General features: G+C 48.3%; 50 protein-coding genes, 2 tRNA genes and 1 pseudogene (2 of these 53 running past the window's edge). 29 read left to right on the plus strand and 24 right to left on the minus strand.

All coding sequences use genetic code 11. The features are described 5' to 3' along the window. Positions 1 to 30 (minus strand) — tRNA-Leu (locus HMPREF2551_RS10650) (it extends 172 nt beyond the left edge of the window). Positions 31 to 68: 38 nt separating this feature from the next. Next, positions 69 to 155: transfer RNA gene (locus HMPREF2551_RS05870), tRNA-Leu, on the minus strand. A 79-nt stretch (positions 156 to 234) separates the two neighbouring features. Here HMPREF2551_RS05870 and rnr point away from each other — a divergent pair. From rnr to recR, 4 genes are all read left to right on the plus strand, one after another. Next, positions 235 to 2730 carry a ribonuclease R gene (gene rnr, locus HMPREF2551_RS05875; RefSeq protein ID WP_070837801.1) on the plus strand — a complete coding sequence of 832 codons (2496 nt, stop codon included), beginning with the start codon at positions 235 to 237 and terminating at the stop codon, positions 2728 to 2730. A gap of 81 nt (positions 2731 to 2811) precedes the next feature. Beyond that, positions 2812 to 3159 carry an arsenate reductase gene (locus HMPREF2551_RS05880; protein WP_070837803.1) on the plus strand — a complete coding sequence of 116 codons (348 nt, stop codon included), beginning with the start codon at positions 2812 to 2814 and terminating at the stop codon, positions 3157 to 3159. 146 nt (positions 3160 to 3305) lie between these two features. Next, complete coding sequence (locus HMPREF2551_RS05885) at positions 3306 to 5159, plus strand: SurA N-terminal domain-containing protein (protein WP_070837806.1); 1854 nt, start codon at positions 3306 to 3308, stop codon at positions 5157 to 5159. A gap of 82 nt (positions 5160 to 5241) precedes the next feature. Next, complete coding sequence (gene recR / locus HMPREF2551_RS05890; RefSeq protein ID WP_070837810.1) at positions 5242 to 5847, plus strand: recombination mediator RecR; 606 nt, start codon at positions 5242 to 5244, stop codon at positions 5845 to 5847. 62 nt (positions 5848 to 5909) lie between these two features. Here recR and HMPREF2551_RS05895 read toward each other — a convergent pair whose 3' ends face one another. After that, positions 5910 to 6197 carry a hypothetical protein gene (locus HMPREF2551_RS05895; RefSeq protein WP_003683377.1) on the minus strand — a complete coding sequence of 96 codons (288 nt, stop codon included), beginning with the start codon at positions 6195 to 6197 and terminating at the stop codon, positions 5910 to 5912. Positions 6198 to 6411: 214 nt separating this feature from the next. Here HMPREF2551_RS05895 and HMPREF2551_RS05900 point away from each other — a divergent pair, with 214 nt between their 5' ends. From HMPREF2551_RS05900 to HMPREF2551_RS05915, 4 genes are all read left to right on the plus strand, one after another. Further along, positions 6412 to 7662, plus strand: coding sequence for a lipoprotein-releasing ABC transporter permease subunit (locus HMPREF2551_RS05900; RefSeq protein ID WP_070837813.1), 1251 nt, complete (start codon positions 6412 to 6414; stop codon positions 7660 to 7662). Next, the gene (gene lolD, locus HMPREF2551_RS05905) at positions 7655 to 8338 is read left to right on the plus strand and encodes a lipoprotein-releasing ABC transporter ATP-binding protein LolD (RefSeq protein ID WP_003679081.1); all 684 of its coding nucleotides are present in this window, start codon (positions 7655 to 7657) and stop codon (positions 8336 to 8338) included. Before HMPREF2551_RS05900 ends, lolD begins: the two co-directional genes overlap by 8 nt. Positions 8339 to 8470: 132 nt before the next feature. Next, entirely contained in the window at positions 8471 to 10234 is a 1764-nt protein-coding gene (recD, locus tag HMPREF2551_RS05910; protein WP_070837816.1) for an exodeoxyribonuclease V subunit alpha, read from the plus strand. 96 nt (positions 10235 to 10330) lie between these two features. Next, the gene (locus HMPREF2551_RS05915; RefSeq protein WP_070837820.1) at positions 10331 to 11530 is read left to right on the plus strand and encodes a hypothetical protein; all 1200 of its coding nucleotides are present in this window, start codon (positions 10331 to 10333) and stop codon (positions 11528 to 11530) included. Between the two features lie 95 nt (positions 11531 to 11625). Here the strand turns inward: HMPREF2551_RS05915 and HMPREF2551_RS05920 are convergent, their stop codons facing one another. Continuing rightward, the gene (locus tag HMPREF2551_RS05920; RefSeq protein ID WP_003679090.1) at positions 11626 to 12027 is read right to left on the minus strand and encodes an RNA-binding S4 domain-containing protein; all 402 of its coding nucleotides are present in this window, start codon (positions 12025 to 12027) and stop codon (positions 11626 to 11628) included. 203 nt (positions 12028 to 12230) lie between these two features. Here HMPREF2551_RS05920 and HMPREF2551_RS05925 point away from each other — a divergent pair, with 203 nt between their 5' ends. From HMPREF2551_RS05925 to HMPREF2551_RS05950, 6 genes are all read left to right on the plus strand, one after another. Further along, positions 12231 to 13190 carry an acetyl-CoA carboxylase carboxyltransferase subunit alpha gene (locus tag HMPREF2551_RS05925; RefSeq protein ID WP_036490719.1) on the plus strand — a complete coding sequence of 320 codons (960 nt, stop codon included), beginning with the start codon at positions 12231 to 12233 and terminating at the stop codon, positions 13188 to 13190. Between the two features lie 88 nt (positions 13191 to 13278). Beyond that, complete coding sequence (tilS, locus tag HMPREF2551_RS05930; RefSeq protein WP_070837824.1) at positions 13279 to 14607, plus strand: tRNA lysidine(34) synthetase TilS; 1329 nt, start codon at positions 13279 to 13281, stop codon at positions 14605 to 14607. A 214-nt stretch (positions 14608 to 14821) separates the two neighbouring features. Next, positions 14822 to 15421: an RNA polymerase sigma factor RpoE gene (gene rpoE / locus HMPREF2551_RS05935; protein WP_004519728.1), complete on the plus strand. Its 600-nt coding sequence runs from the start codon at positions 14822 to 14824 to the stop codon at positions 15419 to 15421. A gap of 4 nt (positions 15422 to 15425) precedes the next feature. Then, a complete protein-coding gene (locus HMPREF2551_RS05940; protein ID WP_070837827.1) occupies positions 15426 to 15974 on the plus strand; it encodes a sigma-E factor negative regulatory protein in 549 nt (182 codons plus the stop codon). Positions 15975 to 16092: 118 nt separating this feature from the next. Continuing rightward, positions 16093 to 16884, plus strand: coding sequence for a TrmH family RNA methyltransferase (locus HMPREF2551_RS05945; protein WP_070838048.1), 792 nt, complete (start codon positions 16093 to 16095; stop codon positions 16882 to 16884). Positions 16885 to 16918: 34 nt separating this feature from the next. Next, positions 16919 to 17578, plus strand: coding sequence for a YecA family protein (locus HMPREF2551_RS05950; protein ID WP_049348483.1), 660 nt, complete (start codon positions 16919 to 16921; stop codon positions 17576 to 17578). Positions 17579 to 17646: 68 nt separating this feature from the next. Here HMPREF2551_RS05950 and HMPREF2551_RS05955 read toward each other — a convergent pair whose 3' ends face one another. The 4 genes and pseudogenes from HMPREF2551_RS05955 to HMPREF2551_RS05970 form a co-directional block, all read right to left on the minus strand. Further along, positions 17647 to 18135, minus strand: coding sequence for a DUF456 domain-containing protein (locus HMPREF2551_RS05955; RefSeq protein WP_070712772.1), 489 nt, complete (start codon positions 18133 to 18135; stop codon positions 17647 to 17649). Positions 18136 to 18278: 143 nt separating this feature from the next. Continuing rightward, the gene (locus HMPREF2551_RS05960) at positions 18279 to 19514 is read right to left on the minus strand and encodes an MFS transporter (RefSeq protein ID WP_070837830.1); all 1236 of its coding nucleotides are present in this window, start codon (positions 19512 to 19514) and stop codon (positions 18279 to 18281) included. 100 nt (positions 19515 to 19614) lie between these two features. After that, a complete protein-coding gene (locus HMPREF2551_RS05965; RefSeq protein ID WP_070837833.1) occupies positions 19615 to 20013 on the minus strand; it encodes an extensin in 399 nt (132 codons plus the stop codon). Between the two features lie 95 nt (positions 20014 to 20108). Beyond that, positions 20109 to 22154, minus strand: a pseudogene (locus HMPREF2551_RS05970) (TonB-dependent receptor). 394 nt (positions 22155 to 22548) lie between these two features. On the opposite strand from HMPREF2551_RS05970, the gene HMPREF2551_RS05975 reads away from it, so the two are divergent. Next, positions 22549 to 23169, plus strand: coding sequence for a TetR/AcrR family transcriptional regulator (locus HMPREF2551_RS05975; protein WP_070837836.1), 621 nt, complete (start codon positions 22549 to 22551; stop codon positions 23167 to 23169). 91 nt (positions 23170 to 23260) lie between these two features. Here the strand turns inward: HMPREF2551_RS05975 and ttcA are convergent, their stop codons facing one another. Together ttcA and HMPREF2551_RS05985 are read right to left on the minus strand one after the other, a co-directional pair. Beyond that, positions 23261 to 24220 carry a tRNA 2-thiocytidine(32) synthetase TtcA gene (ttcA, locus tag HMPREF2551_RS05980; RefSeq protein ID WP_003746908.1) on the minus strand — a complete coding sequence of 320 codons (960 nt, stop codon included), beginning with the start codon at positions 24218 to 24220 and terminating at the stop codon, positions 23261 to 23263. 128 nt (positions 24221 to 24348) lie between these two features. Continuing rightward, positions 24349 to 24702, minus strand: coding sequence for a RidA family protein (locus tag HMPREF2551_RS05985; protein WP_070838050.1), 354 nt, complete (start codon positions 24700 to 24702; stop codon positions 24349 to 24351). 98 nt (positions 24703 to 24800) lie between these two features. Between HMPREF2551_RS05985 and HMPREF2551_RS05990 the strand changes: the two genes are divergently transcribed. From HMPREF2551_RS05990 to hemB, 5 genes are all read left to right on the plus strand, one after another. Beyond that, entirely contained in the window at positions 24801 to 25286 is a 486-nt protein-coding gene (locus HMPREF2551_RS05990) for an aminoacyl-tRNA deacylase (protein ID WP_070837839.1), read from the plus strand. Positions 25287 to 25301: 15 nt separating this feature from the next. Next, positions 25302 to 25934, plus strand: a complete 633-nt coding sequence (locus HMPREF2551_RS05995) for a DnaJ domain-containing protein (protein ID WP_070837842.1) — start codon at positions 25302 to 25304, stop codon at positions 25932 to 25934. Between the two features lie 3 nt (positions 25935 to 25937). Beyond that, positions 25938 to 26810, plus strand: a complete 873-nt coding sequence (locus HMPREF2551_RS06000) for a DMT family transporter (RefSeq protein ID WP_070837844.1) — start codon at positions 25938 to 25940, stop codon at positions 26808 to 26810. Positions 26811 to 26971: 161 nt separating this feature from the next. Then, complete coding sequence (locus HMPREF2551_RS06005) at positions 26972 to 27682, plus strand: DUF6973 domain-containing protein (RefSeq protein WP_036491232.1); 711 nt, start codon at positions 26972 to 26974, stop codon at positions 27680 to 27682. Positions 27683 to 27714: 32 nt separating this feature from the next. Beyond that, on the plus strand, positions 27715 to 28716 hold the full coding sequence (hemB, locus tag HMPREF2551_RS06010; protein WP_070837847.1) for a porphobilinogen synthase: 1002 nt from the start codon (positions 27715 to 27717) through the stop codon (positions 28714 to 28716). A 204-nt stretch (positions 28717 to 28920) separates the two neighbouring features. Here hemB and lipA read toward each other — a convergent pair whose 3' ends face one another. The 3 genes from lipA to HMPREF2551_RS06025 all read right to left on the minus strand — a co-directional run bounded on the left by lipA (position 28921) and on the right by HMPREF2551_RS06025 (position 30915). Next, positions 28921 to 29904 (minus strand): lipoyl synthase, encoded by a 984-nt coding sequence (lipA, locus tag HMPREF2551_RS06015; protein ID WP_049349829.1) that lies wholly within the window; start codon positions 29902 to 29904, stop codon positions 28921 to 28923. A 133-nt stretch (positions 29905 to 30037) separates the two neighbouring features. Further along, positions 30038 to 30640, minus strand: a complete 603-nt coding sequence (gene lipB, locus HMPREF2551_RS06020; RefSeq protein ID WP_036490755.1) for a lipoyl(octanoyl) transferase LipB — start codon at positions 30638 to 30640, stop codon at positions 30038 to 30040. After that, complete coding sequence (locus tag HMPREF2551_RS06025) at positions 30640 to 30915, minus strand: HP0495 family protein (protein WP_003746890.1); 276 nt, start codon at positions 30913 to 30915, stop codon at positions 30640 to 30642. The genes lipB and HMPREF2551_RS06025 overlap by 1 nt, the downstream gene beginning before the upstream one ends. A 213-nt stretch (positions 30916 to 31128) precedes the next feature. Between HMPREF2551_RS06025 and lon the strand changes: the two genes are divergently transcribed. From lon to HMPREF2551_RS10320, 5 genes are all read left to right on the plus strand, one after another. Then, complete coding sequence (gene lon, locus HMPREF2551_RS06030) at positions 31129 to 33588, plus strand: endopeptidase La (RefSeq protein WP_036490757.1); 2460 nt, start codon at positions 31129 to 31131, stop codon at positions 33586 to 33588. Between the two features lie 186 nt (positions 33589 to 33774). After that, on the plus strand, positions 33775 to 34044 hold the full coding sequence (locus HMPREF2551_RS06035; protein WP_003683413.1) for an HU family DNA-binding protein: 270 nt from the start codon (positions 33775 to 33777) through the stop codon (positions 34042 to 34044). A gap of 350 nt (positions 34045 to 34394) precedes the next feature. After that, positions 34395 to 34664: a FeoA family protein gene (locus HMPREF2551_RS06040; protein WP_070837850.1), complete on the plus strand. Its 270-nt coding sequence runs from the start codon at positions 34395 to 34397 to the stop codon at positions 34662 to 34664. Positions 34665 to 34690: 26 nt separating this feature from the next. Beyond that, a complete protein-coding gene (locus HMPREF2551_RS06045; protein ID WP_070837853.1) occupies positions 34691 to 36559 on the plus strand; it encodes a ferrous iron transporter B in 1869 nt (622 codons plus the stop codon). Then, complete coding sequence (locus HMPREF2551_RS10320) at positions 36556 to 36684, plus strand: FeoB-associated Cys-rich membrane protein (RefSeq protein ID WP_003683546.1); 129 nt, start codon at positions 36556 to 36558, stop codon at positions 36682 to 36684. Before HMPREF2551_RS06045 ends, HMPREF2551_RS10320 begins: the two co-directional genes overlap by 4 nt. 141 nt (positions 36685 to 36825) lie before the next feature. Here the strand turns inward: HMPREF2551_RS10320 and HMPREF2551_RS06050 are convergent, their stop codons facing one another. The 8 genes from HMPREF2551_RS06050 to yhbY all read right to left on the minus strand — a co-directional run bounded on the left by HMPREF2551_RS06050 (position 36826) and on the right by yhbY (position 48754). Next, a complete protein-coding gene (locus tag HMPREF2551_RS06050) occupies positions 36826 to 37479 on the minus strand; it encodes a DUF1287 domain-containing protein (RefSeq protein ID WP_070837856.1) in 654 nt (217 codons plus the stop codon). Between the two features lie 241 nt (positions 37480 to 37720). Continuing rightward, positions 37721 to 39097, minus strand: a complete 1377-nt coding sequence (gene mpl, locus HMPREF2551_RS06055; protein WP_070837859.1) for a UDP-N-acetylmuramate:L-alanyl-gamma-D-glutamyl-meso-diaminopimelate ligase — start codon at positions 39095 to 39097, stop codon at positions 37721 to 37723. A 389-nt stretch (positions 39098 to 39486) separates the two neighbouring features. Then, complete coding sequence (locus HMPREF2551_RS06060; protein WP_070837862.1) at positions 39487 to 39825, minus strand: P-II family nitrogen regulator; 339 nt, start codon at positions 39823 to 39825, stop codon at positions 39487 to 39489. Positions 39826 to 39914: 89 nt separating this feature from the next. After that, positions 39915 to 41699 carry a dihydrolipoyl dehydrogenase gene (gene lpdA, locus HMPREF2551_RS06065; RefSeq protein ID WP_070837864.1) on the minus strand — a complete coding sequence of 595 codons (1785 nt, stop codon included), beginning with the start codon at positions 41697 to 41699 and terminating at the stop codon, positions 39915 to 39917. A gap of 77 nt (positions 41700 to 41776) precedes the next feature. Next, complete coding sequence (aceF, locus tag HMPREF2551_RS06070) at positions 41777 to 43387, minus strand: dihydrolipoyllysine-residue acetyltransferase (RefSeq protein WP_070837867.1); 1611 nt, start codon at positions 43385 to 43387, stop codon at positions 41777 to 41779. 148 nt (positions 43388 to 43535) lie between these two features. After that, positions 43536 to 46199 (minus strand): pyruvate dehydrogenase (acetyl-transferring), homodimeric type, encoded by a 2664-nt coding sequence (gene aceE, locus HMPREF2551_RS06075; protein WP_070837869.1) that lies wholly within the window; start codon positions 46197 to 46199, stop codon positions 43536 to 43538. A 620-nt stretch (positions 46200 to 46819) separates the two neighbouring features. Then, positions 46820 to 48247 (minus strand): tetratricopeptide repeat protein, encoded by a 1428-nt coding sequence (locus tag HMPREF2551_RS06080; protein ID WP_070837871.1) that lies wholly within the window; start codon positions 48245 to 48247, stop codon positions 46820 to 46822. 219 nt (positions 48248 to 48466) lie between these two features. Next, positions 48467 to 48754 (minus strand): ribosome assembly RNA-binding protein YhbY, encoded by a 288-nt coding sequence (yhbY, locus tag HMPREF2551_RS06085; RefSeq protein ID WP_036490774.1) that lies wholly within the window; start codon positions 48752 to 48754, stop codon positions 48467 to 48469. 112 nt (positions 48755 to 48866) lie between these two features. Here yhbY and rlmE point away from each other — a divergent pair, with 112 nt between their 5' ends. Further along, positions 48867 to 49487, plus strand: a complete 621-nt coding sequence (rlmE, locus tag HMPREF2551_RS06090; RefSeq protein WP_070837873.1) for a 23S rRNA (uridine(2552)-2'-O)-methyltransferase RlmE — start codon at positions 48867 to 48869, stop codon at positions 49485 to 49487. Between the two features lie 70 nt (positions 49488 to 49557). Next, on the plus strand, positions 49558 to 51507 hold the full coding sequence (gene ftsH, locus HMPREF2551_RS06095) for an ATP-dependent zinc metalloprotease FtsH (RefSeq protein ID WP_070837875.1): 1950 nt from the start codon (positions 49558 to 49560) through the stop codon (positions 51505 to 51507). Positions 51508 to 51609: 102 nt separating this feature from the next. On the opposite strand, the gene tpx is transcribed toward ftsH, so the two are convergent. From tpx to trpS, 3 genes are all read right to left on the minus strand, one after another. Continuing rightward, on the minus strand, positions 51610 to 52104 hold the full coding sequence (tpx, locus tag HMPREF2551_RS06100) for a thiol peroxidase (RefSeq protein ID WP_070837877.1): 495 nt from the start codon (positions 52102 to 52104) through the stop codon (positions 51610 to 51612). A gap of 43 nt (positions 52105 to 52147) precedes the next feature. Continuing rightward, positions 52148 to 52687: a hypothetical protein gene (locus HMPREF2551_RS06105; protein ID WP_070837878.1), complete on the minus strand. Its 540-nt coding sequence runs from the start codon at positions 52685 to 52687 to the stop codon at positions 52148 to 52150. Positions 52688 to 52768: 81 nt separating this feature from the next. Continuing rightward, positions 52769 to 53779, minus strand: coding sequence for a tryptophan--tRNA ligase (gene trpS / locus HMPREF2551_RS06110; RefSeq protein ID WP_003746855.1), 1011 nt, complete (start codon positions 53777 to 53779; stop codon positions 52769 to 52771). A gap of 259 nt (positions 53780 to 54038) precedes the next feature. Here trpS and clpB point away from each other — a divergent pair, with 259 nt between their 5' ends. Both clpB and HMPREF2551_RS06120 read left to right on the plus strand, forming a co-directional pair. Then, positions 54039 to 56612 carry an ATP-dependent chaperone ClpB gene (gene clpB / locus HMPREF2551_RS06115; protein WP_070837880.1) on the plus strand — a complete coding sequence of 858 codons (2574 nt, stop codon included), beginning with the start codon at positions 54039 to 54041 and terminating at the stop codon, positions 56610 to 56612. A gap of 227 nt (positions 56613 to 56839) precedes the next feature. Beyond that, positions 56840 to 57671: the 5' portion of a site-specific recombinase gene (locus tag HMPREF2551_RS06120; protein ID WP_070837882.1), read on the plus strand. It continues 1154 nt past the right edge of the window; only the first 832 of its 1986 coding nucleotides appear in the window; it begins with the start codon at positions 56840 to 56842; the stop codon falls past the right edge of the window.

The following is a 57671-nucleotide window of genomic DNA, read 5'->3' on the forward strand; positions in this document are numbered from 1 at the left end:
TAGCGCGTCTACCAATTCCGCCACCTGGGCAATTTAAATTTTCTTAAGCAAAGAAGCACCAAACTATTTGGTGCCCAGGAGAAGACTCGAACTTCCACGCCCGTGAGGACACTAGCACCTGAAGCTAGCGCGTCTACCAATTCCGCCACCTGGGCTTTGCTTTATTCTTCAATTTCAGGTAGAGTTGACTACCTGTACTGCGAAGAAGCAGCTATTATATATTTTAAAAAAAGAATGTCAACCATCAAAATGAACAAAAATACTAAATCTTTAAATTTACGAGAAAAAGACCCGTATTTAGAGCGGGAGAAACAACGTTACGCTCATCCGTTACCCAGCCGTGAATGGGTCATTGAATTATTGGAACAAAAAGGTGTGCCGACAAAAATTGAAGCTTTGGCACATGAATTGTCGATTGCAGAAGATGAATATGAATTCCTCGAGCGCCGTCTGAAAGCGATGGCGCGCGATGGCCAGGTGTTGATTAATCGACGTGGCGCGGTATGCGCGGCAGAAAAATTGGCATTGGTTAAATGCCGTGTGGAAGCACATAAAGACGGCTTTGGTTTTGCCGTGCCGCTCACACCGACAGGCGAGGGCGATTTCGTTTTGTATGAGCGTCAGATGCGCGGCGTGATGCACGGGGATATTGTTACCGTGCGCCCTGCCGGTATCGACCGCAGAGGCCGTCGCGAAGGTACGGTTTTAGATGTGGTGGAGCGTGCGCAGTCTAAAGTGGTCGGCCGTTTTTATATGGATCGCGGCGTGGCGATTTTGGAGGCGGAAGACAAACGCTTGAATCAAAGCATTGTTTTGGAACCTGAAAGCGTAGCGCACTTTAAACCGCAATCCGGTCAAGTCATTGTCGGTGAAATTGAGACTTACCCCGAGCAAAACCGCCCTGCCGTAGCGAAAATCATTGAAGTGTTGGGCAATTATGCCGACAGCGGTATGGAAATCGAAATCGCTGTGCGCAAGCACCATTTGCCTCATCAATTCAGCGAAGCGTGTGCCAAAGCTGCGAAGAAAATTCCCGATCATGTGCGTAAAACCGACTTGAAAGGGCGCGTGGATCTACGCGATTTGCCTTTGGTAACCATTGACGGCGAAACTGCGCGGGACTTTGACGATGCGGTTTTTGCCGAAAAAATCGGCCGCAATTACCGCTTGGTGGTGGCGATAGCCGATGTCAGTCATTATGTCCGCCCTGATGACGCGATTGATGTAGATGCTCAAGAACGCAGTACCAGCGTGTATTTCCCGCGCCGTGTGATTCCGATGCTGCCGGAGAATTTGTCCAACGGCATCTGCTCGCTCAATCCTGATGTCGAACGCCTGTGTATGGTGTGCGATATGGTGATTACTTATGCTGGTAATATCAAGGAATACCGTTTCTATCCGGCAGTAATGCGTTCGCATGCGCGACTAACTTACAATCAAGTTTGGGATTGGATTTCAGACGGCCGAGATCATCCGTTTAAACCGCAAATCGACACTCTGTATAAGTTATTTAAAATCTTGCAGAAAAAACGTTTTGAGCGTGGCGCGGTTGAATTTGAGAGCGTTGAAACCCAGATGATTTTTGACGACAACGGTAAAATCGACAAGATTGTTCCCGTTGTACGCAACGATGCGCACAAGCTGATTGAAGAATGTATGTTGGCGGCGAATGTTTGTGCGGCAGAGTTCTTGCTGAAAAACAAACATACGGCTTTATTCCGCAATCACTTGGGCCCAACCCCCGAAAAACTGGCCACTTTACGCGAGCAGCTTGGTTTGCTGGGGTTGAGTTTGGGCGGCGGCGATAATCCGACGCCGAAAGACTATGCTGCGCTTGCCGAACAATTTAAAAACCGTCCGGATGCGGAGCTGTTGCAAGTGATGATGTTGCGTTCTATGCAACAGGCGGTTTATGAGCCGCATTGCGACGGTCACTTTGGTTTGGCTTATGGTGCATATGCACACTTTACTTCGCCTATCCGCCGTTATCCGGATTTGACGGTGCATCGTGCCATCAAAGCTGTATTGAACGGGCAAACTTATCAACCCAATAAAACCTGGCAGGCTTTGGGCGTACATACCTCTTTCTGCGAGCGCCGAGCGGATGATGCCAGCCGCGATGTAGAAAATTGGCTAAAAACTTATTATATGCGCGACAAAGTCGGCGAAGTCTTCAGCGGCAAGATTTCGGGCATGACCAGCTTCGGTATTTTTGTAACTCTGGACGATATTCATATCGACGGCTTGGTTCACATCAGCGATTTGGGAGAGGACTATTTCAACTTCCGTCCTGAAATTATGGCGATTGAGGGCGAACGCAGCGGTGTCCGTTTCAACATGGGCGATACGGTTACTGTAAAAGTTGCGCGTGCCGATTTGGATACCAGCAAGATTGATTTGACCTTAATCAGCGGCGGCTCAGTCGGTAAGAAACGCGGCGGTAGAAAAGCAAAACCTGTGGGCAAGCCGACAGCTGCTGACAAACCTGTCGAAAAGCGTAAGCGTAAACTTTCGGCTAAAGAAATTGATGAAGCGTTGTCTGCTCCCGCGAAGGCAAAGAAGGGTAAGGTAAAAAGCAAACCTGCTTCCAAGCCGGCTAAACCAAGCAAACCTAAAGCCGCAGGTAAGAAAAAAGCGCAGGCGAAAACAGCTTCCGTCAAAGCCGGGCGTAAAAATAACGCCCAAGGCAAAAGCGTGAAGATTAAAGTGAAGAAAGCTGCTAAGAAATAAGCAGCATTCAATTCAGGCCGTCTGAAAGGTTTCAGACGGCCTGAATTTGTGATTTCATGAATGAAAACAAGGATAAATAAGATGATAAAACTATACGGTATTCCCAATTGCGATACGGTTAAAAAAGCGCGCAGTTGGTTGGCGGGAAACGGCATCGAGTTTGAGTTTGTAGATTTTAAGAAAAACGCCCCGACTGCCGAATTGATTGATGGCTGGCTGGAGCAGGCAGCTTTGGAAATTTTGCTCAATAAAAGAGGCACGACTTGGCGCAAGTTGGATAAAGATGCGCAAGAATCTGCCGCCACAAAAGAAGGTGCAATTGTTTTAATGGTGAAGAATCCCAGTATCATCAAGCGGCCTGTGTTAGTCAAAGAAGGACAGGTTCATGTCGGATTTTCAGTAGAAGCGTATCAGGAAATTTTCGGATAAGGCATTTTTAGGGTTTTTAGGCCGTCTGAAAAAGCAAGCCTCGAAAAAATACGTTACAATACGCGCTTTGAGCCTGTTTTCAGGATTTTAAGATTTTTGCGGCAGCATTTTCCTGCTGCCACGCCAAACTTTTCTTTCGGATAAATATGTTCCATATTGTTGAAAAATATAAAACACCCGCCCAGATTGTTTTAGGTATCATCGGTCTGACCTTTATCGGATTCGGTGCCAATAATTTGTCTTCGCCGGGTTCTGATTACATTGTCAAAGTCGGGGATGAGAAAGTCAGCGAACACGCTTTACAGATTGCGATACAAAACGAGCAGGCTGCCGGCAATAATGCGCCTTCGCGTGATGCGGTATTCCAATCGTTATTGCAACGTGCTTATCTGAAGCAGGGTGCCAAGCTGATGGGCATTGCTGTGTCTCAGGAACAAATCAAGCAAGTTATTGTGGATGATCCGAATTTCCATGATGCTTCCGGTAAATTCAGCCAGGATTTGCTCAAGAAATATTTGGATCAACGCAGGATGACCGAGGATCAGTTCGTTGAAGATATCCGTGAACAGTTCCAATTGCAAAATCTGTTGAATTTGGTGCAAAACGGCGCTTTGGTCAGCGATGCGCAAGCGCGTCAGTTGATTAACCTGACTCAAGCAACGCGTACCATCCGTTCATTTACGTTCAGCCCTGAAGCATTTGCGGCACAAGTCAAAGTAGATGATGCGGCTTTGCAAAAATATTATGAAGCGCATAAGAAAGATTACTTGATTCCTCAAGCCGTTAAGCTGGAATATGTAGCTTTGAGCATCAAAGATTTGGCTGACAAGCAAACCGTCAGTGCGGAAGAAGTACAAAAAGCTTACGACAGTAAAAGCGTAGATTTATCGCCAAGAGCCGAAATTGCGCATATTTTCATTCCGGTCATGCCTAATGGAGATGAAGCAAGCAATGCGGAAATTAAAGCCGAAGTGGACAAAATGGCTGCGGAGCTTAAAGCACATCCAGATTCGTTTGCCGAGCTGGCGGCCAAGTATTCCAAAGACTTGTCCAGCAGCAATAAAGGCGGCAACTTGGGTTATCTGAGCAAAAGCGGCGGCAGCGGCTTCGGGCCGGAATTTGATAAAGCGGCATTTGCATTGGGCAAAGGCGAAGTCAGCGATACCGTTAAATCGTCTTTGGGTTATCACGTCATTAAAGTTTTGAATGTCGAAGCTGAGCCAACTTTGGAACAAGCTAAAGCGCGTATCGAAGCAGCCTTGAAACTGAAAAAAGCAGCTTCTGCCTTTAATGCCGCTAAAGAAAAACTGGGCGAAGATACCTTCAATGATCCGTCTTCTTTGGCAAAAGCGGCCGCCAATTCAGGTTTGAAAGTAGAAAGCCTGGATGAATGGGTGACCAAAGCGGGCGCGAAGGAAGCCGGCTTGCCTGAAGCATTGATTAATGCCGCGTTTAGTGATGATGTACTGAAGAAAAAACACAATTCTGAAGTGATCACCATCAACAACGATACCGTTTGGGTCATTCGTGCAAAAGAAGTGCGCGAAGAGAAAATCGCACCATTTGCGGAAGTCAAAGACACTGTCCGTGCAGCATATCAGCGCTCTGAAGCCGCCAAACTGGCAGAGAAAAAAGCCCAGGAAACTTTGGCTGCTTTGAAAGCCGGTAAAGCTGCCGATGTTCAATGGTCGCCTGTTTCTCAATTGAGCGCGCAAGATGCACGTAAAACCATGTCTCCGGAGGCTTATGCGGCTTTGCTGAAAGCGCGTCCTGTCGGCGGCAAACCTGCGTATACATTGTTGGAAGGTATGCCTGCGCCGGTGATTATGGAAGTTCAGAGCGTTTCTGCTCCTGAAAATGCCGATTCACAGATTCCGGCTGCCAAACAGGCTTTGGTTCAGCAGCTTTCTGCCAATGTTTTCGATGCCTTGCTCCAGTATTTGGATAAGAAAATCGATCGTACGCAAGGTGCACAACAAGTTAATAATGCTGCCGAATAAGCAGAATATTAGAGTAGGGCAGCCGGATGAATTCCGGCTGTTTTCTTATTTTTAGCCATCTTTTTAAAGGCCGTCTGAAATCATGAATAAAAATCCTGATGCCTTTGTCCGCTTGATTAATGCTTTAAAAATATTGCCCAATGTCGGCCCGAAATCCGCACAACGTATGGCCTACCAGCTTTTACAGTACAAACGCGAAGAGGCTCAGGAATTGGTGGACGCTTTGCAGTTTGCTTTGAAGCAGGTGCAGCATTGTCGGATGTGCAACACATTTTGCGAAGGTGATTTGTGTGAAATTTGCGCAGACGAAAAACGCGATAAAAGTCGTTTGATGATTGTGCATATGCCGGCGGATCTCTCCAGCATGGAGGCGGCCAATTGCCATGATGGCCTGTATTTTGTTTTGATGGGGCAAGTCAGCCCGGCGCAGGGCATGGATATTTCGGCAGTCGCATTAGATAAGCTGGTGGCGCGTCTGCAGGCGAGTGATATTGAGGAAATTATCATTGCAACCAACTTCACAGCCGAAGGCGACGCGACAGCGTATGTGTTGGCGGAATTGTTTAAAAATCTTCCTTATAAAGTCAGCCGGTTGGCAAGGGGAATCCCTTTGGGCGGCGAGATGGAATATGTGGATGCCGGTACTTTGGCTCAAGCCGTTTACGATAGAAGAAACATCCACTCTTAAATGCCAATATGAAAAGGCCGTCTGAAAGTCTTTCAGACGGCCTTTTCATTGATGAAATCAGATTATTTGCAGCTCACGCCTTGAATTTGAGGCGTATCGCCGTTGCCGACTTTGAATGCGCATTTGGTTGCGCTGCTGCCGGATACGGTAACAACACCGTTTCCGCTGTTGAGGCTGACAGGTTCTTTTACGCCCATGCCGACAGCAGTGGCTGCCAGTTTTTGAACATCGGCGTCGGAGTAAGCGGTATTGTTTGAACTGATTTTGATTTCTTTGGCGGCATATGCATTGAAGCTGAATGACAAACCTACAGCTACGGATACGAGGGCCAAGAATTTTTTGCTGTTCATTAGTGTATTTCCTTTTTGATGGTGACAAAACGAGTCACAGCTTCAGAATAAGGGCGATTGGGCGATTGTGCAAGTTTTTCGGCGGAATTTACGGGAAGATACATGGTTTTACATACAATTTATTCCTGAATGCCACATCAGTCGGGCAATCGGACGACCTGTCGGTTTTACGGTACAATAAGCCTTTTTTGACAAACGAATGAGGCATTTTTGAATGGCTTCTTTAGAAACTTGGATAGGCCTGCGCTATTTGCGTGCGAAAAAACGCAACGGCTTTATGTCATTTATTACTATGATTTCAATCGCCGGTATCGCCTTGGGCGTAACGGCGCTGATTGTGGTGTTATCGGTAATGAACGGATTTCAGAAAGAGATACGCGGTCAATTGTTGAACGTTGCACCTCATGCGGAAATCGGCTATTACGATGTCGGCAGTGCGCCGGGTTGGCAGAATTTGCGCGAATTTGTAAAAGGCAAAAAGGAAGTATTGGCCAGCGCGCCTTATGTTTCCGATCAAGCTTTGCTTGCCAATGCAGGAGAAGTGCGCGGTGTACAGATACGCGGTATCTTGCCGTCTGAAGAAAAAAATGTCGTTGATTACGGCAAGGATATGCCGGCCGGCAGTTTTGACGATTTGAAGCCGGGCGAATTTGATATTATTTTAGGTCAAGGGCTGGCTGAGGCATTGGGTACGGAGCTTGGCGGTAAAGTTACTGTGATTACGCCGGAGGGTAATGTTACTCCTGCCGGCGTAGTGCCGCGCTTGAAGCAGTTTAATGTGGTCGGTGTGGTAAAAACCGGTGTCTATGAAGTCGATAACACATTGGCCATGACGCATATCAAGGATGCGCAAGTCTTGTATCGACTGGGTGAAAATGTCGGTGGGCTGCGTTTGCGGTTGGCCGATCCTCAGAATGCGCCGTCTTTTATTGCCAATTTGATTCCCGATGCTAAAAAAGATGAAGTGTGGGTGCGTGACTGGACGTTTAACAACCGCAGCTATTTTGAAGCCGTTGAGTTGGAAAAACGCATGATGTTCATCATTTTGACACTGATTATCGCGGTTGCTGCGTTTAACCTCGTCTCGTCTTTGGTAATGGCGGTAACGGAAAAACAAGCCGATATTGCGATTTTGCGTACTTTGGGTTTGTCCCCGGGCGGCGTTATGAAGATTTTCTTGGTGCAGGGTGCTTTTGCGGGGTTTTTCGGTACGCTTGTGGGCGTGGTATGCGGTGTATTGCTGGGTTGGAATGTCGGCAAGATTGTCGCGTTTTTTGAAGACCTGTTCGGCGTACATTTGATTAACTCACAGGTTTATTTCATCGATTACCTGCCTAGCGATGTGAACTTGAAGGACGTCGCCGTTATTGCCTGCATTTCGCTTGGCTTGGCATTTATCGCCACACTGTATCCAAGCTGGCGTGCTGCGAAAACCCAACCTGCGGAGGCTTTGCGTTATGAGTAAGACAATTTTGAAATGTATCGGCGTTGGCAAAAGCTATAATGACGGCGCATTGAATGTGCAAGTGTTGAATCATTTGGATTTTGAAGTTGCCGAAGCGGAAAGCGTGAGTATTATCGGTTCGTCAGGCAGCGGTAAATCTACGTTGTTGCACCTTCTTGGTGGCTTGGATATGCCGTCTGAAGGCAAGGTGATACTGATGGATCAGGATTTGGGCGGTTTGAGCCAAAAACAGTTGGGCGAATTGCGCAACCGTTATTTGGGCTTTGTGTATCAGTTCCACCATCTATTGCCTGAGTTTTCTGCTTTGGAAAATGTCATGATGCCGCTTTTAATCGGCAAAATGCCCAAGGCGATGGCTGAAGAGAAGGCTGTCAAGATGCTGAAAAAGGTCGGTTTGGACAAACGTATGTTGCACCGTCCGAGCGAACTTTCCGGCGGCGAGCGTCAGCGTGCGGCGATTGCCCGTGCTTTGGTTAATGAGCCGAAATGCCTGTTGGCAGATGAGCCGACGGGGAATCTTGACCGTAAAAATGCGCAAAATGTGCTGGACATGATGCTGGATTTGAAACGTGAATTGAACACCAGCCTGATTGTGGTGACCCATGATGATGAGCTGGCTGAGCGTTTCGACCGGGTAATGACCATGAAAGACGGCAGCCTGCAAGTGCTGCAATAAGGTTATTATTTCAGGCAAATATTTTATGCTTTGAACGGTATAATAGAGGCCGTCTGAAAAATAGATTTTCATTTATGGAAACGCTGTTTTTCAGACGGCCTTTCTTTTTTCCGTATCCATCAATCCTGAGCCATGAATCCGACCGACTCTCTCCTTTCCTCTGCCGCAGATGCGGCCATAGCGTTTTTCCGCCGCCACGAAGTACAGGGCGCATCCGTTATTGAGCCTTATGTGGTTCGACTGTTTGCAGCCTTGCAAAACGGGCATTCGTTTATTTACTTGGATAAAGCGGATGTCGATGCCTTAAGCAACTTGCCGAATTTGGTCGGCAATGCGGATAAACCGCTTATCCTGCAAGGCCGGAAATTGTTTTTAGGGCGGATGTGGCAGTTGGAGCATGATTTGGCTGTCGAAATCAAACGGCTGGCAAGCGCAGAGGTGGAAGAAGTGAATTTCATGGCGGCTTCAAAAAGTCTGAGTGATTGGTTTGATCCTAAAGACAGCAAAGAGCAGAGGGATGCTGCGGCTTTGGCCTTGCTGCAAAACTTTATGCTGATTACCGGCGGGCCGGGCACGGGTAAGACCACGACCGTCGCAAAGCTTTTGGGCCTGATTTGCAATAACAGTACGAAGCTGCCCCGTATCGCGTTGGCTGCGCCGACGGGCAAGGCGGCTGCACATATGGCACGGGCTTTGCAGCGGGCTTTGGATGGCTTTGATTTGTCTCCGAGCATTAAAGCGCATTTGGAAAACTTGGAAGGGCAGACTGTCCATCGATTGTTGAAATTGCGGCCGCCGCAAATGCGCCCTGCGTTCAATCATGAACATCCGCTTGCTTTGGATGTTTTGGTGGTGGATGAGGCTTCGATGTTGGATTTGCCGCTGGTGTTGGATTTGTTGCGTGCCGTGCCGACCGGTTGTCGTTTGGTGTTGCTTGGCGATGAAAACCAGTTGCCGTCGGTTGGTTTGGGGGCTGTGTTGGCGGCGTTGTCGCGTCCGACGGCTTTGGATAAAGAAACTGCTGAAAAGCTGGAAGTTTATCTGTCCAATCATGGCTTTGAGATTAAAGAGCGGCCTCAGGCTTTATCGCAAAACAATGCCAAATTGACGTTCAGCCACCGTTTTGGCTCAGACAGCGGTATTGGTTGTTTGGCAAGGGCGGTGGTGTCCGGGGAAAAGCAAACTGCGGTCGAACAGTTTAACAAGTTCCCCAAAGAGTTGGAAATGAAATCAGGCCGTCTGAAAGAGCAGGTTGCTTTGCTGTATCAAAAGCAACAGGATTATTGGCAGGCCGTGGCAGAGAATAATGTCGCACTCGCCTACGGTCATGCAGCCGATGTGATGGTATTGGCGGCTTGGCGGCAGGATGCGGATGATTTGAATCAGGCTTATCAAGAATATTTGCAACGACAAGGCAAGGTTTCGGGCGAAACGCCTTGGTTTGCCGGACAAATCATCATGATTACGCATAATGATTACATGCTGGAAGTGTTTAACGGCGACATCGGGCTGATTATGAAAGATGAAGAATCGTTGAATGGCTTGTCTGCCTATTTTCCTGAGAAAGATGGATTCAAAAAAATTGCCATCAGCCGTTTGCCCGATTTTGAATCGGCTTTTGCCATGACGGTGCACAAGAGCCAGGGTTCGGAATATCGGGAAGTATGGCTGTTGCCGCCGTCAGTGCCTGCAACGACGGAGGGCGAAGAGGAAGCTCGAGGGTTGGATAAGGCTTTGCTTTACACAGCCATTACCCGCGCGCGTGAACGTTTTGTGTTTTGGGGAAATGCAGAGGAATTGTGTCAGGCTGTGGGATGCCACCAAAAACGCAGGACGGCATTGGCCGATGCCTTGGAACGGCAGTTTGAACAACCTGATATGCAGGCTTCTGTTTGACCTGAATCAAGAGGCCGTCTGAAAGCGGATAAAGCGTTTAAATCTGCTTGACTGATTACACTAATTTACATACGATAAAAATAATTAGTAAACAAAATGAATAATTTTTACAAAATCCACGATTTTGTACGCTTTATCGAATACTTCACTTTCAATACCTTCTTTTGGAGAGTCGGCATGAAATTTCAAACCAAACTGATTGCAACCTGTATTTTATTGGCTTCATCATCTTATTCATTGGCAGAGAACGCTGATGGCGGGCGTGATGCGGCGGCTTTGGCCACCACCAACGATTATGTAAATTCCGGCAGCATCATTCGCAAAGATGACGATAAAATCAGCATTTTCAATGATTTGTTGACTGTGAACGGCGGTTTGCGCGTACGTGTGGATACCAAAGACATCAATGCCAACAACAGCAGCGTTAACCCGACGCCTGAAGACACCAATGCCAACTTCAACGCGGAGTTTTGGTTACGCGCAAAACTGTACAAAGATTGGAAATTGGTAGCGCAAATCGAGCCGAATATCGATTTGGAAACCGGTAAATTTAACGGCGATCATGATGTGCCGGTCAATAAACTGTATGCCGAAGGGACTGTGTACAACAACATCAAAGCGCGTGTCGGTAAATTTGGCGCATTCTCTTCATACGGCCGCGTATGGGATACCGAAGTTACTGGCGGCGAAATTTTCTTTGACAATAAAACCCTGCCGACCAAAATCTATGCGGGCCGCCGTACAGGCAATCTGAACGACAACGCATGGGGCATCGGCGGTCGCCGCAGACATTTTGCCGCAGTTCAAAGCGTGTTGCCTGTGAATGAGAATATCAACGTCGGCGCAACCGTCAGCTATATGAAAGACATCGATGTACGCGGCGCAAAGAAAAATGCGGTCTTCGGGGAAATTGGTACGGACATTAAATTTAATGACGATTGGCGTTGGATGGCCGCGATCAGCAAGTCCAATATCAAAGCTTATAATGATGCCGGACAAAAAATCAAAAATGACGGCGTGTTCACTGAAGTGCGCTATAAATCGGCCGACTGGAACGTCCGTAATTCTTACGACGTATTCTTGAACTACCGCCGTGTCGGCTCGTTGTCCGGTGTCTCTTCTGTTGAGGATTACAGCAAAAACGTTCAAGGCGTGCAAATCGGTGCGACTTATATTCCTTGGAAAAACTGGAAACTCAAAGGCTTCTATTTGGCCGGCAAACAGGTTACGCCTACCGTTGGCACGGATAAACAGGACGTAAACGTTATTCGCGGTCAGTTAGAATATAAATTTTAATCATCACAAATAAAAAAACAGGCAGGATGTCCTGCCTGTTTTTGGTTTTCAGACGGCATGAATATAGGGCCGTCTGAAAAAATGGATAAAGCGCTTTACCAGCTATCGCGCTTCATGCGGTCAAGCTGGCGGCGGTCGCGTTTGGTCGGGCGTCCGTCCGGATAAGCGGCGCTGATGCGGCTGGCTTGGTCGAGTTGTTTTTGAGCTTCGCGTTCGGCAGCCGTTTTCATGTCTTCTTCGTACAATAAACGCGCTTCCGGTGCCGGGCGGCGTTGATGATTGAGCGCGGCGACTTTGAATTTGTAGGGTAGGGAGTTCAAAGTCATGTCGATGGTGTCGCCGGCGGAAATATTTTTGCTGTTTTTCACTTTCGAGCCGTTTACCAAAACCCTGCCCAGCTCAATATGTTTTTGTGCCAGCGCGCGGGTCTTGAAAAAGCGCGCGGCCCACAGCCATTTGTCCAAGCGCATGGACGAATTGTCATGATCGTTTTTCATAGCCTGTTTGAAATGATTGAACTGAATTGAAGTTTATCATAAGATACGGCACTCCATGAGTTTAGTGCAGATATACTATTTCTTTGTTAAAGGCCGTCTGAAAGTTTTTTATTGCAAAAGATGGCAGTTTCCCTTTGAGAAATGCTGTCAAATACGTCTGATTAGCGTATCATGTCAGCAACCATTACCGAGAGCTTCGTTTTATGAAACCCGTTTTTTTGGACTTTGAACAACCCATCGCCGAATTAACCAATAAAATCGACGAGTTGCGATTCGTACAAGATGAATCTGCCGTCGATATTTCCGACGAGATTGCCAGACTGCAAAAGAAAAGCAACGAGTTGACCAAGTCAATTTTCAGCAAGCTGACTCCGGCTCAAATTTCACAAGTGTCCCGCCATCCGCAGCGTCCTTATACTTTGGACTACATCAACGGTATTTTTACCGATTTTGAAGAGTTGCACGGCGACCGCCATTATTCTGACGATCATGCCATTGTCGGCGGTTTGGCTCGTTTCAACGGCCAAAGCGTGATGGTTATCGGCCATCAAAAAGGCCGCGATACCAAAGAAAAAATCCGCCGCAATTTCGGTATGCCGCGTCCTGAGGGTTACCGTAAAGCACTGCGCTTGATGCAGACTGCCGAGAAATTCAATATTCCGGTCATGACCTTTGTCGATACTCCGGGCGCGTATCCTGGCATTGGTGCGGAAGAGCGCGGCCAGTCCGAAGCCATCGGCCGTAATTTGTACGAACTGACCCGCCTGCATGTACCGGTATTGTGTACCATCATCGGCGAAGGCGGATCGGGTGGTGCGTTGGCAGTGGCTGTCGGCGACTACATTAATATGCTGCAATACTCGACCTATTCGGTGATTTCTCCTGAAGGTTGCGCCTCTATTCTTTGGAAAACTGCCGAAAAAGCAGCAGACGCCGCGCAAGCATTGGGCATTACCGCCAAACGCCTGCAAGAATTGGATCTCATCGATAAAGTCATTGACGAGCCGTTGGGCGGCGCACACCGTGATTACGAAACCACGATGAAAAACGTTAAAACCGTTTTGGAACAGCAATTAAGCGAAGCGCAAAGCATGACCATGCCTGATTTGCTTTCCCGCCGTTTCGACCGCATCATGGCTTACGGTAAATTTACCGATAAATAAGTTTGACTGCTGAAAAAGCAAGCAGATGCCGCTGCTTGCTTTTTTTGTATTCTATTTTTGAGTCATTCATAATTTCAGGCCGTCTGAAATGTCGCAACTATCCCCTGATTCCCTATTTAAAAGTTTTCAAGCAGCTTTTCCTGATTCGCCGAACCATACTGTTTTTGAAGTCGGTTTGAGCGGCGGATTGGATTCCGTTGTCCTGCTGCATCTTTTGCACCGGATGCGTGAATTCTGCCGTTTTGATTTGCGCGCCGTCCATGTTCATCATGGTTTAAGCACCAATGCCGACAGTTGGGCTAAATTTTGTCAGGATTATTGTCAGCGTTTGAATGTTGCCTTGCGGGTGTGCCGTGTCAATGTGGAAAAACAAGGAAAAGGTTTGGAAGCAGCGGCCAGGGCTGCCCGATATCAGGCATTTTCAGACGGCCTGAAGAAAATTATTGTTTTGGCCCATCACCGTAATGATCAAATCGAAACATTTATGCTGTCGGCCGTGCGCGGCGGCGGATTGCGCGGTATGGCGGCTATGCCGGTATGGCGTGATTTAAATGAAGAGATCCAAATCTGGCGGCCGCTTTTGGCATTTTCCCGTCAGGAACTGGCTGAGTATGCGCAACAGTGGGGGCTGTCTTTTGTCGAAGACGAGAGTAATGAAGACTCCGGCTATTTACGCAATTGGATGAGAAATCAGGCTTTGCCACAATGGCAGCAGCGGATTCCGAATTTTGAGCGGCAAATTTGTGCCAATGTTCGATTATTGCAGGAAGATTTGCAGCTTTTAGATGAATTGATTGAGTCTGAATACCAGCGCATCAGTCTAAACGGGATATTCAGTATCAGTCTGTGGCGGCAATGTACGCCGCTTTTGCGTCGTCGGTTGCTTTGGTATTTTTTGCGAAAGCAAACAGAATCATTGCCTTCTTATCACAATATTGCCGATTTCGCCCGAGTATTGGAAACCGCAGAACAGGCGCAGTTGAGTTTGCCAAACGGCGAATTGGTCGCCTATCGGGATCAGTTGTTTATTTGGCAAGAAAGTGAATTTCAACAGCTGCCTTGGTGCAATGGTAGGGAAGTTCGAGGCCGCCTGAAAGATATTTTGCTGGAAAACGGTTTTGTTTTATTACCGTTTCAAGGAGGTTTGCCGGAAGAAGAGTTGGAGAAGCAGGCAGTGCTTAGAACTGTATCCGAGGGCGACGTGATTCAGTCAGGTCAGAGGGAAAAATCAGTCGAAAAACTATTGCAAGAGTGTCATATCATGCCATTCGTGCGTAAATATTGGCCGATTATCATAAGTATGGGCAACAAGTGCCTTGCTGTTGCTAACCTTAGGGTTGGAAGCGATGTTCAAATAGAGCAAGGCTATCTGCCAGTTCATAGAAAGTTGGTCGAATATATGGCAAAAGTAAAGTAAATAACTCTAAATTTTGTAAGTATCAGTAATTTAACTACTTGTGCTAAGTGTAGGTATATTAAGCAATACAGCTTATATTAGAGTACCTACACGAATAAACTTTTGCCATTAAATGTAATCTTATGGAACTATTTCAAAGCAGTGTTGTCTTTATTGTGCACAGCACGCTTTACTATTTTTTGGTTTAAAGCAGTAAAACGATTAAAGGGTGGGTATGAACGATCGCCAAATAGATCAAGTTTTGGTGGAGCGCGCGCAGAAAGGTGACCATAAGGCATTCGAGATGCTGATGTCCAAATATCAGCGTCGGCTAAACAGACTGATTTCCCGTTTTATTCAGGATGAGCATGAAGTGCACGATGTAACCCAAGAGGCAATGATTAGGGCTTATCGTGCGCTGGTTAATTTTCGCGGTGAGAGTGCGTTTTATACATGGCTGTACCGTATCGGTATCAATACGGCAAAGAATTTCCTGACCACTTCGGGTCGTCAGTTTTTTGTCAGTTCGGAAGCAGCCAATGAGGAAGGAGATGTTCTCGATTTAACCGATCAGATTGCGGATTACCATACGCCGGAAGCTGAGATGATGAATCGGGAAATCTTGCAGACCGTCGAGGCAAGCATTGCGCAACTGCCAGACGATATGCGTCAAGCCATTACGCTTAGGGAAATGGACGGCTTGTCTTACGAAGAAATAGCTCGGGTAGTGGATTGTCCGATAGGTACAGTACGTTCGCGTATTTTCAGAGCGCGTGAACTGATTGCAAAAGATTTGCGGCCGCTGTTGGATACTTCTGAAGATCAAAGGTGGTAATAGAATGAATGACAAAACAAATAAAGCATTGGAGTATGTGTCCGCATTGATGGACGGTGAAGCATTGACTGATGAGATGCTGGATGCCGTATTGGCAGACGAGGAAGCATTGCGCGCTTGGCATGAGTACCACATTATCGGCGACTGTATCCGTCAGGGCGCAGCGGCGAAGGTGGCTGATGAAAGCATGCAAAGCAAAGCATTTACAGTGCCTCAAGCTGAGATTGCTGGCAAGCAGGAAAAATATACTCATCGCGAAGCAGCCAATAACGGCTTCTTTAAATTCTTTGCAGCCGCTGCCAGCGTGTGTGCCATTGCTGTGACGGCATGGCAGTTTACGCCGCAAACTTCTCGTGACGCTATGCCGGTTGCCGAGAAGTCTAATGTTCAGCCTGCACAAGATATCATTCCGGTAAGCGGTATGCCTGACGATAAAGCAGCTTCCGAGCCTGGCGAGACTGTTGTGCCGAATGCGGCGAAAGACGGCAAAATTGAAAACCGTCCGACTGTCCGTACCGAGCAGAAAAATGAGCAGCAGACTGTTGTGCAGTAAAAAATGAAATCATGCAAAACCCTTGCTTTATGGCAAGGGTTTTTATTTTTGCAGTAAAACCGTCAGGCCGTCTGAAAGCATAGCTTCAAAGAAGTCAAAAACAGTTATAATGCGCTCCATGAAACTGATTACCTCTGCTCAAAACGAACAGCTCAAACATTTATTCCGTCTTTTGACGCAGGCTAAAGCAAGGCGTGAAAGCGGTGAAACCGTATTGGAAGGTGTACATCTGCTGCAAACTTATTTGCAAAGCGGCGGTACGCCCAAACAGGTTTACCTGCCTGAAAAGAAACAGCACCATCCTGAAATTCAAGAAATTACGGCGCAGTTGGATGAGGGATTGATTACTTGGGTCGGTAATGAAGCGCTGTCTAAAATCACCAGTCTGACCGATGCCGATGATGTGATGACTTGGATTGATATTCCGAAACAGGCAGGCTTGCCTTCAAACGGAGATTGCGTGGTATTGGAGCGGGTACAAGACCCCGGCAATGCAGGCACGATTTTGCGCAGCGCGGCGGCGGCCGGAGTCAAGCAAATCGTGTGTAGCAATGATTCCGTAGATATCTGGTCGCCCAAAGTGTTGCGGGCGGGGATGGGTGCGCATTTTTTGCTATCTATTTTCAGCCGGGTGGAATTATCCGCTTGGATGGAAACGTATCAGCATCCAATTTGGGCAACCGCCTTGGGCGGCCGCAATATCGGGTTGTATGAAATGGACCTCAGTCAACCCTGTGCTTGGGTGTTTGGCAACGAAGGCAGCGGCGTGAGTGAACGAATAAAAGAGAAGGCTGAAGCCTGTGTCAAAATCCCCATGTTGGGGCAAACCGAATCCTTGAATGTCGCGATGGCGGCAACGGTTTGTCTGTTTGAACAAATGCGGCAGCGTATCCATGCCCAGGCCGTCTGAAAACCATAATATGATTTTATTTTAAGGAACGAAAATGCAAATACTGACTTTTGATGAAGCGGCACGCAGCCGATTGATGGAATTGCTGGATGCTAAATCCGAAGCCCACAACACCATGCGTTGTGATGAAGTGCAGGGTTTTATGATGGCTTTATTGAGCGGCCCGGATGCTTTGAATCCGACCAACTGGCTGCCTGAGATTTTGGGTGAAGAATCTTTGTTTGATGCCAAAGAGCGTACCGAAATCGAGCGTTTGGTGATGGCAATGGCCGCCGATATGCGCATGAAGCTCAATGAGAAAATCCTGCCTGATTTGTGGTTTTATGAAGATGAAGCCGGCAATCCGGATTTCTACACTTGGTGTAACGCCTATCTTTACGCACTGGATATTGTGCCTACCGATTGGTTTGAAGCAGTCGATCAGGAAGAGTTTGAAGATTTGTTCTACCCGATTATGGCTTTGGGCGGTATTTATGACGACGAGGAAAACGGCGAAGTCATCTTGCATCTGAATGAAAAAGAGCTGACCCAGCTGGAATCTGATTTGCCGCATGTCCTGCTGGATATTTACTGGTACTGGCAGGCCATCATCAATAAACCGCAAACCGTCCGCCGCGAAGGCGAAAAAGTGGGGCGCAACGATCCTTGCCCATGTGGCAGCGGTAAAAAGTACAAAGCCTGCTGCGGCAAATAAGAAAATAAATAGTGAAATGAAAAGGCCGTCTGAATGCTTGAAATTCAGACGGCCTTTAATGTTTTGTCTTAGAACAACGAGGCCAACCAAACAAACAGGATGGTCATTGCAATGGTCAAGGCGCAGCCGATTTTGGCCACGGTGCCGATGATGAAGCCGATAAACGTACCGATACCGACTTTGCCAGCCTGCCAAGTGTCTTTGCGTGCGATAAATTCGCCGATGGCCGCACCAGTCAACGGGCCGAGCAACAGGCCGGGAATGGAGAAGAATGCGCCGACGATGCCGCCGATAAACGCGCCCCAAACCGCAGTTTTACTTGCGCCGGTATATTTTGCACCCAATGCCCCCGCCACATAGTCCATCGCAGTACCGAATACGGCAACGATGGCCAAAAAGGTCAGCGTACCCGAGCCAAACACTTGATAATCACCGGCATAACCCAACAACCATGCGCCACCAAACATCAAACCCAATCCGGGCAGGGCGGGATAAATAGTGCCTAAGATGCCGACGACAATGGCAATCAAGCCGAGAACGATGAGAACAGCAGTCATGAGGTTCCTTTTGAATGTAAGAGTGTAATAACGGCAGTATTATGGGCACGTTTTGTTATATTTTCATGAGAGATTGTGCAATAAAATGAAAAATTATCCAGAGGCGCGCTCAATTAAAATCGATGGATAAATATCTGAGCAAATTATTGTGAGTCACGCTCTGAATGATTGAATAAATTTCTATTCAAATATAAAAGCAGGCCTACCAATACGGCCAAGTACACTGCAACCCAATACGCATCTGTATAGCCGACCGCCTTTGCCAGCCGCAGGGCGGCGAAACCGGCCACGTAACTGCCGAGCAGGACGACGGAAAATTGCAGGCTGCTGTCGAGTGCGGCGGTGGCGCGGTCGGACTTGTCCATCACCAACGCCAGTATTACCGGCAGCAGCAGCGTGTAGCTCAGGCTCAAGGCGATGATTTGAGCGGGTGGCAGCCAAGGGTGGACGCGGGCGAGCGCGTCGATGGCGGTCATAGATGCCAAAAGCGGCAGTTGCAGCACGTAGAGCAGGAACACGAGTTTGCGGCGCGGATAATTGCGCGAAAACCAGCCCGACAGCGGCGTCACAATCAGGCAGGCAACAGGAATACCTACCGCCAGAATCCCGCCCGTCTGTTTCGGAGTAAAGCCCAAATCCGCCAGTTTGGGTACAAAAGTTGCCGCCATAAACGCATACGGTGCGGCAACGGCAAACAGCAAAACCAGCCACCGCCAGCCCGTTTCAGGTTGCTGCCAAAAAGAAACCAGCCGCGTTGCCAACGCCTTCCAACTGCCTTGTGCCGTCAGGCTTTCCGGCTCGTGGTAGTATAAGATTTGCAGCAGCATCAGCAGGCTGAACGCCAGCATAAAGCCGGCCGCCGCCGTCTGTCCGTATTCCTGATACAGCCACAACACCAGCGCGCCGCCGATCATCTTGCCGCCACGTGCCGCCATCGTTTGAATCACGCCACCGAAGCCGCGTTCGCGGTGTGGCAGGACGATGCACGACAAACCCAGCATCGCGCAGCCGTACACTGCTGACATGGCCGAGAGCAAAACGCAGCAGGCCAGAAGAAACGGGAAGTTCTGCGTGATGTCGGTACAGGCCATCAACCCGAACACCGCCGAAAGCCCCAGTGTCGCCGCCAGCAGCCAGCCGCGAAACCGTCCGAACCGCCCCGCCGGCCGCCGCTCCATCAGCGCGGCAAACAACACCTTCGCCGCTTCGATACTGCCGATTAAATGAATCCAGCTTAGTTGGTTTAGGCTGTAACCGTGGTTTTTCAAAATGGCCACCAGCGCGACCAGATAAAAACCGGTCAGCGTGAATTTGTAAGTGCTGCCGCCGATAAGCAGTAGCCAGTCGCGTGAGTTTGGGGAAGTCTGATTGTCGGACATCACATGATTCTTTTGAAGATGAGGCGAATAAAGGGACAAGGCCGTCTGAACATATTGGGTGGCAATACTTGATTTGTATTTAAATAGGTTTAGTATCTTTTCAGACGGCCTTTAACGCTTCTTCCGCCCGCAGCAGGGCAGTTTGTTCGTCGGCTTCGACGATGTAGTTCACGCCCAGCGCGGGGCCGAGTTTGGACGATTGTTCGCGGAAGAACGCCAGTTGCGTCGCGTCGGGTTCGATAAGGAGCATGGCGGCGCAGCGTTCGGACAGTTGCGGCCGATGTGCCTTTATCCATTCGATGTAAGTTTTGCGGTCGGCAATGCACTGTTCATCGCTTACCTGCCGCCGCATCGGGGTGCAGACGGTGGCGAAGCGGCGGTTTTGGTTTAACAGGGTTTCGAATTCGGCCAGCCAGTCGGCGAAGTCGGCAACGTGGGTCAGGTCGGTCAGGTAGATGGTGCCTTCGGGCAGGGTTTTGGTGGGGGTGAAGTAGTGCATGGGGTTCCTTTGGGTGTTTTGGGGAATAAACGGTAGGTCGGGCATAAATGTCCGACCTATGTTTTTTCAGACGGCCTCCATCATTTCAGCTTCGTCTAAAACTTCCATTCCGCGCTCAAACCTACGCTTCTGGGGCGTTGGTAGAGTGCGTCTTGGCGGTCGGCGCTGGAAATGAATATGGGTCGGCGGCGGTTGAACACGTTGTCGGCGTAGAGCGAGACGCGGCCTTGTTTGAAGTTGTAGGCGGTGTAGAGGTTGACTTGGTTGTATGCGCCGATTTTGCCTGATTCGGCATTGTCGGCGGCGGAGTAGTAGCCGCCGTAGAAGCGCACGTCGCCGCCGGCTTCCCAACCTTTGTCGTTCAGGTATTTCACGCCGATGTTGGCGGTGTATTTGGGCGCGCGGCCGAGTTTGTTGCCTTCGATGCCGCTGTCGGGATAGCTTTTGATTTTGGTGTTGAGCAGTCCCAGTCCGGTGGTGAGTTTCAGGCTGTCGGTCGCCTGCCAGTCGGCGGCGAGTTCTGCGCCGTAGGTGTGGACTTTTTTGGCGTTGCGGATGACGACGGAGTTGGTGCCGAGATAGAAGGGGAGCTGCATGTCACGGTAGTGGTTCAGGAACAGGTTGCCGGAGAGTTGCAGGCGGCGGTCTGCGCTGCGCCAGCGGGTGTACCACTCGTAGTTGTTCACATATTCGGGTTCATAAGTGTAGGTTACGACGGGGCGGCCGAAGGTGATGCCCGCGCCGCCGGGGTTGTAGCCGCGCGCGGCTTTGATGCCGCTGACCCATTGGTCGGTGGGTTTGAAGGCGATGTCGATTTTGGGCAGGAACACGGTCTGGCCTTTGTCTAAATCAAGGTGCAGTGCGCCACTGCCGCCGCTTCGTTTGTGCGTTTCTTTTTCAATGCGGGCGGCGGCTGTGATGTCCCATTTTTCGCTGGGGCTGTATGTGGTTTCGGCAAACAGGGCGCGCACGCTGTTGCGGTCGTCAAAGGTATTGCGGCCGCCGATGCTGCGGATATCTACCCATTCGTCTTATTTGCTGCGGAAGTAGTGCAGTCCGGAAAGGCCTCTCAGACAGCCTTTGTTTGAAAAATGCAATACCGGCTCCCATTGCAGTTCGCGGCCTTTGAGTTCGGCGGGCACGCCTTGCGGGCTGACGGTCATCGGCAGGTGCAGCCGCTCGTTGTGGTAGCGGCCGTAAACCAGTTTGTTTTCCAGTTTCAGATAGTCGTTAAGCTGCCACGATGCGTCCCAGATGCCCGATGTCGAGCCGGTTACGAACACGGGCTTTTCTTTTAAAAAACGGCGGCTGGTGGTGTTGCCCATGATTTCGTTTTGCGGCGTGCGCGAACGGATGTGGTTCAGCGTCAGGCGGCTGTAAAAATCGGGATGGTTTTCGGGCGTGAGCAGGAGTTTGAAGCGCACGTTGGTGTTTTCCACACGGCGCGGGTTGCCGGTCGGCTCATAGGACACGAACGGCTCGTAACTTTCACGCTGCTGCCGCTCCGCGCTCAATCTGAAGGCAAGGTTGTTTTTCACAATCGGGCCGGACACTACGCCGGCGATGTTGCGCGTTTTCTGGTTGCCCAAACCCAAGCGCAGCGCGCCTTCCCATTCGTCGGTCGGGTCTTTGGAACGCATCACCACCGCGCCCGCCACCGCGTTCTGCCCGCGCACATGGCTTTGCGGCCCGCGCAAGACTTCCACTTGCTGCATGTCCCACAGTGACTGCGTGCCGAAGGCGAATTCATTGTAAGTGGCGGAGCGGCCGTCTATGGACAGGTTCAGGCGCGGCCGCGTGCCCGCGAAAAACGCCACCGCACCGACGGCGGGTCCCGAGCCGTCCACGCCGCGCACGGTCGGCAAATCGTTGCCGTTGCCTAAATCCACCGTGTTCACAGTCTGTTTGAGCAGGTCGGTTGCGGAAAGGTTGTGGCCGCTGCGGTCGATGTTTGGCGTGGTGAAGACGCGGTTGGATGTGGCGGTTTCAAAGCCACTGCGGTTGGTGCGTTCGCCGGTGACGACGACTTCTTCCAACTGCACTTGTTCCGCATCTTGCGCCGCATCGGCGGCATAAATCCATTCGGAGGCAAAGGCGGCGGCAATCAATAGAGGCAGGCGGCGGAGGGTGTGTTTCTGCATTTCTTATCCTTTCAGACGGCATACGTCGGGGCGGATTGAACATCAGGCAATCAATTTCTCCGTCAGTATGCAAATATTTGTGTTTACATATTTACATAAAACAAACTATTAATGTAAAGTATAAGAAATAAGAAACAGGAATGCAAGTGTTTATCATTCACTTTACTTTCCCTCTTATCTTGTGAATCGTCCAAAAAAATCCCTCTCCTATTTGGGGGAGAAGGTTGGAGGAGGGAAATTCTGTAATCTTCATGAATTTGGCCTGCTAAGCATCCGACAGTCCTCATCCGTAGGACGGAGCGAGGGACAAGGAAAGAGGCCGTCTGAAACGCCGCCATATTGCCATTGCAGCCGTGGGGAAATATGATAAGTATCCGACTTGCGGATAACTTTAATGAATCTCCTTTATGAACAAAATCAAAACCTTCCTACCGTCATGACCGCCAGCAAACAACAAACCATCGCCGATACCGCCCGCCGCCTGTTCCGCGAACATGGCTTTTCCGCCGTATCCGTAGGCAGCATCTGCGCCGAGGCCGCCGTCAGCCGCGTCACTTTCTACAAATATTACAGCGGTAAAAATGCGCTCTTGCAGGAAATTGTTACCGAGCAGAAAAACCGCGTCCGTGCCGAATTTGAAAATCTGCTCGCACGGCAATGCAGCCTCCGCGAAGCCGCTGAGGCTGTATTTTCCTTGCAAAAACAATCGTTTGAAGAACTCTATTCCGCCGCTTTCCTGTGCGACATCGAAGAGAACACCGATTTGGAGCTGGAGCGGTTTTTCCACGAATTGAACGAAGAAAAATACGCCTTTATGCGCGGTTTCTTCCACACGCTGCAACAACGCCGCCTGATTCAGCCCGATTTGCCGGTGGAACTCATCGACCTGTTCATCCGTCAGGCGGATATATTGATGCGCCATCCGCAACTGACCGCGCTTTATGCTGCCGCGCCGCAAAAGTTGCCGCAAGACGTATTGGGATTGCTGCTGCACGGTTTGTCAGGGAAAGAATAGATAAAAAAGAATAGCAAAAATTTCAAATATGAATATTCAGACGGCCTTTCGGTAAATAGCTACCGAAAGGCCGTCTGAAAATTAAATGGAATTATAAACCGCAGGTTTTAGGTTTGTTTGCCAGAATATTGATGACTTTGCGTTCGGCTTTTTGCGGCTCGATTTTGATTTCGCTTTCGTCTTCTTCGCTGCCGTCGGAGAAACGTTCCGGCATTTTTTCGCTGTCAAACGCTAAGTCGCCACCATGTTTAAGGTTTTGACCGCGTTCCAAGCCGACAAAGTCGAAGAGTTCGGTATCGGCCAAATGTGATGGAACGACGTTTTGCAGGGCGGAGAACATCGATTCGATACGGCCGGGGAAGCGTTTGTCCCAATCGCGCAGCATGTCGCCGATGACTTGGCGTTGCAGGTTGGGCTGCGAACCGCAGAGGTTGCATGGGATGATTGGGAATTGTTTCAGCTCGGCATATTTAATCAAATCTTTTTCTTTCACATACGCCAGAGGACGGATGACGATGTGTTCGCCGTTGTCGCTAACCAGTTTGGGCGGCATGGCTTTGAGTTTGCCGCCGTAGAACATATTCAGAAACATGGTGGCAAGGATGTCATCGCGGTGGTGTCCCAAGGCGATTTTGGTGCAGCCCAATTCTTTTGCAGTGCGATAGAGGATGCCGCGGCGCAGGCGGCTGCACAGCGAACAAGTCGTTTTGCCTTCGTCCAACACGCGTTTGACGGTGGAGTAGGTGTCTTCTTCAACGATTTTGTAGGGAACGCCGATGCTTTCGAGATAGGTCGGCAATACTTCTTCGGGGAAACCCGGCTGCTTTTGGTCAAGATTGACGGCGACCAGTTCGAAATCAATCGGCGCGCTGGCTTGAAGCTGGCGCAGAATGTCTAATAGGGCGTAGCTGTCTTTGCCGCCGGAGAGGCAGACCATGATTTTGTCGCCCGGCTCAATCATGTTGAAATCGTTAATGGCATCGCCGACGGCGTGGCGCAGGCGTTTGCTGAGTTTGTTGTTTTCTAATTCTTGTTTGGTTTTTTTGGACATGGCTGTTTGTGCTTTGAAATAATAGAAAAATTTAAGGGCGGTATTGTACCGCAAAAGAATAAAGGCCGTCTGAAAAACTGCGCTTGTTTGGTCAATGCGGCATTTTCAGACGGCCTGATATTTGCGCTTTATTTGATTTGAAGGGCGGTAATTTTGATTTCGACCTTCCAGTCGGGTGAGGCCAGTTTTGCTTCCACGCAGGCGCGGGCCGGAGCGCGCTCGGGGGCTGTCCATGCGTCCCAGGCTTCGTTCATGGCGGCGTAGTCGTTCATATCGGGCAGATAGATGGTGGCCTCCAAAATATGGGCTTTGTCGGATTGGCATTGGGCGAGCCATGAATCGATTTGCGCCAAAACGTTTTCAGTTTGCGCTTTGGCATCGGCTTCAGGATTTTCGGGAACCATGCCGGAGAGGAAAACCAAGCCGTTGGCCATGACGGCTTCCGAATAGCGTTTGCTTGTGCCAAGATAGCGGATGTCCATGTTGTCTCCTGATTTCAAAAAAAAGGTATGGTAACATTGCAGTTGTTTACGTTCCACATTTAAGAGGGGCCGTCTGAACAGGGTGGCGGAAAACGATCATGAGTAAAGCAGAATATCCGGTTACGCAGGCAGTGCGCTTTTTACGCAGTAAGAAAATCGATTTTGTCCCTTATGTTTATGCGTATGAAGAACATGGTGGTACGGCGCGTTTTGCCGAGTGCGCGGGCAAGCCTGAGCATCAAGTCATCAAAACAATCGTCCTGCAGGATGAACACAAAAAAGGCTTGGTTGTGTTAATGCACGGCGACAAACATATTTCCACCCGCAATCTGGCGCGCGAACTGGGCTTGAAACACATCGAGCCGGCAACGGCGGATCAGGCGGCGAAATGGACGGGCTATTTGGTCGGCGGGACATCGCCGTTTGGTATGAAAACCGCGTTGCCGGTTTATGTGGAAGAAAGCATTTGGGCTTTGGACGAGATTTTTATCAATGGCGGCAAACGCGGGTTTATCGTGGGCATGAAACCTGAAAATCTGCGTACGCTCAACCCGCAAGATGTTCATGTTGCAGTGGATACATAAAGGATAGGAATAAAGATGGAACAATTAAATTTATACGAAATTTTGGGTGTGTCTCAGGATGCGGATATTAACGTTATCCGCGAGGCTTACGGCAAATTGGTTGCCAATCCGGATATTCAGAAAGATGAGGAGCGTTTCAAAGCCATCGGACAGGCGTTTGAAGTATTGTCCCATCCGGAAAAACGTCTGGCTTATGATGCGGCGATGCAGTACGAGCCTCAGGAAGCTCAAGACAACGGCTTCAATAATACGGTAGTCAATCATACGGAAAACCATAATACAGGGAACAATAATACGGAGGCCAATATGGTCAATACGTCTAATTCTGAAGTGAAAAACTATGTTTTTATCGCTTATGTTACCTATGCTTTGGGCCTGTTTATCTGGTTTGCACCCGTTGTCGGTGTGATTTTGGCATATGTCAAACGCAATGAGGCGCAAGGCAGTATTTATGCCAGCCATATTGACTATCTGACCAAGACATTTTGGGTGTCGTTGGTGGGTATGCTTTTCGGGATGTTGACCATACTTATCTTAATCGGTTGGCTGATTTTGGTGGCAACCGGTATTTGGCTCATTTATCGCGTAGTCGTCGGACTGATTAAACTGAATGAAGATAAGCCTGTTCCTACTCAAGGATGGTTTTAAAGCATGGCATATTTATTGGCAAGTATTGTTTGCAGCGTGTTAGTTTCCGTATTGCTGAAAGTGGCGCGCAAGCAAAAAATCAATATTGAGCAGGCGGTGGCGGTGAACTATATCGTTGCCGTTACTTTGACCATGCTGGTGTTAAAGCCGGATTTAAGCAATCCGCAAGTGTTTTTATCGACTTGGTGGCTCTTTGCAGCTTTGGGCATATTGCTGCCAAGCGTGTTTGTCATTATGGGCAAATCCGTCGATGCGGCAGGTATCGTCAAATCGGACGCGGCACAGCGCTTATCACTGTTTTTGCCCATTATCGCTTCATTCACGCTTTTTCATGAACAACTGACCGAAGGCCGTCTGATTGGTTTGGTATTGGCATTTACAGCATTGTTTTTCTTGCTTTGGAAAAGCGATGGCGGTAAGAAATCCGGCGGTTTCGGCACGCAAGTGATGCTGCTTTTGGGCGTTTGGTGCGGCTATGGCATCATTGATATTTTGTTCAAACAAGTGGCAAAAAGCGGTACCGCGTTTGCCGGCAATTTGCTGGTGGCATTTTGTTTGGCCGGTATCTTGATGTTTGGCTACCTGTTTGCCAAAGGAAGCAAATGGACCAAAGAGGGTATAGTGGGCGGTATGATTTTAGGCTGCCTGAACTTTTTGAATATTGTTACCTACATTTCGGCACACCAAATCATGAAGGATAATCCGACCTTGGTATTTGCCGGTATGAACATCGGCGTAATTGTTTTGGGTACGCTGATTGGTGCGGCAATATTTAAAGAAAAAATCAGCAGCATTAATGCAGCTGGTATCAGCATTGCTATTTGCTCGATAGCCTGTCTGTTTTATTGGCCGCAAATTCGAAGCTTGGTAGGTTAAAAAATACTTATGCCGTCTGAAAAATTTCAGACGGCCTTATTTTTATTATAAAATAGCCATTCATGCGCCGATTTGGCCGTATGGGAATTATTTTGCGCTTACGGGCGTTTCTATGTTAAACAAAGAAGTTGAACTCACACAATAATATCGATAGTTACATCATGAAACATATTAAAAAACACATTCAATGTGCCGTTCTCGGCATGCTGGTATTGTCCGGTTGCCAATCGTATCAGGAAGATCAAAGCCGCCGCAGTAAAATGGCACAATTTGCGCTTAACCATCCCGTGGCCGCCCAAGTCATCGGGATGGAGGATGAAGGCTTAATCAATATGACCAGTAATGCCACACGCTTTGCCGAGCGTACAGGTTTGGATGATAAAGCAAACGGCGACAGCAGGGGAACACAGGTCAATGCCGTACGCCAAGCATTATGGCAGGCGGCGATTGCTTCTAAATTCGACAGCATTATTGCCGAAAAAGCAGGGAATGCGCGCCTGACGGATATGGAGTTGCGAGAAGGTAAAGACGACTACTTCAGCCGTTACCTTGCCGACCAGGCAGTCGATCAACGTAACAACCGTATCGGCCGCAGTATCGGCAGTGCCAAACCTGACAGCGATATGAAGACGCTGGCGGCAAGCATTTTGTTCTACTACAACAAAGTAGGCTTGTGGACGGCTTCCGAAGTGAAAAACCGTTGGCACATCAAACAGGAAAAACTTTCAGACGGCCAATATGCCGAAGCATTGAAAAATATCGCAAAATTGGATCAAAACGGCATGACCGAGCAGGAACGTAATAGTTATAAAACCGGTACGCTCAGCGAAATCAAACGTTCGGTCAAAGCCATACGTCAAGTCGAAGACTGATTTTAAGACTTCATTATTGAAAGGCAATTGTTATGAATTTCCCTCCGCGTTATGTCTCAAACACCCGTATGCGCCGTATGCGTAAAGACGATTTTTCACGCCGTCTGATGCGCGAGCATACTTTGACGGCAGATGATTTAATCTATCCGGTTTTTGTATTGGAAGGTCAGAATCAGGAAGAGGCAGTGCCGTCTATGCCCGGCGTCAAACGCCAAAGTTTGGATAAATTGTTGTTTACCGCTGAAGAAGCACTGAATCTCGGTATTCCTATGCTGGCTTTGTTTCCCGTGGTAACACAAAACAAGACCGAGTTTGCGGAGGAAGCTTATAACCCTGAAGGCTTGGTGCCGACAGTGGTACGAACTCTGCGCGAGAAATTTCCAGAGCTGGGTATCATGACCGACGTTGCCCTGGATCCCTATACCATACACGGCCAAGACGGTTTGACCGATGAAAATGGCTATGTCCTCAACGATGAAACCATTGAAGTTTTGGTAAAACAGGCTTTGTGTCATGCCGATGCAGGCGCACAAGTCGTCGCCCCATCAGACATGATGGACGGACGTATTCTTGCCATTCGCGAAGCCTTAGAAGATGCCGGACATATCCATACACGCATTATGGCGTATTCGGCAAAATATGCTTCAGCATTCTACGGCCCGTTCCGCGATGCTGTCGGCAGCTCCGGTAATTTGGGTAAGGCAGACAAGAAAACCTACCAAATGGACCCTGCAAATACCAATGAAGCCTTGCACGAAGTCGCATTGGATATTCAAGAGGGTGCAGACATGGTAATGGTTAAACCGGGTCTTCCGTATCTGGATGTCGTCCGCCGAGTCAAAGACGAGTTTGGCGTACCGACTTATGCTTACCAAGTTTCCGGCGAATATACCATGCTTCAGGCTGCCATTCAAAATGGCTGGTTGGATGGTGAGAAAACCATTTTGGAAAGCTTATTGGCATTCAAACGCGCCGGCGCTGATGGTATTTTGACTTACTACGCGATTGAAGCGGCAAAATTGTTGAAGAAGTAAAATAAAGAAATAAATTAAAAAGCGGCAAACAGTGTTTATCCTGTTTAGCCGCTTTTTTGTATTACTTAAGATTGGCTCAATAGAGCCCAACTAAGGTTTATACTTTGAAAATCTAAAAAATTTTGTATAGTAAGTTATGACCAAATAAAGGCCGTCTGAAAAATAGTCTACTGATTTTTCAGACGGCCTTATATGACCTACATCTTAATGGTGGCTACAACCGCCGTGGGTTTCACGCAAAGCTTCGGCTGCTTGTTCGTCAGCGTGGTAGCTGGAGCGAACCATTGCGCCGATGGCGGCATTGGTAAAGCCCAATTCGTATGCTTCTTTTTCAAAAACTTTGAATTGGTCGGGTGTTACATAGCGTAGGACGGGCAGGTGGCCGTCTGAAGGTTGCAGATATTGGCCGATGGTAATCATCTCGATATTGTTGGCACGCATATCGCGCATGATTTCGCGCACGTCCTCGTCTGTTTCGCCCAGGCCGACCATGATGCCGGATTTGGTCGGGATATGCGGCATCATTTCTTTGTAGCGGCGCAGAAGGTCGAGGGAGTGCTGGTAGTTGGCACCCGGACGGGCTTTTTTATACAGGCGCGGATGGGTTTCCAAGTTGTGGTTCATCACGTCAGGTGGTGTTTCTGCCAAGATTTTCAATGCGATGTCCAAGCGGCCGCGGAAGTCGGGAACGAGGATTTCGATTTTGGTATTCGGGCTGGTTTCGCGGATGGCTTTGATGCAGTCGGCGAAGTGTTGTGCGCCGCCATCGCGCAAGTCATCGCGGTCGACAGATGTAATGACGACATAGCGCAGGTTCATGGCTTTGACGGATTCGGCCAAGTGCTTAGGCTCGTCAGGATCCAGCATATTCGGGCGGCCATGGCCAACGTCGCAGAACGGGCAGCGGCGTGTACAAATATCGCCCATGATCATAAATGTGGCCGTACCCTTGGTAAAGCATTCGCTGATATTGGGACAAGATGCTTCTTCGCACACGGTATGCATTTTTTGTTCGCGAAGAATGTTTTTGATTTCAAAGAATTTCTTGCCCGGCAATTTGGCGCGGATCCATTCGGGCTTTTTCAATTTTTGTTCCAATGGAACCACTTTAATCGGAATGCGTGCAGTTTTGTCTGCGCCTTTCAGTTTGATGCCGCGTTTGGGGTCGTTTTTTACTTCTTCACTCATGGTGATGTGTTCTTTCTGTCGTTATAAAGGCCGTCTGAAAAGCTTATAGGAGGATTTGTACCTAAAAGTTTATGGGTAAAAGTTCAGAGGGCGGTTAAAAGATGGCAGTGTGACTGGATTTTTTCAGACGGCCTTATGCCAGCTCTTTTTGTAAATACTTGGTCAGCTTGTCTGCAACTTCTGCCAAACTGGGTGCCGGAGAGACATAGTCGGCAATTTGGGTCATTTCCATACCGGCATAACCGCAGGGGTTGATGTGGGTAAACGGACTCAAATCCATGTTTACGTTGAGCGCCAAACCGTGGTAAACGGAGCCGTCTTTGATACGCAGACCCAGGGAAGCGATTTTACGCTCGCCGACATAAACACCGGGGCGTTTGGGATCGGCGGCTGCTTCAATGCCGTATTCTGCCAAGGTGGCGATGATGCTGTTTTCAAGTGCGGAAACGATATGGCGGACACTGGTTTTACGGCGTTTGAAATTGATCATCGTATAGACGACCAATTGACCGGGGCCGTGATAAGTAATTTGACCGCCTCTGTCAATTTGGACAACGGGTATATCGTCGCGGATGAGGAGGTGTTCGGGTTTGCCGGCCAAGCCTTGGGTAAATACGGGCGGATGTTCGACCACCCATAATTCGTCTTCGGTATTTTCGTCACGCGAGGCATTGAATGCCTTCATGGCTTCGAAAGTCGGCAGGTAATCGACCAAGCCTTTGTGCACGATTTTCATTACAACACCACTTTAACCAATTCGTGGGAAGTCAGGTCGCGGTAGATATTGTCCAACTGCTCTTGATTTTCAACATTTACATGGACTGTCGCGCCAGTATAGTTGCCTTTGCTGCTTGGGCGCGTAGTGATGTGGTGCGGCTCGGTATCGGGAGCATGTTTGCGCACGGTTTCCAAGATGGCGGATTCAAATTCCGGATGAACTGCGCCCATGACTTTTACAGGAAAGGTGCAAGGGAATTCAATCAGTGATTTTTTTTCGGTTGAGTCTGTCATGGTTTACTACCTTGTTTGGTTTGCCAGGGCCGTCTGAAAAGTTTTCAGACGGCCCAAAATCCGATATATTTTATCGTAAACGTCCATATCGGGCTATTAAAAATGATGTTTTCGAAAATAGGTGCGGATAAGCTGTTTTCAAGTCTTGAAATGGAGCGCTTCAGCCCAATTTTGAGCTACATTCTGATTTAACAATGATTGAGATTATTAACTATGCCGACAAAAGACAAATATTTCGAGGAATACAGTGCGCTGGCTACTTTGCCTTTACGTGATGTCGTGGTGTATCCGCATATGGTATTGCCGCTGTTCGTCGGTCGTCCTAAATCGATTGCAGCCCTTGAGGCGGCAATGGCTAATGATGATCCGGTTTTCCTGTTGGCCCAGCTTGACCCTAATACAGAAGACCCTAAAGCTGAAGATTTGCACCAAACTGGTACGGTTGCCCAAGTTTTGCAGGTTTTGAAGCTGCCTGACGGCACCGTTAAAGTGTTGGTGGAAGGTATCCGTCGTGCGCGCGCGTTGACGGTTGACGAAACAGGCGGATTGTTTTTATCCCATGTTGAGGCAATTGATGAAAACAGCGACAAGGACAATCCCGAAATTGAGGCCTTGCGCCGTACTCTGCTGACTCAATTTGAGCAATATGCGAAATTGAACAAAAAAATCCCTGCCGAAGTCATCAGTACCATCAGCAGTATCGATGACAACAGCCGTCTTGCCGATACTATTGCCGCGCATTTACAGCTGAAGTTGGAGCAGCGTCAATATGTGCTGGAGACCGCCGGCATTGTCGAACGTTTGGAATTTCTGCTGGCTCAGTTGGAAGCCGAACTCGACATCATGCAGGTCGAGAAACGCATCCGTGGCCGTGTAAAACGTCAAATGGAAAAATCCCAACGCGAGTATTACCTGAATGAGCAAGTGAAAGCGATTCAGAAAGAGTTGGGTGAAGAAGACGAGCGCGGCGAGCTGGACGCGTTGGAAGCAAAAATCAAAGAAGCAGGCATGAGCAAAGAGGCTGAAGAAAAATGTCTGTCTGAATTGAAAAAACTGAAAATGATGCCGCCGATGTCTGCGGAATCTACCGTCGTGCGCAACTACATCGATACTTTGCTCGAGCTGCCATGGAAGAAAAAATCCCGTGTCAGCAAAGATATTGCCAAAGCTGATTTGATTTTGAATGCCGACCACTATGGTTTGGAAAAAGTCAAAGAACGTATTTTGGAATATTTGGCCGTTCAAAAACGTATGGACAAGCTCAAAGGCCCGATTTTGTGTTTGGTCGGCCCTCCGGGAGTGGGTAAAACTTCCTTGGGCGAATCGATTGCCAAAGCTACAGGCCGTCAATATGTGCGTATGGCATTAGGCGGCGTGCGTGATGAAAGCGAAATCCGCGGCCACCGCCGTACCTATATCGGCTCTATGCCAGGCAAAATCCTGCAAAACATGGCAAAAGCGGGTGTGAAAAACCCATTGTTCCTGCTTGATGAAATCGACAAAATGGGCAGCGATTTCCGTGGTGATCCGGCCAGTGCATTGCTTGAAGTGCTTGATCCTGAGCAAAACAACAAGTTCGCCGACCACTATGCCGAAGTCGATTACGATTTGAGCGATGTGATGTTTATTGCTACTTCAAACAGCTTGAATATCCCGACTCCGCTGCTTGACCGTATGGAAATCATCCGTCTGTCCGGTTATACGGAAGATGAAAAAATCAATATTGCCATGCAATACCTTGTGCCGAAACAAATGAAGCGCAATGGTGTGAAAGAGGGTGAGTTGGTGGTTGATGAAAGTGCGGTGCGCGATATTATCCGTTACTACACCCGCGAGGCCGGTGTCCGCTCGTTGGATCGCGAAATTGCCAAAATCTGCCGCAAAGTAGTCATGCAGGTTACCTTGAATGAGGACAAGAAAAAAGCGTCCAAATCCAAAACAGCAAGCAAGGCCAAGCCTAAAGCAATTAAAGTTACTGAGAAAAATCTGCATGACTATCTAGGCGTGCGCCGTTTCGACTATGGCGTGGCCGAAAGCGAAAACCGCATCGGTCAGGTAACCGGTCTGGCTTGGACCGAAGTCGGTGGTGAGTTGTTGACTGTTGAGGCGGTTGCCTTGCCGGGCAAAGGTACGATTCAATGCACCGGCCAACTGGGCGATGTGATGAAAGAATCGGTATCGGCCGCATGGTCGGTTGTCCGTTCCCGTGCCGAATCAGTGGGTCTGGCTCCTGATTTTTACGAGAAGAAAGACATTCACGTCCATGTGCCGGAAGGTGCGACGCCGAAAGACGGTCCGAGCGCAGGTATTGCCATGACTTTGGCGATGGTTTCTGCCTTTACCAAAATTCCGGTGCGTGCGGATGTGGCGATGACCGGTGAAATCACTTTGCGTGGTGAAGTGTTGCCGATCGGCGGTTTGAAAGAAAAACTGCTGGCTGCTTTGCGCGGCGGCATCAAGCATGTATTGATTCCGAAAGACAACGTCAAAGATTTGGAAGAAATCCCTGAAAATGTCAAAACCGGTCTGACCATCCATCCGGTCAAATGGATTGATGAAGTGTTGGCTTTGGGTCTGGAAACTCAGCCTGAGCAATGGGTTGCCGAATTGGCAGTTGCCGAGACCGTGCAAACTCCTAAGACAAAGTCAAGAACAAAAGCAACCAAGCATTAAGTTGGCCGTCTGATGTTGCAAAAAATGTGGTTTTGCCCTGAATGCCCCAAAAATAGGGCAATTCCACATTTTTTACTTGACATGATAATTTCAGAATTGCTATAAAGTGCGTATGTGCTTTGAAAGCGCTCAAGCCCCGAGTATTCGGGCATTTCATCATCTTTATACGATAGGAAGGGACTAATTGTGAACAAGTCTGAATTGATCGAAGCAATTGCTCAAGAAGCCGGCATTTCCAAATCTGCTGCGCAAAAAGCTTTGGATGCTACTACTAATGCCGTAACCAACGCACTGAAAAACGGCGATACTGTTACTCTGGTCGGTTTCGGTACTTTCTACGTCGGCGAACGTGCCGAACGTCAAGGCCGCAATCCTAAAACTGGCGAGCCTTTGACTATTGCTGCTGCTAAAACGCCTAAATTCCGTGCCGGTAAAGCATTGAAAGATGCTCTGTAATTGAGCGTTTTTTCCTGAATAGGAATAAAAAACCGATTCTATTCGGTTTTTTATTTTGAAGGCCGTCTGAAACTTTTCAGACGGCCTTTAGTTTATCGAGTGTATATAAAGGATGGAACCCAAACAATCAAAGGGTTTCGGCTTTTTTAATTTCTCTGCCTACATTTGATTTTTATATTAATAAGATTTATCATTAGCAAAGAAAATAACAATACTTAAAACAAACCGCACTTATTGAAAGAAGTAGCGAATAGCCACTCATAACCAACCTTTCAAATGTGCCGCACATTCGTCAGCACTTCTCACATTTCTAATAACCTGTTTTTTAAAACAAATGAAAAGAGAGGCTTATGTCTGCTGTTCCTTTGTCGCGCCTGAAAAAAGGCGCAGTCGTACATATTGATTCCATTGCTCCCAACCCTGTTTTTGGCGAATTGGATTCCTTGGTAACCCGTCGTCTTGCGGATTTGGGTTTTTCCAGCGGAATGCCCTTACAAGTGATTGCAGTCGGCGGCTTTGGAAGAGGGCCGTTTGCAGTGCGTTTGGGCAATCAATCCCAATTTTCCCTGCGTTTGGATGAGGCCGGGAAGATTATGTGTCGTATCATTGAAGCCGTTTGAGGCCGTCTGAAAGATAAGGAAAAATAATGGAACTGAGCTACTATGCTTTGGTTGGCGCGCCCAACTGCGGCAAAACCGTTTTGTTCAACGGCTTGACAGGTGCACATGCCAAAGTGGCCAACTACCCCGGTGTAACAGTCGATAAGCGCGAGGGTGCTTTCCTTGATGATGCGGCTGTCCGCATTGTTGACCTGCCGGGTACATACAGTTTGCGTACGACCAGCCCTGATGAGGCCGTGGCAAAAGATGTGGTCGTGGGTAAAATGGGCATTCCGCCTGATGCCGTGATTGCCGTTGCCGATGCGACCAACTTGCGTATGACCCTGCGCATGGTTTTGGAACTGAAAACCTTGGGCCTGCCGATGGTCGTTTCGCTGAACCTGAGCGACGTTGCGCGCAATCGGGGTTTGAATATTGATGTGGATAAATTGAGCGAGCTGTTAGGCGTGCCCGTATTGGAAACCGTTGCCGTCAGCGCGTCGGGTGTACGCGCAGTGCGTGAGGCGGTGGCCAAGCTGCCCCGCAAACGTTCTTTCCCTGCCAATCCCAGCGCATCCGAGCGCAAGCTGGAATCGCTTGACAGTGAAGTACTCTACCAAGAAGTAGAATCTATTTTGAATCAGGTGGTGCGTACGCAGATGACACTGCCGGCGTGGCACAAAAAACTGGACGAAATCGTTTTGCACCCTGTGTTGGGTACGATTATGCTGCTGGTTATCCTGTTTATGGTGTTCCAAGCGGTGTACACTTGGGCGGCACCGATTATGGACGCCATTGAAGGCGGTTTTACCGCGTTGGGAGAATGGGTAGGCGCGAACATGGAGCCGGGTATCCTCAACGATTTGCTGGTCAACGGTGTGATTGCCGGTATGGGCAGCGTGTTGGTGTTCCTGCCTCAGATTACAATTTTGTTTGCCTTTATCCTGCTTTTGGAAGACTCAGGCTATCTGCCGCGCGCTGCCTTCCTGTTGGATAATGTCATGGCGAAAAGCGGTTTGTCCGGCCGTTCGTTTATTCCGCTTTTGTCCAGCTTCGCCTGTGCCGTTCCAGCCGTGATGTCGGCGCGCACCATTCACGATCCGCGCGAACGCCTGGTTACCATCGCGGTTGCACCGTTGCTGACTTGCTCCGCACGTTTGCCGGTCTATGCGCTGATTATCGCCGCCGTTATTCCCAACCGTACAGTGGGCGGTATTTTCAATCTGCAAGGCCTGACATTGTTTATTCTTTATATCGCAGGCATTCTGTCGGCCGCATTGGCAGCGTATATCATGAAACGCTTGGCGCGGATGAAAGGCAATGTGCAACAATTCCCACTTTTGATGGAATTGCCAACTTTCCGTACGCCTAACTTCAAACACATCATGACCAGCCTGTGGGATAGGGTAAAAGCCTTCCTGAAACGCGCCGGTACCATTATTTTTGCGTTGGCCGTGGTCTTGTGGGGTTTGGTAAGCTGGCCGCAACCGCCTGCTGGCGCGACTGGTGCAGCCATCGATTACAGCTTGGCGGGTACGCTTGGTCACGCAATTCAGCCATTATTTGCACCTTTAGGCTTTACGTGGGAAATGTGTATTGCCATGATTCCGGGTATCGCCGCACGCGAAGTGGTCGTTGCTGCTTTGGGTACCGTTTATGCCGTTAGTGCGTCGTCTGAAGATGCCGTACAAAACGCACTGATTCCCATCGTACACAACAACTGGGGCTTGCCGACTGCCTTTGCCTTCTTGGCTTGGTATGTGTATGCGCCGATGTGTGCCGCAACTTTGGCCGTGATTAAACGTGAAACCAAATCCACGAAAAATATGCTTATGATTACAGGCTATTTGTTCCTGATGGCTTATTTTGCCTCATTCGTGGTTTATCAAATTTCTTCAAGGATACTATCGTCATGACTCAATATATTATCGTCGGCTTGATTATGCTTGCCTGCGTATTCTTCCTTTTGCGAAAATTCGTGTTCAAACCGAAAAAACGCGACTGCAGCAGCGGCTGCGGTAAATGTGGCGGTTGCGGTTAAATAAAGAGGGTTAGATAAGTAAAAGGCCGTCTGAAACTATTTCAGACGGCCTTTTTTGTATTTAATGCTATGTAAACTGACGAGGTATATTTACTCTTTGTCGTTTCAGATTAATAGGTACCTAGGACTTGGCACTAAGGTTTATCGAACGGGAAGCCTGTAATGTCCGGTAATGGTGTAGCGGTAGAGGATGTCGTTTTCACGGGTTCCTGAACCGATATTATGAATAATCAAGGGTCTGTCGCCGATTTTTCGATCGGAGACGATGCCGATATGGGGACGGTTTCCTTTCAGTTCCCAAGTTACAATATCGCCAGCTTGATAGTTTGTATCTTGAACTGCCCAGCCTTGACGCGTGAAATAAGTCATTAGGTTAGGCATGCGGCGGTGGTCGATATTGGTATCAGGTTGTTTCAAACCCCAGCGTTTCGGATAAACGGAAAAATTCCGACTCATATCTTGATGAACAAGTTCTTGTAAATCGATATTTTGCTCACGCAATGCACGGATGACCACGTCTGTGCAAACGCCTTTTTCCATCGGTACATCGCCCATTGGATATTTGAGCTTGGTATAAGCAGGGTCGTAACGAAGGGTTTTGCCAATTTGGTTTCGTGCAGATTGTACGATTTGCGGTGATGGTCCTTCGGGTTCGGTAATTTCTTGTTGTAGAAAATCGGTATTAATACTTAGGATAGAATTGTGATTACGGGCAAAAAATACAACTGTTGTAATCAGAAGGATAGAAAGCGCAATACTGAGAACTATGGGCTTAAAGGCAGTTTTGTGTTTCATGATATGCACACAGCTTAGATGTTGTATGCATTATTTATCAGATTTTGGGGAAGGTTGGCAATACTTAATCAAATAATAGTCTTGCGCGTATGTACGGATAAATGGAAGATAAATGATATTTTATTATTGCCAAATCGGTTTTTGTAAGTACAGATTTTACTTAGTTCATGATAAAAGGCCGTCTGAAAACCAAGCTCCGGTTTTCAGACGGCCTCAATCATTCAAAACTTTCAATAAACCCTTATTTCAATGCTTCCAGCAGCTTCCCGTGTATTCCGCCGAAACCGCCGTTGCTCATGACCAAAATATGGTCGCCGGCTTCGGCATTTTTCACGATTTCGGCAACGAAGGCATCGAAGTCTTTGCCGACGTGTAGCTTGCCGCCCAAAGGCGCGAGGGCTTCGGCGACGTTCCAGTCCACGCCGCCGGCGTAGCAGAACACTTGGTCGGCACCTTTGAGGCTTGCGGGCAGGGCGGCTTTCATGGTGCCGAGTTTCATGGTGTTGGAGCGCGGCTCGAGGACGGCGAGGATGCGGGCATTACCAACGCGCTGGCGCAGACCCTCTATGGTGGTTTCAATGGCGGTCGGGTGGTGGGCAAAGTCGTCGTAAACGGTGATGCCGTTTACCGTGCCTTTGATTTCCATGCGGCGTTTGACGTTTTTAAACGCGCTCAAGGCTTCGCAGGCCGTCTGAATATCGACGCCGGCATGACGCGCGGCAGCGATAACGGCGAGGGCGTTCATGCGGTTGTGTTCGCCCATCAGTTCCCAAGCGACGTGTCCGACCGTTTCGCCATGATGGCATACGTCAAATGAGCCGTCGGCATGAACAGTGTCAACTTGCCAGCCTTGTTCGGTACCGAATTTTTCCACCGGCGTCCAGCAGCCTTTGTCCAAAGTGTCTTGCAGGCTTTGTTGCTGTCCGTTGCAGACGATGAGGCCTTCAGACGGCACGGTGCGTACCAAATGATGGAATTGGGTTTGAATGGCACCCAAATCGGCAAAAATATCGGCGTGGTCGAATTCCAGATTGTTCAAAATGGCGGTACGCGGACGGTAGTGTACAAATTTGGAGCGTTTATCGAAAAAGGCGGTGTCGTATTCGTCGGCTTCAATAACGAAAAACGGAGATTTACTGTTCGGGTCTTGGCGAGGCGTTTGCGGCAGACGGGCGGAAACGCTGAAGTTTTCTGGTACGCCGCCAATCAGGAAGCCTGGCGCAAGACCGGCATATTCTAAGACCCATGCCAGCATGGAGGCTGTGGTCGTTTTGCCGTGTGTTCCGGCTACTCCGAGCACCCAGTGCTGGTGCAATACGTTTTCAGCCAGCCATTGCGGGCCGGAAGTATAAGGCAGGCCTTTGTTCAAAATGGCTTCAATCACATCCATGCCGCGTTTGGCAACATTACCAATAACATAAATATCGGCTTTAAATTTGTCCAATTGAGCGGCATCAAAGCCTTCGTGTACGTCAATACCCAAGGCTTCGAGCTGGGTGCTCATCGGTGGATACATCTTGGCGTCGCAACCGCTGACTTTAAAACCTGCTTCTTTGGCAATAGCCGCTACGCCGCCCATAAATGTGCCGCCGATACCGATAATATGGATGTGTTTCATGATAAGACTGTCTTTGGATAAATTAATTTTAAAGCCGTCATTATAACGGAGTTTGGATAAAGGGGTCGTCTGAAAAGTTAGACACCAATAAGAATAGGAAAAAAATACAAGGGATTTGATTTTAAAAGGAGGGCGTTGAGGTTTTGATTGGGCAAGTATTACTTTGAAAAGAGTTATTTAATACGGTAAAGTCGTTCATGAAGGTCAAGGGAAGCATTGCCTTGAATTCATCCATGCTTGATAGCGTGAGGTTTTTGGTAATAGGTTTACTTGGATAGATTTTAGAAAATGGGAGGGTATTCAATAATGCCGTCTGAAAAATAAGCCCTGATTAAAACAAGTCATGGCTTTTTTCAGACGGCATTTGTTTCTGTATCTTGTGATTTCTATTAAAGCGCAGCATCCGAACGCTCGCCGGTACGGATACGGATGGCTTCTTCAACCGGATAAATGAAGATTTTACCGTCACCGATTTTGCCGGAATGTGCGGTTTCCAAAATGGCATCAACAGCCTGATCGACTTTGTCGTCAGTCAATACCAATTCGATTTTTACTTTGGGCAGGAAATCAACCGCGTATTCTGCGCCGCGATAAATTTCCGTATGGCCTTTTTGGCGGCCGAAGCCTTTGACTTCGCTGACGGTCATGCCGGTAATGCCGATTTCGGTCAAGACTTCGCGCACATCGTCGAGTTTGAAAGGTTTGATAATGGCTTCGATTTTTTTCATATTAAATCTCCTTATTTGAGAAAAGGCCGTCTGAAACATTCAGACGGCCTTTGTTCCATTAAGTTCGTTCAAACTTTATTTGAGTGAACTTATTTCTTTTTCTGAGCCGGCAGGTCGGTACATACACCCAATGCTACTTCCGCAGCCATACCGATGGATTCGCCCAAGGTTGGGTGTGGGTGGATGGTTTTGCCGATGTCGGTTGCATCGCAGCCCATTTCGATGGCCAAGCAAACTTCGCCGATCATATCGCCGCCGTTAGGGCCAACGATACCGCCGCCGATGATGCGGCCGGTTTCAGCATCAAAAATCAGCTTAGTGAAACCATTGTCGCAACCGTTGGCAATCGCACGACCGGAAGCAGCCCATGGGAAGTTGGCTTTGGTGATTTTGCGGCCGGAGGCTTTGGCAGACAATTCGGTTTCGCCCACCCATGCCACTTCAGGAGAAGTGTAGGCTACGCCCGGAATAACGCGCGCGTCGAAGTAGGCTTTGTGGCCGGCACAGTTTTCAGCGGCAACGTGGCCTTCGTGAACGGCTTTATGCGCCAACATCGGTTGACCGACGATGTCGCCGATGGCGTAGATGTGCGGTACGTTGGTGCGCATTTGTTTGTCGACTTCGATGAAGCCGCGGTCAGTTACGGCAACACCTGCTTTTTCGGCGCTGATGAGTTTGCCGTTAGGCGCACGACCGGCAGCCACCAGTACGGCATCGTAACGTTGTGGTTCTTTAGGTGCATTTGCACCTTCGAAGGTAACGTAAACGCCGTCTTCTTTAGGTTCGACAGCGACAGTTTTGGTGTTGATCATGATGTTGTCAAAACGGTATTCGTTTTGTTTTTGCCATACTTTCACCAAGTCGCGGTCTGCGCCTTGCATCAGGCCGTCCATCATTTCAACGACGTCGAGGCGTGAACCCAGCGTGCTGTAAACTGTACCCATTTCGAGGCCGATGATACCGCCGCCAATGATCAGCAGTTTGCTCGGTACTTCTTTCAGAGCCAGTGCACCGCTAGAATCGATGATGCGTGGATCTTCAGGAATGAAAGGCAGTTTGGTTACGCGGCTACCTGCTGCAATGATACAGTTTTTGAAGGCAACGATTTTTTTCTCGCCGGTAGGGGTCGCTTGCTCGTACACGTCGCCGGTAGTTAGCGACACTTCCAAGTGGTGAGGATCCAAGAATTGACCGTCACCTTGGATAACGTCTACTTTACGGCCTTTGGCCATACCTGCCAAGCCGGTAGTCAGGCGGGAAACCACGCCGTCTTTGTAAGCGCGCAGCATGTCGATGTCGAGTTCTGGTTCTGGGTATTTGATACCGTTGGCAGCCAAGTGACGTACTTCATCGATAACGGAAGCGTTGTGCAACAAGGCTTTGGAAGGGATACAGCCGACATTCAAGCAAACGCCGCCCAAAGTTTTGTAACGCTCGACGATGGCAACTTTCAAGCCTTCATCGGCTGCGGCAAATGCAGCGGAATAACCGCCGGGGCCGCCACCCAATACGACTACGTCGTACTCGGCATCGGCAGAACCGCCAAATTGTGCAGCTTGAGGAGCAGGAGCAGCAGCTTTAGGGGCTTCTTGTGCAGGAGCAGCTGGTGCTTCGGCTTTAGGAGCGGCAGCCGCACCTTCGGCTTCAACGACTGCAATCAAGCCACCTTCGGAGATTTTATCGCCGACTTTAACTTTAACTTCTTTAACGACACCCGCAACTTCGGCAGGTACGTCCATAGTGGCTTTATCGGTTTCCAAAGTAATCAGGGTATCGTCCACGGCAATGGTGTCGCCTACATTTACTTCAACCGCAATAATATCTACATTTTCGTGACCGCCAATGTCGGGCACTTTTAATTCAACTAAGCTCATGTCTAATCTTTCTGAATGATGTTCGGACTTCTTTTTTCAGACGGCCTGAGTAAAAAGGCCGTCTGAAAATGCTCGGATTACAGAGTAATGCGGCGGAAGTCTTTCAACAGGTTAGCCAGGAATACGGTAAAGCGCATACCGGCGGCACCGTCGATGACTCGGTGGTCGAAGGACAGGCTCAATGGGCACATCAGGCGAGGAGCGAATTCTTTGCCGTTCCAAACCGGTTTGATTTGGGATTTGCACACGCCCAAGATGGCAACTTCAGGAGCATTCACGATTGGTGTGAAGCCTGTGCCGCCGATACCGCCCAAGCTGGAAATGGTAAAGCATGCGCCTTGCATTTCTTGCGGTTTGAGCTTGCCTTCGCGGGCTTTTTTAGACAATTCGGTCAGCTCTTGGCTGATTTGTTTCAAGCCTTTTTGATCCACGTCTTTGATCACTGGAACAACCAAGCCGTTTGGCGTGTCTGCTGCGAAACCGATGTTGAAGTAGTTTTTCAGCACCAGGTTGTCGCCATCCAGAGAGGCGTTGAATTCAGGGAAGGCTTTCAGCGCAGAAACAGAGGCTTTGATGATGAACGCTAACGGAGACAGTTTCACGCCTTCGCGTTCCCATTCTTTGTTCAGCTGTTTGCGGAATTCTTCCAATTCGGTCATGTCCGCTTCTTCGTGTACGGTAACGTGAGGAATCACAACCCAGTTGCGGGACAGGTTTTGACCGGAAATTTTCTTAATGCGAGACAACTCTTTAACTTCGACGCTGCCGAATTTAGAGAAGTCGACTTTAGGCCATGGCAACAAGTCCAGACCGCCGCCCAAAGAAGCAGCGGCAGGTTTGCCAGCACCGCTTTGCATAACAGATTTAACGAAGGCTTTAACGTCTTCGCCCATGATACGGCCTTTCAGACCGGTACCTTTGACTTGACCCAGATCTACGCCCAATTCGCGTGCCAGTTTGCGTGCGGAAGGACCGGCATGTGCTTTGGCAAAAGCAGCTTCGTCAATTTTGGCAGCTGCAGGTGCAGCCGGAGCAGGTGCAGCGGCTGGTGCTGGAGCGGCAGCAGGAGCCGGAGCAGCGGCTGGTGCAGGTGCGGCAGCTTGAGCGGCAGGAGCAGCTGCGGCAGAACCGGCAGTTTCTACTTCGATAATGGCAGAACCTTCAGATACTTTGTCGCCAACTTTTACAAATACGGCTTTAACCACACCGGCTTCTGTACATGGTACGTCCATAGTGGCTTTGTCGGTTTCCAGAGTAATCAGAGTGTCGTCAACGGCAACAGTGTCGCCAACTTTAATTTCAACGGCAATAATGTCTACATCTGTATGACCGCCAATATCCGGTACAACAACTTTTACAGTTGCACCGCCTGCAGGGGCTGCGGCAGGAGCGGCAGCCGGAGCTGCAGGAGCTTCAGCTGCAGGAGCCGGAGCTGCATCGGCAGCGGCGGCATCGGTTTCAACGGTCAGAATAACGCCGCCTTCAGAAATTTTATCACCGACTTTAACTTTCACTTCTTTTACTACACCTGCTGCATCGGCAGGTACGTCCATAGTGGCTTTGTCGGTTTCTAAAGTAATCAGGGTGTCGTCTACGGCAATGGTGTCGCCTGCTTTAACTTCTACAGCGATGATGTCGACGTTTTCATGACCGCCGATATCAGGGACTTTGATTTCTACGATACTCATTTGAGTTCCTTTAATATTTTCAGTTTGATGCCGTCTGAAAACTGTTTCACACGGCATCGGTACGGTTTGTCTGTTCAAACCATTCAAGCATTTGGTTTTCAGACGGCCTAATGTTGGCATGAAGCAAACAGGCCGTCTGAAACATCAATTAGCGTTTCCAGCTAGGAGCTGCATCGGCTTTGATACCATATTTTTCAATGGCTTGTTGAACGATTTCTTTGCTGACTTTGCCTTGTTCGGCCAGAGCACTCAATGCAGCAACGGCAACGTTGTAGCGGTCAACTTCGAAGAAGCTGCGCAGGTTGGCACGGCTGTCGGAGCGACCAAAGCCATCGGTACCCAAGACGTGGTAGTCGTTAGGGATGTAGGCGCGGATACGGTCGGCATAGCTGCGGATGTAGTCGGTAGCGGCAATAACCGGACCGTCATGACCTTGCAGTTGAGAAGTAACAAACGGTACTTTTGCAGTTTCCAATGGGTTCAGACGATTGAAGCGTTCCACTTCGATGGCATCGCGGTGCAGCTGGTTGAATGATGGGCAGGACCAGATGTCTGCTTCTACGCCGAAGTCGGCTTTCAACAATTCGGCACCGGCAATGACTTCTTGCAGGATGGTACCGGAACCCATCAATTGGACTTTTTTATCGCCTTTGCCGCCGGCTTTCAGCAAGTACATACCTTTCAGGATGTCTTGTTCTACGCCTTCAGGCATGTCCGGATGGGTGTAGTTTTCATTCATCAGGGTGATGTAGTAGAACACGTCTTCGTGGTTAACATACATGCGGCGTAAGCCATCGTGTACGATAACGGCTACTTCATATTGGAATGTCGGATCGTAAGTTACACAGTTTGGAATCAAGTCTGCTTGAATATGGCTGTGGCCGTCTTCGTGTTGCAAACCTTCGCCATTCAATGTTGTACGGCCGGCAGTACCACCCAACAGGAAGCCGCGTGCATGCATATCGCCTGCTGCCCATGCCAAGTCGCCAACGCGTTGGAAACCGAACATAGAGTAGTAGATGTAGAAAGGAATCATGGCAAAGTCGTTGTTTGCGTAGCTGGTCGCAGCAGCAATCCAGTCAGCCATGGCACCTGGTTCGTTAATACCTTCTTGCAAGATTTGGCCGTCAACAGACTCTTTATAGAACATCAGTTGGTCTTTATCTTGAGGAGTATATTGTTGGCCTTTAGGGTTCCAAATACCGTATTGGCGGAACATACCTTCCATACCGAACGTACGGCTTTCATCAGGAACGATAGGTACCACGCGTTTGCCGATTTTTTTGTCTTTCAGCAAAGTAGACAGGATGCGGACGAAAGCCATGGTGGTTGAGAATTCACGGTCGCCGCTAGATTTCAATTGAGTCTCAAATGCTGACAGTTCAGGCACTTCCAGAACTTCTTGGGTAGGTTTGCGTTGAGGCAGGTAGCCACCCAAAGCTTCACGGCGTGCATGCAGGTATTTGTATTCTTCGCTGTCAGGAGCAAAAGTCAGGTAAGGCAGGTCGCCGCTGTCGATTTGCTCGTCGGTAACAGGAATGTCAAAGCGGTCACGGAATTGTTTCAGAGAAGCTTTGTCCATTTTTTTGGCTTGGTGGGCAACGTTTTGGCCTTCGCCGGATGCGCCCATGCCGTAACCTTTAATGGTTTTAGCCAAAATGACAGTAGGTTTGCCGTCAGCGTGGTTCACTGCACGGTCGTAAGCGTTATACACTTTTTGAGGGTCGTGGCCGCCGCGGTTCAATGCCCAAATTTCATCATCGGTCATATCGGCAACCAATGCTTTCAGTTCAGGGGTATTGAAGAAGTGTTCACGGACGTATGCGCCGTCTTTGGATTTGTAAGTTTGGTAGTCACCGTCCAAGCATTCTTCCATGCGTTTGCGCAGAATGCCATCTTTGTCTTTTGCCAAGAGGCGGTCCCAACGACGACCCCAGATGACTTTCACAACATTCCAGCCGGCACCGGCAAAGTTGCCTTCCAGCTCTTGAATGATTTTGCCGTTACCGCGTACTGGGCCGTCCAAACGTTGCAGGTTACAGTTGATGACGAATACCAAGTTGTCCAAGCCTTCGCGTGAAGCCAGAGCAATAGCACCTTGGCTTTCAGGTTCGTCCATTTCGCCGTCACCGCAGAATACCCATACTTTACGGCCTTTGGTTTTTGCCAGGCCGCGAGATTCCAAGTATTTCAGGAAACGGGCTTGGTAAATCGCCATCAATGGGCCAAGACCCATAGACACGGTTGGGAATTGCCAGAAGTCAGGCAACAGGTGAGGGTGGGGATAGGAAGGCAGACCATGACCGGCAACTTCTTGACGGAAGTTGTTCAATTGGTCTTCAGTCAAACGGCCTTCAACGAAAGCACGTGCATAAATGCCGGGAGCGGCATGACCTTGGAAGAATACCAAATCGCCTTCTTCGCCTTCACCTTTGGCTTTCCAGAAGTGGTTGAAGCCGACTTCGTACATGGTCGCAGCAGATTGGAAAGATGCAATGTGTCCACCCAATTCCAGATCTTTTTTACCCGCGCGCAATACGATAGCCGCGGCATTCCAACGTACGAAAGCACGAATGCGGTGCTCGATGTTTTGGTCGCCGGGAATGCCTTTTTCGTTTTCAACGGAAACAGTATTCAAATATGGAGTAGTGGTGCCGTGAGGCATGCGGATGCCTTTGTCACGACTGTATTTGACCAAACTTTCCAGCAGGTATTGGGCGCGTTCGCTGCCTTCATATTCTAAAACAGAGCTTAACGCGTCTAACCATTCTTTGGTTTCAATTGGGTCAACATCGTGTAATTGGGTGGACATAATATCTATCCTTGTGTTGAGTGTTTTTCAATGACGGAGTATTACCCCGATATTTTCGTTTGTGAACAAATACGGCTTATAAACGAAAATTCCAAGAGTCAAATTCGAAAAAATTTTAATTATTTAAATATTTTCAATACGTTATATTAAGCAATGAAAATTCTGAAAAATTAAAATTTTTTGCAAACTGGCTAACCTGCAAATGCTATCAGTAATTGGGCAAACTAGCAAATCGCGCTGTTGATATTAATAGGAGGGTAGAGGTTGAATTGATGGTTTTTTAAAAGTGCCGTTATGATGGTTTTAAAATTGGAATATTAAACAGACACGGTAAAAGTCTCTGTAGTTTAGATGAATAAATTCGAATACGAAAATTAATTTTCAAAATTTGTCTAAAAGCGAAAATTAAATTTAGACTTTGAGTTTGGAAAAGAAAATTAGACCGTGTCATTTTTTACAAGCGAATGGGCCGTCTGAAGATTTTGGAAGAGGTTAAGAAAGAGTGAAATTCTAAGAGGACAATGATTGAGTAAGGGAAAATTAAAAAAAATGACATGCACAGGCTAGTTGAATAGCTGGGCATGTCATTTATCTAGTAGTCTGAGAATTTCAGACGGCCTTTAAACTGCAGAGGATTTTTGAGCAAATTGCTTCCATTGGGCTAAAAGCTCTTTGAGAACATCTTGCTGCTCATGTCCATGTTGGATGGCTTCTTGCAGCCAAAAACACGCGTTATTGATGTCTTTCTCTACACCCAGGCCGTGGTAATACAGACAGGCAAGATTATATTGAGCCATTGTATCCCTTTGTTTGGCTGCCGCTTCAAACCATTTTGCCGCTTGGGCATAATCGACAGGTACGCCTTGTCCGCTGTAATACATCATGCCAAGATTGGTTTGTGATTTGCTGTGTCCTCGTTCTGCAGACTGAAGGTATAGCTCTAGTGCTTCGGCATAATTTTGTTGGCGTTTTAAACCATAGTGGGCCGCAAATGCCAGTTTGTATAGGCGCTCGGCCTCTTGGCGTTGGAGGGCGATTTCTTTGGTCAGCTCGTAGTTTTGCTGGTTATTCAACGCGCTGTCAGATAGAAGTTTTTGGTAAGCGACAAGATTGCCTAAGTCGGCTGCGCGTTGATAATACTGACGGGCGGTGTCTGCATCAACTGCTCGTCCCAATCCGTAGCGATGGATATCTCCCAAAAGGCGCAAGCCTTCCGGGTCATTTTGATCCGCGGCAGACTTGGCGTGTTGATAGGCCTTTTGAGGGTCTCGTTCGGTGTTTTTTCCCAAAAGATAGATTTCGGCAAGCGCTACATGCGCATTGCTATCTCCTTGTTCTGCCGCTTTTTCAAACCATTCTAATGCTTCGGCAGGATTTGATGCCGCCAAGAGTTCTGCAAGAGAAGTTTGCGCCGGAACGATGTCGTAATGGGCGGCAATGCGTAAATGTTCGATTGCTTTTTCAGGATTTTGTGCGACACCTTGCCCCAATTTATATTGAAGACCAAGTTGCCAGTGTGCCGCAATAAATCCCTGTGCGGCAGATTGCTGGTAGAGTTTATGGGAATATTCTAAATCGGGGGTGCTTGAGTATTGGTAGTGTTGGGCTAAGAAATATTGCGCCTGAGGGTTTTGTTGCTCGGCAGCTTTCAATGCCCATTTGACTGCTTGCTGTTCATTGCCGCTATCCGCATATAAACGCATCAGGCGTAGCTGGGCCGGGACCAAGCCTTCTTCGGCAAGTTCTCGATAGGCTGAAATAAGCGTTTCTAATTCTGCGCCGTTATTTTCTTGTAATTGGAGAAGATTGTAGCGGGCATAGGGATGACCGGCTCTTGCCGCTTGTTTTAAATATTCAACTGCAATTGCCAAATCTTGTTCGTTTTCGTGGTTTTCGAACAGGCATCCTGCCAGCTGAAATGCAGCCTCGATATGTCCCGCCTCTGCTGCCTCGCAAAGCAATGGAATAGCTTGCGCAAAGTCAGGCGGGTCTTGAGTAATTAATTTTTTTGCCAGAAGAAAAGATTCTTCATATTGTTGAGCATTCATCGTTTTTTATGTTTATGAAGGATTCAAGGATAAAATAATCGGCCGACAGGGTGCGGCCGTTATGATTTTGTAATTTTGGGGTTATTTACAAAAACAGGCAACCGTATTTGTATTTTTATACTTAGAATAATGGAATAAATTGTTTTATGCTGCATAAATACAACAGAAGATGGAATAAAGTGGGTTGAGAAAATACTCCTGCTGTTTGTTCAGTTCGAATTACTCTTCGTCCGGTTTTTTACGCCATAAAACTAGTAATTTACCAATGTGTTGAACCAGTTGGGCACCCAGTGTCTCACACAGGGCATTGCAAATTTCAATACGTTCTGCACGGTCATCGCCAAAAACGCGGACTTTAATCAATTCGTGTGCTGTCAATGCGGCGTCGGTTTCTTTAATGACGGAGTCAGTCAAACCTTGTTGGCCAACCATAACAACGGGATGGAGGTGGTGTGCTTGGGCTTTCAAGGTCAAAATTTCTTTGGTATTTAGTTTGTTGTCGCTCATTTTGATAAGTATCCAATTAAAAAGAATAATGGCTATATTGTACGCGATTTAGAACATTTACGGGGGAAATAACGTACAATACTGGTTTTTAACTTAAGCATTTCAAACCAAGATGGCTGTACGCTCAAAATCTTCAAAAGCATGGCTGCATGAGCATGTCAACGATCATTATGTCAATATGGCACAAAAGGATGGATATCGTGCCCGGGCGGCTTATAAATTATTGGAAATCAATCAGAAAGATAAATTGATCAAGCCGGGTACGGTCTTGGCGGATTTGGGTAGCGCGCCGGGTAGTTGGTCGCAGGTGGCAGTCAAGCTGGTCGGTAAAACAGGGGCGGTGTTTGCTTTGGATATTTTACCGATGGATGCGATTGAAGGCGTGTCGTTTATTCAGGGAGACTTTAGGGAAGATGCTGTTTTGGAGCAGTTTGAAGCTTTGTTGGATAATCGCCCGTTAGACCTTGTAATCTGTGATATGGCACCCAATATGTCAGGCAATGCCGTAACAGACCAGGCACGCAGTTTTTACCTGTGTGAACTGGCTTTGGATTTTGCTTTGCAGCATTTGAAACCCGGAGGCAGTTTTTTGGTGAAGGTGTTTCAAGGCGTGGGCTATCAGGAATATACGGCGGCAATGCGCGAAATTTTTGCCAGTGTGCAAACTCGAAAGCCGGATGCTTCCCGCAATCGTTCCAGTGAGATTTACCTATTAGGCAAAAATAAACGCTGACAATGTAGGGTGGGTGCTTTAAAATTCTTTCCCTTGATTTTATTTATTTTGTAACCATGGAGCCTGTTCAGTGGGGAATACCATTAAAAACATATTAGTCTGGGTAGTGGGTGGTGCTATGCTTTTAGCAGCATTCAATGCACTCAGCGATAAGCAGGAAGATAAACAGCAAATCGAATATTCTCAATTTATTCAGCAAGTTAATAGTGGCGAAGTATCCAATGTCAATATCGAAGGATCTGTTGTCAGCGGCTATCTGATTAAAGGTGAGCGCACCGATAAAACTGCCTTTTATACCAATGCGCCTTTGGATGACAACTTGGTTAAAACACTGTTGGACAACAAAGTACGCGTCAAAGTAACTCCGGAAGAAAAACCAAGCATGCTGGCTAGTCTGTTTTACAGCCTGCTGCCTGTTTTGTTGTTGATTGGTGCATGGTTCTACTTCATGCGCATGCAAAGCGGCGGTGGCGGTAAAGGCGGTGCCTTCTCTTTTGGTAAAAGCCGTGCGCGTTTGTTGGATAAAGATTCCAATAAAGTGACTTTTGCCGATGTTGCCGGTTGTGATGAGGCAAAAGAAGAAGTACAAGAAATCGTAGATTATTTGAAAGCACCCAATCGTTATCAAAGCTTAGGCGGTCGTGTGCCGCGCGGTATTTTATTGGCAGGCAGCCCCGGTACGGGTAAAACATTGCTGGCCAAAGCGATTGCCGGTGAGGCAGGTGTGCCATTCTTCAGTATTTCAGGTTCTGACTTCGTAGAAATGTTTGTCGGTGTCGGTGCGAGCCGTGTCCGCGATATGTTCGAGCAAGCCAAGAAAAATGCACCATGTATCATCTTTATTGATGAAATTGATGCGGTCGGCCGTCAGCGCGGTGCCGGTTTGGGCGGTGGCAATGATGAGCGTGAGCAAACATTGAACCAATTGTTGGTTGAAATGGATGGTTTTGAAAGTAATCAAACCGTTATTGTGATTGCAGCCACCAACCGTCCTGATGTACTTGACCCTGCGTTGCAGCGTCCGGGCCGTTTTGACCGTCAAGTCGTTGTTCCGTTGCCTGATATTCGTGGCCGTGAGCAAATTTTGAAAGTTCACGCTAAAAAAGTGCCTTTGGATGCATCTGTAGATTTGACTTCTTTGGCTCGTGGTACACCTGGTTTTTCAGGTGCGGATTTGGCAAACTTGGTCAATGAAGCTGCTTTGTTTGCCGGCCGTCGCAATAAAGTTAAAGTCGATCAAAGCGACTTTGAAGATGCGAAAGACAAAATCTATATGGGTCCTGAACGCCGCAGTATGGTGATGCATGAAGATGAAAAACGTGCGACAGCCTATCATGAGGCAGGCCATGCAATCGTAGCGGAAAGCCTGCCGTTTACCGATCCGGTTCACAAGGTAACCATTATGCCGCGCGGCCGTGCGTTGGGTTTGACTTGGCAGCTGCCTGAGCGTGACCGCATCAGCATGTACAAAGACCAAATGTTGAGTCAGATCTCAATTTTGTTTGGCGGCCGTATTGCTGAAGATATTTTTGTCGGCCGTATTTCTACCGGCGCATCTAACGACTTTGAGCGTGCAACTCAAATGGCACGCGAGATGGTAACGCGTTATGGTATGAGCGACAAAATGGGTGTGATGGTTTATGCTGAGAACGAAGGTGAAGTATTCTTGGGTCGCAGCGTGACCCGTTCTCAAAATATTTCCGAGAAAACCCAACAAGATATCGATGCGGAAATCCGCCGTATTTTGGATGAGCAATACCAAGTGGCTTACAAAATTTTGGATGAAAATCGCGATAAGATGGAAACCATGTGCAAAGCGCTGATGGATTGGGAAACCATCGATCGAGACCAAGTTTTGGAAATTATGGCCGGTAAACAACCTAGCCCGCCTAAAGATTACAGCCACAATGTCCGTGATGACAAAGTAGAAGAGCCTGAAGCACCTGTTGCTGAAGCTGCTGAACCTGTTGAGCAAAATGAGGTTCAGACTGCTGAATCAGAAACGGATAAATCTGTATAAGGTTTGAAACAGAAAACGGTAGCTTTTAAGCTGCCGTTTTTATTTCAGGATAAGCTAAAGGCCGTCTGAAAAGTTTCAGACAGCCTGATTTTATTTGGTTAATTACAAAACAGCTAAAGCAGCTTCGTAGTCAGGTTCATTTGCAATTTCAGAAACCAGCTCAGCGTGTAGAACTTGGTTTTGCTCGTTCAAAACCACCACTGCGCGGGCAGTCAGGCCGCGTAATGGGCTTTCTGTCAGTGTAACACCGTAATCGTTAGAAAAGCTGCTGCGGAATGTAGAAAGTGTCACTACGTTTTCCAAACCTTCTGCGCCACAGAAACGGGCTTGTGCAAACGGTAAATCGGCAGAAATGCACAAGACGACGGTATTGTTCAAAGACGAGGCACGTTTGTTGAAAGTACGGACGGACTGGGCGCATACGCCGGTGTCAATACTAGGAAAAATATTCAGCACTTTGCGTTTGCCTGCAAAATCAGCCAATGATTTCTCAGATAGGTCTGCTGCTACTAATGTGAAATCAGGTGCAACTTGTCCGATGGCAGGCAAATTGCCGTTTGTAGAAATAAGAGAGCCTTGGAAAGTAACTTGAGCCATGATTCAGTCCTTGTGTCAGGGGAAAAATAGGATGGGCAGGGTTTTAGTAATGACGGCGACGGAAATAAAACATGCCTTCGCTGTCAATTTCTAAAATATAGCGGCCGTTTTGGACGGCGGCATAACCGCTTTTGCCTTCGGTATAAGGCTGTAAAGCAGCGTGTGAAATCAGATAGTCGGTCAGTTTGCTGCCGTCTTGGGCAATATTGTCCACCATTTTTGCAAAGGCAGTGTGGCAGACGCCGTTGGCTGACCATCCGGCTGAAACGCCTTTTTCATTTTTTTCCATGCATTGGCCGCTGATGACTTCTAAGTCGTTAGGGTGCTTGCCAATCAGATTGATAACGCCGCCCTCTATGCCGTTAATCGGATAGGTGCGTTGTTTTTTACCTTCTTTAGTTTCGCCTTCTTGAGCTGTGCCCAAATCCAAACCGGCTATGGCTTGTTCATCGATATATTTAACTTTGAAGGTAGGTTTAGGCGCTTTGCCTGAAGCAGCATCATTGGCGGCAGTATCTTCAGATTTACCGCCGCAGGCAGCCAATAAAAGGCTGAGCAAGATAAGGGGAAAGGTTTTTTTCATATGAGAAACCCTAGAAAAACGGTTATATTTCAAATAATAAACGATATTATGGCCGTCTGAAATTTTCAGACGGCCTTGCTATTATTTCAACGGACGAATACCTACTGCATCGCGTACTTTATCCAACAATTCGCGTGCTTCTTTACGCGCTTTTTGTGCGCCGGCCTGCAAAATGTCTTCAATTTGAGATGGTTTGGCTGTCAACTCATTGTAACGCTCGCGTGGTTCTGCGAGCTCGGCATTGATTTTTGCACCCAAGAGTTTTTTGGCTTCACCCCAAGCAAGGCCTTCGGCCAGCATTTGTGTGAACTCGGCAGTTTCAGACGGCGTAGAGAAGGCTTTGTAGATTTCAAACAGAGGACTTTCATCAGGTTGTTTCGGCTCGCCGGGTTCTTTCATATTGGTGATGATTTTGTTGACCGATTTTTGGGTTTTTTTATCGTTTTCCCAAAGCGGAATGGTATTGCCGTAGGACTTGGACATTTTACGTCCGTCCAGGCCGACCAAGAGTTCGACATTTTCATCGATTTTTACTTCGGGCAGGGTGAAGAGCTCTTGGAAGCGATGGTTGAAGCGGCCGGCAATATCGCGCGCCATTTCGACGTGTTGGATTTGGTCGCGGCCGACTGGCACTTCATGGGCATTGAACATAAGGATGTCTGCAGTCATGAGGATAGGGTAGCTGTATAAGCCCATTTCCACGCCGTGATCCGGATCTTCCTGACCGTTTTCGGTATTTGCCTGTACTGCGGCTTTGTAAGCGTGAGCGCGGTTCATTAGACCTTTTGCGGTGATACAGGTCAGAATCCAGTTCAACTCCATCACTTCGGGAATATCGCTTTGACGGTAGAAAGTAGTCTGTTCCGGATTGAGTCCGCAGGCGAGCCATGTGGCGGCAACAGCTTGAGTAGATTGATGAATCATTTCCGGCTCATGACATTTGATGATGCCGTGATAGTCGGCCAAAAAGAGGAATGATTCGGTATTGGCATCTTGCGCCGCGCGGATAGCCGGGCGGATGGCGCCGACGTAGTTGCCCAAGTGCGGAATGCCTGTTGTGGTAACGCCTGTTAAAACTCGTTTTTTGCTCATGAAAGTATCCTTCGGCGCAAAGGCCGTCTGAAAATTAATATGTTGCCGATTATACCTGATTCTTCTTGATTTTTCAGACAGCCTTTTACGTATGGGGTAAATGGAAAAGAAAAGTTATACACATAAAATTATAAAAATAAATCAATATAAAACAATAATATAAATAAAATTTACTATTTAATGAAAAAATAACTCTTGAGTTATCCACATTTGCGCCTATATAGGCTTCAACGGAAATATATTTGTAGAGGAACGTTAAATGAGATTTGATAAATTGACTGCTAAATTTCAGCAAGCTCTGCAAGAAGGTCAAAGCCTGGCTTTGGCTGCGGACAGCAGCTATCTCGAGGCAGGCTTTATCTTAAAAGCATTGCTTGATGATCAAAACAGCGGAGCTGCTGCGTTACTGGCCCATGCGGGCGTGAATGTGCCTCAGGTGAAACAGCGTTTGCAGCAACATTTGAGCAGCTTGCCAAAAGTATCCGGACAGGGGGGCGATATTATGCCCAGCCGTGAGCTGCAAGCTGTATTGAACTTGATGGACAAGGCTGCAACCAAACGTGGCGATGCCTATATCGCCAGCGAACTTTTCCTGCTGGCTTTGGTTCAGCAGAATGATGCAACCGGCAAAATTTTGAAAGAAGCCGGTGCGACCGAACAAAATATCAATGCCGCGATCGATGCGGTACGAGGAGGACAAAACGTGAACGATGCGAATGCTGAAGACCAACGCGATGCGCTGAAAAAATACACACTCGACCTGACTCAACGCGCCCGTGACGGTAAGCTCGACCCTGTTATCGGCCGTGACGACGAAATCCGCCGTGCGATTCAGGTGCTGCAACGCCGTACCAAAAACAACCCTGTGCTGATTGGTGAGCCTGGTGTGGGTAAAACCGCCATCGTCGAAGGCTTGGCGCAACGTATCGTCAACGGCGAAGTGCCCGAATCCCTGCGCAACAAACGCTTGCTGGTTTTGGATTTGGCGGCATTGATTGCCGGTGCGAAATACCGCGGCGAATTTGAAGAACGCTTGAAAGGCGTATTGAACGATTTGGCGAAAGACGACGGCAACACCCTGATTTTCATCGACGAAATCCATACTTTGGTTGGCGCAGGTAAAACCGACGGCGCAATGGACGCGGGCAATATGTTGAAACCGGCTTTGGCGCGTGGCGAACTGCACTGCATCGGCGCGACCACCTTGGACGAATACCGCCAATACATCGAAAAAGACGCAGCACTCGAACGCCGCTTCCAAAAAGTATTGGTCGGCGAGCCAAGTGTGGAAGATACCATCGCCATCCTGCGCGGTTTGCAGGAACGCTATGAAATCCACCACGGCATCGACATCACCGACCCTGCCATCGTTGCCGCAGCGGAGTTGAGCGACCGCTACATCACTGACCGCTTCCTGCCCGATAAAGCGATTGATTTGATTGATGAAGCTGCCAGTCGCATCAAAATGGAGCTGGACAGCAAACCCGAGCAGATGGACAAACTCGACCGCCGCATCATTCAGCTCAAAATGGAAAAAATGCACGTTGCCAAAGAAAGCGACGACGCCAGCAAAAAACGTTTGGAACTGATAGACGAAGAAATCGACGGTCTGCAAAAAGAATATGCCGATTTGGACGAAATCTGGAAAGCCGAAAAAGCCGCGTCTTCCAGCACCGCCGACATTAAGAAACAGATGGACGACATCAAAGTCAAAATCGAGCAGGCCAAACGCCAAGGCGACTTTGCCCGCGCGTCCGAACTCGAATACGGCGAGTTGCCGAAATTGGGCGCACAGTTGCAAGCTGCGGAAAGCAACCCCGACGGCAAAAAACAAAACAAACTCTTCCGTACCGAAGTCGGCGCGGACGAAGTGGCCGAAATCGTATCGCGCATGACCGGCATCCCCGTATCTAAAATGATGGAAGGCGAACGCGACAAGCTGCTGAAAATGGAGGAAGTATTGCACCGCCGTGTGGTTGGTCAAGACGAAGCCGTGCGTGCCGTGTCCGATGCCATCCGCCGCAGCCGCTCCGGCCTTGCCGATCCGAACAAACCCTACGGCAGCTTCTTGTTCCTAGGTCCGACCGGTGTGGGTAAAACCGAGTTGTGCAAAGCCTTGGCAGGCTTCCTGTTTGACAGCGAAGATCATCTGATTCGTATCGATATGTCCGAATACATGGAAAAACATGCTGTTGCCCGCCTGATCGGCGCGCCTCCGGGCTATGTCGGCTACGAAGAAGGCGGTTACCTGACCGAACAAGTCCGCCGCAAACCGTACAGCGTGATTCTTTTGGACGAAGTGGAAAAAGCTCATCCAGACGTGTTCAACATCCTGCTGCAAGTATTGGATGACGGCCGTTTGACCGACGGACAAGGTCGTACAGTGGACTTTAAAAATACTGTTATCGTCATGACTTCCAACATCGGTAGCCAACATATCCAACAAATGGGTACTCAGGACTACGAAGCAGTAAAAGAAGTTGTGATGGAGGATGTGAAAGAACATTTCCGTCCTGAAATGATCAACCGTATTGACGAAGTCGTCGTGTTCCACGGTTTGGATCAGGCTAATATCCGCAGCATTGCGAAAATCCAGCTTAAAGGTTTGGAAAAACGTTTGGAAGCGCAACATCTGCATCTGAAAGTCGATGATGCTGCCTTGGATCTGATTGCCAAAGCCGGTTTCGACCCTGTGTATGGTGCCCGTCCGCTCAAACGCGCCATCCAGTCGGAAATCGAAAACCCGCTGGCCAAAGCCCTGCTCGAAGGCAAATATGCGCCCGATAGCACAATCCATGTTAAAGAAGAGAGTGGTAAGCTCTTGTTTGCATAGGATTAAATTAATGTAGTATTTTGTTGTAACAGGCCGTCTGAAAGAATTCAGACGGCCTTTCTTGATTATTGATTCATATTATATAATTGTTATGTAATTTGATTATTCTTTGAATTTTAGGGAAATTGATTAAAATCTTATGCCTTAGTTTGATAAAGAATGCGCTATAATCCGACTTGTTTACCAAGGTTCTTGCTAAATACCTAATTTAATGTAATAATACTACAATGCAAAAACTGACTAATCAAAATCTTCACAGTATTTTGTCGGAACGCTTAAACGATACCGACTTTGTTCTTATCCTCAACGCCTTAATCAAATTTCTGCGCCGAGGAGGCAAAAAACAGGCTTCCGAACGTTTTGATTTGATTTTATCTACGTTAAAACAAGACGATGCTTTATGCCGTCAATTCAGCCTGCGCTTTTATACTTGGCTGTCTAAAGTTCACATTTATCCTGCGCTGATTAAGCTGGGTATTTTCTCGCGCCATAGTTTTACCCGGGAAATGGGCATACGGATTTATGAGCGGTTCAGCCCGTCTTATAAAGATTTTTCCAACTTGCGCGAAGTATTTTTATATCTTTTTCATTCTGAAAATGATGATAAATGGTTGCAAACACTGAGTTTGCGACAATGGCTGGGTATGTATGAATTGTTGTTGGCTAAGGCGGATCCCGCTTTGCTTCAGACGGCCAGCCGACAATTGACAGATGCACGTTTGCGTGCGGTAGAAATGTTGTCCATCTGGATTGCTTCCGAAGCGATTGAGCCGGATTTAATACGGATTGCCCCCCGTTTGTTGGAAGCGGATTCTGCATTTGTCGCTTTACAGCGCGAAGTTGCGAAGATGGTGGAACATTATCGCCATAGTGAAGAAACTTATGACACAGCGCATTTGGAGGTTATGTTTGACCAGTGTGAAAAGCAAATTGACTATTTGCGCCGTCGTGGTACGGGAGCCGGGTCTGGTTCGTCAGTAAAAGTTGCCCACTTGCTCGAACGCCTGCAACAAACCATAGACCGCCTGAAATTGTTGACCAATATTCAAATCGAAACCA

It is taken from the genome of Neisseria sp. HMSC066H01 (genome assembly GCF_001837375.1).
Lineage (GTDB): Bacteria > Pseudomonadota > Gammaproteobacteria > Burkholderiales > Neisseriaceae > Neisseria.

Bases quoted from the DNA above. Each gene is read 5' to 3' on its own strand.
- rnr (WP_070837801.1), top strand. From the start codon at position 235: ATGTCAACCATCAAAATGAACAAAAATACTAAATCTTTAAATTTACGA.
- HMPREF2551_RS05880 (WP_070837803.1), top strand. From the start codon at position 2,812: ATGATAAAACTATACGGTATTCCCAATTGCGATACGGTTAAAAAAGCG.
- HMPREF2551_RS05885 (WP_070837806.1), top strand. From the start codon at position 3,306: ATGTTCCATATTGTTGAAAAATATAAAACACCCGCCCAGATTGTTTTA.
- recR (WP_070837810.1), top strand. From the start codon at position 5,242: ATGAATAAAAATCCTGATGCCTTTGTCCGCTTGATTAATGCTTTAAAA.
- HMPREF2551_RS05895 (WP_003683377.1), bottom strand. From the start codon at position 6,197: ATGAACAGCAAAAAATTCTTGGCCCTCGTATCCGTAGCTGTAGGTTTG.
- HMPREF2551_RS05900 (WP_070837813.1), top strand. From the start codon at position 6,412: ATGGCTTCTTTAGAAACTTGGATAGGCCTGCGCTATTTGCGTGCGAAA.
- lolD (WP_003679081.1), top strand. From the start codon at position 7,655: ATGAGTAAGACAATTTTGAAATGTATCGGCGTTGGCAAAAGCTATAAT.
- recD (WP_070837816.1), top strand. From the start codon at position 8,471: ATGAATCCGACCGACTCTCTCCTTTCCTCTGCCGCAGATGCGGCCATA.
- HMPREF2551_RS05915 (WP_070837820.1), top strand. From the start codon at position 10,331: ATGAATAATTTTTACAAAATCCACGATTTTGTACGCTTTATCGAATAC.
- HMPREF2551_RS05920 (WP_003679090.1), bottom strand. From the start codon at position 12,027: ATGAAAAACGATCATGACAATTCGTCCATGCGCTTGGACAAATGGCTG.
- HMPREF2551_RS05925 (WP_036490719.1), top strand. From the start codon at position 12,231: ATGAAACCCGTTTTTTTGGACTTTGAACAACCCATCGCCGAATTAACC.
- tilS (WP_070837824.1), top strand. From the start codon at position 13,279: ATGTCGCAACTATCCCCTGATTCCCTATTTAAAAGTTTTCAAGCAGCT.
- rpoE (WP_004519728.1), top strand. From the start codon at position 14,822: ATGAACGATCGCCAAATAGATCAAGTTTTGGTGGAGCGCGCGCAGAAA.
- HMPREF2551_RS05940 (WP_070837827.1), top strand. From the start codon at position 15,426: ATGAATGACAAAACAAATAAAGCATTGGAGTATGTGTCCGCATTGATG.
- HMPREF2551_RS05945 (WP_070838048.1), top strand. From the start codon at position 16,093: ATGAAACTGATTACCTCTGCTCAAAACGAACAGCTCAAACATTTATTC.
- HMPREF2551_RS05950 (WP_049348483.1), top strand. From the start codon at position 16,919: ATGCAAATACTGACTTTTGATGAAGCGGCACGCAGCCGATTGATGGAA.
- HMPREF2551_RS05955 (WP_070712772.1), bottom strand. From the start codon at position 18,135: ATGACTGCTGTTCTCATCGTTCTCGGCTTGATTGCCATTGTCGTCGGC.
- HMPREF2551_RS05960 (WP_070837830.1), bottom strand. From the start codon at position 19,514: ATGTCCGACAATCAGACTTCCCCAAACTCACGCGACTGGCTACTGCTT.
- HMPREF2551_RS05965 (WP_070837833.1), bottom strand. From the start codon at position 20,013: ATGCACTACTTCACCCCCACCAAAACCCTGCCCGAAGGCACCATCTAC.
- HMPREF2551_RS05975 (WP_070837836.1), top strand. From the start codon at position 22,549: ATGAATCTCCTTTATGAACAAAATCAAAACCTTCCTACCGTCATGACC.
- ttcA (WP_003746908.1), bottom strand. From the start codon at position 24,220: ATGTCCAAAAAAACCAAACAAGAATTAGAAAACAACAAACTCAGCAAA.
- HMPREF2551_RS05985 (WP_070838050.1), bottom strand. From the start codon at position 24,702: ATGGACATCCGCTATCTTGGCACAAGCAAACGCTATTCGGAAGCCGTC.
- HMPREF2551_RS05990 (WP_070837839.1), top strand. From the start codon at position 24,801: ATGAGTAAAGCAGAATATCCGGTTACGCAGGCAGTGCGCTTTTTACGC.
- HMPREF2551_RS05995 (WP_070837842.1), top strand. From the start codon at position 25,302: ATGGAACAATTAAATTTATACGAAATTTTGGGTGTGTCTCAGGATGCG.
- HMPREF2551_RS06000 (WP_070837844.1), top strand. From the start codon at position 25,938: ATGGCATATTTATTGGCAAGTATTGTTTGCAGCGTGTTAGTTTCCGTA.
- HMPREF2551_RS06005 (WP_036491232.1), top strand. From the start codon at position 26,972: ATGAAACATATTAAAAAACACATTCAATGTGCCGTTCTCGGCATGCTG.
- hemB (WP_070837847.1), top strand. From the start codon at position 27,715: ATGAATTTCCCTCCGCGTTATGTCTCAAACACCCGTATGCGCCGTATG.
- lipA (WP_049349829.1), bottom strand. From the start codon at position 29,904: ATGAGTGAAGAAGTAAAAAACGACCCCAAACGCGGCATCAAACTGAAA.
- lipB (WP_036490755.1), bottom strand. From the start codon at position 30,640: ATGAAAATCGTGCACAAAGGCTTGGTCGATTACCTGCCGACTTTCGAA.
- HMPREF2551_RS06025 (WP_003746890.1), bottom strand. From the start codon at position 30,915: ATGACAGACTCAACCGAAAAAAAATCACTGATTGAATTCCCTTGCACC.
- lon (WP_036490757.1), top strand. From the start codon at position 31,129: ATGCCGACAAAAGACAAATATTTCGAGGAATACAGTGCGCTGGCTACT.
- HMPREF2551_RS06040 (WP_070837850.1), top strand. From the start codon at position 34,395: ATGTCTGCTGTTCCTTTGTCGCGCCTGAAAAAAGGCGCAGTCGTACAT.
- HMPREF2551_RS06045 (WP_070837853.1), top strand. From the start codon at position 34,691: ATGGAACTGAGCTACTATGCTTTGGTTGGCGCGCCCAACTGCGGCAAA.
- HMPREF2551_RS10320 (WP_003683546.1), top strand. From the start codon at position 36,556: ATGACTCAATATATTATCGTCGGCTTGATTATGCTTGCCTGCGTATTC.
- HMPREF2551_RS06050 (WP_070837856.1), bottom strand. From the start codon at position 37,479: ATGAAACACAAAACTGCCTTTAAGCCCATAGTTCTCAGTATTGCGCTT.
- mpl (WP_070837859.1), bottom strand. From the start codon at position 39,097: ATGAAACACATCCATATTATCGGTATCGGCGGCACATTTATGGGCGGC.
- HMPREF2551_RS06060 (WP_070837862.1), bottom strand. From the start codon at position 39,825: ATGAAAAAAATCGAAGCCATTATCAAACCTTTCAAACTCGACGATGTG.
- lpdA (WP_070837864.1), bottom strand. From the start codon at position 41,699: ATGAGCTTAGTTGAATTAAAAGTGCCCGACATTGGCGGTCACGAAAAT.
- aceF (WP_070837867.1), bottom strand. From the start codon at position 43,387: ATGAGTATCGTAGAAATCAAAGTCCCTGATATCGGCGGTCATGAAAAC.
- aceE (WP_070837869.1), bottom strand. From the start codon at position 46,199: ATGTCCACCCAATTACACGATGTTGACCCAATTGAAACCAAAGAATGG.
- HMPREF2551_RS06080 (WP_070837871.1), bottom strand. From the start codon at position 48,247: ATGAATGCTCAACAATATGAAGAATCTTTTCTTCTGGCAAAAAAATTA.
- yhbY (WP_036490774.1), bottom strand. From the start codon at position 48,754: ATGAGCGACAACAAACTAAATACCAAAGAAATTTTGACCTTGAAAGCC.
- rlmE (WP_070837873.1), top strand. From the start codon at position 48,867: ATGGCTGTACGCTCAAAATCTTCAAAAGCATGGCTGCATGAGCATGTC.
- tpx (WP_070837877.1), bottom strand. From the start codon at position 52,104: ATGGCTCAAGTTACTTTCCAAGGCTCTCTTATTTCTACAAACGGCAAT.
- HMPREF2551_RS06105 (WP_070837878.1), bottom strand. From the start codon at position 52,687: ATGAAAAAAACCTTTCCCCTTATCTTGCTCAGCCTTTTATTGGCTGCC.
- trpS (WP_003746855.1), bottom strand. From the start codon at position 53,779: ATGAGCAAAAAACGAGTTTTAACAGGCGTTACCACAACAGGCATTCCG.
- clpB (WP_070837880.1), top strand. From the start codon at position 54,039: ATGAGATTTGATAAATTGACTGCTAAATTTCAGCAAGCTCTGCAAGAA.